The organism is Rhizobium sp. TBD182 (assembly GCF_001950375.1).
GTDB lineage: Bacteria > Pseudomonadota > Alphaproteobacteria > Rhizobiales > Rhizobiaceae > Agrobacterium > Agrobacterium tumefaciens.
In genome coordinates this window covers 661,185-713,660 of record NZ_BDLN01000001.1, presented here as the reverse complement: position 1 = coordinate 713,660, position 52,476 = coordinate 661,185, and the positions used below count along the sequence as shown (strand labels likewise).

57 protein-coding genes and 3 tRNA genes are annotated in these 52,476 nt (G+C 58.3%); 43 read left to right on the top strand and 17 right to left on the bottom strand.

Annotated features, from left to right (window positions below):
- The 7 genes from T18_RS27495 to T18_RS03590 all read left to right on the top strand — a co-directional run.
- Positions 1 to 407, top strand: a 407-nt coding sequence (locus T18_RS27495) for a RibD family protein (protein ID WP_323455179.1), incomplete at its 5' end; no start/stop codon positions are given.
- The gene (locus tag T18_RS03615; protein WP_003512512.1) at positions 407 to 1,018 is read left to right on the top strand and encodes a riboflavin synthase; all 612 of its coding nucleotides are present in this window, start codon (positions 407 to 409) and stop codon (positions 1,016 to 1,018) included. The genes T18_RS27495 and T18_RS03615, both read left to right, overlap by 1 nt.
- Positions 1,019 to 1,282: 264 nt before the next feature.
- The gene (locus T18_RS03610) at positions 1,283 to 1,915 is read left to right on the top strand and encodes a LysE family translocator (protein WP_038490635.1); all 633 of its coding nucleotides are present in this window, start codon (positions 1,283 to 1,285) and stop codon (positions 1,913 to 1,915) included.
- A gap of 164 nt (positions 1,916 to 2,079) precedes the next feature.
- Complete coding sequence (ribH, locus tag T18_RS03605) at positions 2,080 to 2,526, top strand: 6,7-dimethyl-8-ribityllumazine synthase (protein ID WP_025593086.1); 447 nt, start codon at positions 2,080 to 2,082, stop codon at positions 2,524 to 2,526.
- Between the two features lie 4 nt (positions 2,527 to 2,530).
- On the top strand, positions 2,531 to 3,028 hold the full coding sequence (gene nusB, locus T18_RS03600) for a transcription antitermination factor NusB (protein WP_013635887.1): 498 nt from the start codon (positions 2,531 to 2,533) through the stop codon (positions 3,026 to 3,028).
- A 21-nt stretch (positions 3,029 to 3,049) separates the two neighbouring features.
- On the top strand, positions 3,050 to 4,273 hold the full coding sequence (locus T18_RS03595) for an MFS transporter (RefSeq protein ID WP_038490638.1): 1,224 nt from the start codon (positions 3,050 to 3,052) through the stop codon (positions 4,271 to 4,273).
- Between the two features lie 219 nt (positions 4,274 to 4,492).
- On the top strand, positions 4,493 to 6,631 hold the full coding sequence (locus tag T18_RS03590) for a sodium-translocating pyrophosphatase (protein ID WP_013635889.1): 2,139 nt from the start codon (positions 4,493 to 4,495) through the stop codon (positions 6,629 to 6,631).
- 75 nt (positions 6,632 to 6,706) lie between these two features.
- Here the strand turns inward: T18_RS03590 and T18_RS03585 are convergent, their stop codons facing one another.
- Positions 6,707 to 7,237 carry an outer membrane protein assembly factor BamE gene (locus T18_RS03585; protein WP_003512524.1) on the bottom strand — a complete coding sequence of 177 codons (531 nt, stop codon included), beginning with the start codon at positions 7,235 to 7,237 and terminating at the stop codon, positions 6,707 to 6,709.
- Between the two features lie 270 nt (positions 7,238 to 7,507).
- Between T18_RS03585 and T18_RS03580 the strand changes: the two genes are divergently transcribed.
- The 16 genes from T18_RS03580 to T18_RS03505 all read left to right on the top strand — a co-directional run bounded on the left by T18_RS03580 (position 7,508) and on the right by T18_RS03505 (position 23,380).
- Positions 7,508 to 8,047: a ubiquinol-cytochrome C chaperone family protein gene (locus T18_RS03580; protein WP_003512525.1), complete on the top strand. Its 540-nt coding sequence runs from the start codon at positions 7,508 to 7,510 to the stop codon at positions 8,045 to 8,047.
- Positions 8,048 to 8,055: 8 nt separating this feature from the next.
- On the top strand, positions 8,056 to 8,619 hold the full coding sequence (locus T18_RS03575) for a YceD family protein (RefSeq protein WP_003512527.1): 564 nt from the start codon (positions 8,056 to 8,058) through the stop codon (positions 8,617 to 8,619).
- 99 nt (positions 8,620 to 8,718) lie between these two features.
- Complete coding sequence (plsX, locus tag T18_RS03570; protein ID WP_003512528.1) at positions 8,719 to 9,780, top strand: phosphate acyltransferase PlsX; 1,062 nt, start codon at positions 8,719 to 8,721, stop codon at positions 9,778 to 9,780.
- Positions 9,781 to 9,784: 4 nt separating this feature from the next.
- Complete coding sequence (locus T18_RS03565) at positions 9,785 to 10,756, top strand: beta-ketoacyl-ACP synthase III (RefSeq protein WP_003512529.1); 972 nt, start codon at positions 9,785 to 9,787, stop codon at positions 10,754 to 10,756.
- Between the two features lie 243 nt (positions 10,757 to 10,999).
- Positions 11,000 to 11,338: an integration host factor subunit alpha gene (locus tag T18_RS03560; RefSeq protein WP_003512530.1), complete on the top strand. Its 339-nt coding sequence runs from the start codon at positions 11,000 to 11,002 to the stop codon at positions 11,336 to 11,338.
- 275 nt (positions 11,339 to 11,613) lie between these two features.
- Positions 11,614 to 12,147 (top strand): MerR family transcriptional regulator, encoded by a 534-nt coding sequence (locus T18_RS03555; protein ID WP_003512531.1) that lies wholly within the window; start codon positions 11,614 to 11,616, stop codon positions 12,145 to 12,147.
- A 116-nt stretch (positions 12,148 to 12,263) separates the two neighbouring features.
- A complete protein-coding gene (locus tag T18_RS03550) occupies positions 12,264 to 12,992 on the top strand; it encodes a hypothetical protein (protein WP_013635890.1) in 729 nt (242 codons plus the stop codon).
- A gap of 141 nt (positions 12,993 to 13,133) precedes the next feature.
- A tRNA-Leu gene (locus T18_RS03545) sits at positions 13,134 to 13,219 on the top strand.
- Positions 13,220 to 13,466: 247 nt separating this feature from the next.
- Positions 13,467 to 15,971, top strand: coding sequence for a heavy metal translocating P-type ATPase (locus tag T18_RS03540; protein WP_038492772.1), 2,505 nt, complete (start codon positions 13,467 to 13,469; stop codon positions 15,969 to 15,971).
- A 12-nt stretch (positions 15,972 to 15,983) separates the two neighbouring features.
- Positions 15,984 to 17,006 carry a 2Fe-2S iron-sulfur cluster-binding protein gene (locus tag T18_RS03535; RefSeq protein WP_038490643.1) on the top strand — a complete coding sequence of 341 codons (1,023 nt, stop codon included), beginning with the start codon at positions 15,984 to 15,986 and terminating at the stop codon, positions 17,004 to 17,006.
- An 11-nt stretch (positions 17,007 to 17,017) separates the two neighbouring features.
- Positions 17,018 to 17,506, top strand: a complete 489-nt coding sequence (cueR, locus tag T18_RS03530) for a Cu(I)-responsive transcriptional regulator (protein ID WP_013635893.1) — start codon at positions 17,018 to 17,020, stop codon at positions 17,504 to 17,506.
- 72 nt (positions 17,507 to 17,578) lie between these two features.
- Positions 17,579 to 18,523 (top strand): ABC transporter permease, encoded by a 945-nt coding sequence (locus tag T18_RS03525; protein WP_003512536.1) that lies wholly within the window; start codon positions 17,579 to 17,581, stop codon positions 18,521 to 18,523.
- Positions 18,513 to 19,418 (top strand): ABC transporter permease, encoded by a 906-nt coding sequence (locus tag T18_RS03520; protein ID WP_046205511.1) that lies wholly within the window; start codon positions 18,513 to 18,515, stop codon positions 19,416 to 19,418. The genes T18_RS03525 and T18_RS03520 overlap by 11 nt, the downstream gene beginning before the upstream one ends.
- Positions 19,419 to 19,559: 141 nt before the next feature.
- A complete protein-coding gene (locus T18_RS03515; RefSeq protein WP_003512538.1) occupies positions 19,560 to 20,624 on the top strand; it encodes an ABC transporter ATP-binding protein in 1,065 nt (354 codons plus the stop codon).
- Positions 20,625 to 20,636: 12 nt separating this feature from the next.
- Positions 20,637 to 21,647, top strand: coding sequence for an ABC transporter ATP-binding protein (locus T18_RS03510; protein ID WP_038490650.1), 1,011 nt, complete (start codon positions 20,637 to 20,639; stop codon positions 21,645 to 21,647).
- Between the two features lie 239 nt (positions 21,648 to 21,886).
- Positions 21,887 to 23,380: an ABC transporter substrate-binding protein gene (locus T18_RS03505; protein WP_038490653.1), complete on the top strand. Its 1,494-nt coding sequence runs from the start codon at positions 21,887 to 21,889 to the stop codon at positions 23,378 to 23,380.
- Positions 23,381 to 23,661: 281 nt separating this feature from the next.
- Here T18_RS03505 and T18_RS03500 read toward each other — a convergent pair whose 3' ends face one another.
- Together T18_RS03500 and T18_RS03495 are read right to left on the bottom strand one after the other, a co-directional pair.
- The gene (locus tag T18_RS03500; RefSeq protein WP_003496638.1) at positions 23,662 to 23,916 is read right to left on the bottom strand and encodes a heavy-metal-associated domain-containing protein; all 255 of its coding nucleotides are present in this window, start codon (positions 23,914 to 23,916) and stop codon (positions 23,662 to 23,664) included.
- A 107-nt stretch (positions 23,917 to 24,023) separates the two neighbouring features.
- Positions 24,024 to 25,481 carry a TrkH family potassium uptake protein gene (locus T18_RS03495; protein WP_003512541.1) on the bottom strand — a complete coding sequence of 486 codons (1,458 nt, stop codon included), beginning with the start codon at positions 25,479 to 25,481 and terminating at the stop codon, positions 24,024 to 24,026.
- Positions 25,482 to 25,560: 79 nt separating this feature from the next.
- Here T18_RS03495 and ilvA point away from each other — a divergent pair, with 79 nt between their 5' ends.
- From ilvA to T18_RS03480, 3 genes are all read left to right on the top strand, one after another.
- On the top strand, positions 25,561 to 26,835 hold the full coding sequence (ilvA, locus tag T18_RS03490) for a threonine ammonia-lyase (RefSeq protein ID WP_046205586.1): 1,275 nt from the start codon (positions 25,561 to 25,563) through the stop codon (positions 26,833 to 26,835).
- 76 nt (positions 26,836 to 26,911) lie between these two features.
- A complete protein-coding gene (locus tag T18_RS03485; protein ID WP_013635901.1) occupies positions 26,912 to 27,220 on the top strand; it encodes an HlyU family transcriptional regulator in 309 nt (102 codons plus the stop codon).
- 117 nt (positions 27,221 to 27,337) lie between these two features.
- Entirely contained in the window at positions 27,338 to 28,603 is a 1,266-nt protein-coding gene (locus tag T18_RS03480; RefSeq protein ID WP_035251754.1) for a sensor domain-containing diguanylate cyclase, read from the top strand.
- 42 nt (positions 28,604 to 28,645) lie between these two features.
- Here the strand turns inward: T18_RS03480 and T18_RS03475 are convergent, their stop codons facing one another.
- Complete coding sequence (locus T18_RS03475; RefSeq protein ID WP_013635903.1) at positions 28,646 to 29,263, bottom strand: FMN-dependent NADH-azoreductase; 618 nt, start codon at positions 29,261 to 29,263, stop codon at positions 28,646 to 28,648.
- 149 nt (positions 29,264 to 29,412) lie between these two features.
- Here T18_RS03475 and T18_RS03470 point away from each other — a divergent pair, with 149 nt between their 5' ends.
- Together T18_RS03470 and T18_RS03465 are read left to right on the top strand one after the other, a co-directional pair.
- Entirely contained in the window at positions 29,413 to 30,381 is a 969-nt protein-coding gene (locus T18_RS03470) for a LysR family transcriptional regulator (RefSeq protein ID WP_038490657.1), read from the top strand.
- Between the two features lie 200 nt (positions 30,382 to 30,581).
- A complete protein-coding gene (locus tag T18_RS03465; RefSeq protein WP_038490661.1) occupies positions 30,582 to 31,133 on the top strand; it encodes a DUF2087 domain-containing protein in 552 nt (183 codons plus the stop codon).
- A 45-nt stretch (positions 31,134 to 31,178) separates the two neighbouring features.
- Here T18_RS03465 and T18_RS03460 read toward each other — a convergent pair whose 3' ends face one another.
- The 3 genes from T18_RS03460 to T18_RS03450 all read right to left on the bottom strand — a co-directional run bounded on the left by T18_RS03460 (position 31,179) and on the right by T18_RS03450 (position 34,268).
- Positions 31,179 to 33,167, bottom strand: a complete 1,989-nt coding sequence (locus T18_RS03460) for a bifunctional 2',3'-cyclic-nucleotide 2'-phosphodiesterase/3'-nucleotidase (RefSeq protein WP_003512549.1) — start codon at positions 33,165 to 33,167, stop codon at positions 31,179 to 31,181.
- Between the two features lie 199 nt (positions 33,168 to 33,366).
- Positions 33,367 to 33,702 carry a PilZ domain-containing protein gene (locus T18_RS03455; RefSeq protein ID WP_003512551.1) on the bottom strand — a complete coding sequence of 112 codons (336 nt, stop codon included), beginning with the start codon at positions 33,700 to 33,702 and terminating at the stop codon, positions 33,367 to 33,369.
- A 98-nt stretch (positions 33,703 to 33,800) separates the two neighbouring features.
- Positions 33,801 to 34,268: a DUF1203 domain-containing protein gene (locus T18_RS03450; protein ID WP_038490663.1), complete on the bottom strand. Its 468-nt coding sequence runs from the start codon at positions 34,266 to 34,268 to the stop codon at positions 33,801 to 33,803.
- A 162-nt stretch (positions 34,269 to 34,430) separates the two neighbouring features.
- On the opposite strand from T18_RS03450, the gene T18_RS03445 reads away from it, so the two are divergent.
- Both T18_RS03445 and T18_RS03440 read left to right on the top strand, forming a co-directional pair.
- Complete coding sequence (locus T18_RS03445; RefSeq protein WP_013635909.1) at positions 34,431 to 35,315, top strand: DUF4344 domain-containing metallopeptidase; 885 nt, start codon at positions 34,431 to 34,433, stop codon at positions 35,313 to 35,315.
- A gap of 54 nt (positions 35,316 to 35,369) precedes the next feature.
- Positions 35,370 to 36,014 (top strand): dihydrofolate reductase family protein, encoded by a 645-nt coding sequence (locus tag T18_RS03440; RefSeq protein ID WP_038490665.1) that lies wholly within the window; start codon positions 35,370 to 35,372, stop codon positions 36,012 to 36,014.
- 138 nt (positions 36,015 to 36,152) lie between these two features.
- Here the strand turns inward: T18_RS03440 and sseA are convergent, their stop codons facing one another.
- From sseA to T18_RS03420, 4 genes are all read right to left on the bottom strand, one after another.
- On the bottom strand, positions 36,153 to 37,574 hold the full coding sequence (gene sseA / locus T18_RS03435) for a 3-mercaptopyruvate sulfurtransferase (protein WP_038490668.1): 1,422 nt from the start codon (positions 37,572 to 37,574) through the stop codon (positions 36,153 to 36,155).
- Positions 37,575 to 37,590: 16 nt separating this feature from the next.
- Entirely contained in the window at positions 37,591 to 38,328 is a 738-nt protein-coding gene (locus tag T18_RS03430) for an alanyl-tRNA editing protein (RefSeq protein WP_003512557.1), read from the bottom strand.
- Between the two features lie 12 nt (positions 38,329 to 38,340).
- Positions 38,341 to 39,378, bottom strand: a complete 1,038-nt coding sequence (locus T18_RS03425) for a cysteine synthase A (protein WP_003512558.1) — start codon at positions 39,376 to 39,378, stop codon at positions 38,341 to 38,343.
- A gap of 122 nt (positions 39,379 to 39,500) precedes the next feature.
- The gene (locus T18_RS03420) at positions 39,501 to 40,940 is read right to left on the bottom strand and encodes a cryptochrome/photolyase family protein (protein WP_038490669.1); all 1,440 of its coding nucleotides are present in this window, start codon (positions 40,938 to 40,940) and stop codon (positions 39,501 to 39,503) included.
- Positions 40,941 to 41,129: 189 nt separating this feature from the next.
- Here T18_RS03420 and T18_RS03415 point away from each other — a divergent pair, with 189 nt between their 5' ends.
- The 3 genes from T18_RS03415 (at position 41,130) to T18_RS03405 (ending at position 42,663) form a co-directional block, all read left to right on the top strand.
- Positions 41,130 to 41,417, top strand: coding sequence for a DUF982 domain-containing protein (locus T18_RS03415; protein ID WP_003512562.1), 288 nt, complete (start codon positions 41,130 to 41,132; stop codon positions 41,415 to 41,417).
- Positions 41,418 to 41,548: 131 nt separating this feature from the next.
- A complete protein-coding gene (locus T18_RS03410; protein WP_038492779.1) occupies positions 41,549 to 42,106 on the top strand; it encodes a methylated-DNA--[protein]-cysteine S-methyltransferase in 558 nt (185 codons plus the stop codon).
- Positions 42,107 to 42,219: 113 nt separating this feature from the next.
- A complete protein-coding gene (locus tag T18_RS03405) occupies positions 42,220 to 42,663 on the top strand; it encodes a TIGR02594 family protein (RefSeq protein ID WP_025593218.1) in 444 nt (147 codons plus the stop codon).
- Positions 42,664 to 42,732: 69 nt separating this feature from the next.
- Here the strand turns inward: T18_RS03405 and T18_RS03400 are convergent, their stop codons facing one another.
- A complete protein-coding gene (locus tag T18_RS03400; RefSeq protein ID WP_038490673.1) occupies positions 42,733 to 42,972 on the bottom strand; it encodes a hypothetical protein in 240 nt (79 codons plus the stop codon).
- Between the two features lie 169 nt (positions 42,973 to 43,141).
- On the opposite strand from T18_RS03400, the gene T18_RS03395 reads away from it, so the two are divergent.
- The gene (locus T18_RS03395; protein WP_038490676.1) at positions 43,142 to 43,534 is read left to right on the top strand and encodes a DUF2934 domain-containing protein; all 393 of its coding nucleotides are present in this window, start codon (positions 43,142 to 43,144) and stop codon (positions 43,532 to 43,534) included.
- A 91-nt stretch (positions 43,535 to 43,625) separates the two neighbouring features.
- Here T18_RS03395 and T18_RS03390 read toward each other — a convergent pair.
- Positions 43,626 to 43,700: transfer RNA gene (locus T18_RS03390), tRNA-Asn, on the bottom strand.
- Positions 43,701 to 43,876: 176 nt separating this feature from the next.
- Between T18_RS03390 and T18_RS03385 the strand changes: the two genes are divergently transcribed.
- Positions 43,877 to 44,155 carry a hypothetical protein gene (locus tag T18_RS03385; protein WP_038490679.1) on the top strand — a complete coding sequence of 93 codons (279 nt, stop codon included), beginning with the start codon at positions 43,877 to 43,879 and terminating at the stop codon, positions 44,153 to 44,155.
- 3 nt (positions 44,156 to 44,158) lie between these two features.
- On the opposite strand, the gene T18_RS03380 is transcribed toward T18_RS03385, so the two are convergent.
- A complete protein-coding gene (locus tag T18_RS03380; protein ID WP_025593222.1) occupies positions 44,159 to 44,803 on the bottom strand; it encodes an exopolysaccharide biosynthesis protein in 645 nt (214 codons plus the stop codon).
- Between the two features lie 516 nt (positions 44,804 to 45,319).
- Between T18_RS03380 and T18_RS03375 the strand changes: the two genes are divergently transcribed.
- From T18_RS03375 to T18_RS03345, 7 genes are all read left to right on the top strand, one after another.
- Positions 45,320 to 45,907 (top strand): YqaA family protein, encoded by a 588-nt coding sequence (locus T18_RS03375; RefSeq protein WP_038490682.1) that lies wholly within the window; start codon positions 45,320 to 45,322, stop codon positions 45,905 to 45,907.
- 138 nt (positions 45,908 to 46,045) lie between these two features.
- Positions 46,046 to 46,600, top strand: coding sequence for a dual specificity protein phosphatase family protein (locus tag T18_RS03370; RefSeq protein ID WP_038490685.1), 555 nt, complete (start codon positions 46,046 to 46,048; stop codon positions 46,598 to 46,600).
- Positions 46,601 to 46,911: 311 nt separating this feature from the next.
- Positions 46,912 to 48,006, top strand: coding sequence for an ABC transporter substrate-binding protein (locus T18_RS03365; protein ID WP_035198131.1), 1,095 nt, complete (start codon positions 46,912 to 46,914; stop codon positions 48,004 to 48,006).
- A gap of 120 nt (positions 48,007 to 48,126) precedes the next feature.
- Positions 48,127 to 49,179 (top strand): FecCD family ABC transporter permease, encoded by a 1,053-nt coding sequence (locus T18_RS03360; protein ID WP_038492782.1) that lies wholly within the window; start codon positions 48,127 to 48,129, stop codon positions 49,177 to 49,179.
- On the top strand, positions 49,176 to 49,997 hold the full coding sequence (locus tag T18_RS03355; protein ID WP_025593227.1) for an ABC transporter ATP-binding protein: 822 nt from the start codon (positions 49,176 to 49,178) through the stop codon (positions 49,995 to 49,997). The genes T18_RS03360 and T18_RS03355 overlap by 4 nt, the downstream gene beginning before the upstream one ends.
- Positions 49,994 to 50,449 carry a pseudoazurin gene (locus tag T18_RS03350; protein ID WP_038490689.1) on the top strand — a complete coding sequence of 152 codons (456 nt, stop codon included), beginning with the start codon at positions 49,994 to 49,996 and terminating at the stop codon, positions 50,447 to 50,449. Before T18_RS03355 ends, T18_RS03350 begins: the two co-directional genes overlap by 4 nt.
- Positions 50,450 to 50,565: 116 nt before the next feature.
- Entirely contained in the window at positions 50,566 to 51,063 is a 498-nt protein-coding gene (locus tag T18_RS03345) for a ferritin (RefSeq protein ID WP_038490692.1), read from the top strand.
- Positions 51,064 to 51,122: 59 nt separating this feature from the next.
- On the opposite strand, the gene T18_RS03340 is transcribed toward T18_RS03345, so the two are convergent.
- From T18_RS03340 to T18_RS03330, 3 genes are all read right to left on the bottom strand, one after another.
- Positions 51,123 to 51,326, bottom strand: a complete 204-nt coding sequence (locus T18_RS03340) for a hypothetical protein (RefSeq protein ID WP_013635930.1) — start codon at positions 51,324 to 51,326, stop codon at positions 51,123 to 51,125.
- Positions 51,327 to 51,496: 170 nt separating this feature from the next.
- Entirely contained in the window at positions 51,497 to 51,757 is a 261-nt protein-coding gene (locus T18_RS03335) for a hypothetical protein (protein WP_003512603.1), read from the bottom strand.
- 138 nt (positions 51,758 to 51,895) lie between these two features.
- Positions 51,896 to 51,972, bottom strand: a tRNA-Pro gene (locus T18_RS03330).
- 219 nt (positions 51,973 to 52,191) lie between these two features.
- Here T18_RS03330 and T18_RS27490 point away from each other — a divergent pair.
- Positions 52,192 to 52,476: DUF1269 domain-containing protein (locus tag T18_RS27490; protein ID WP_414896154.1), on the top strand; the 285-nt coding region annotated here is incomplete at its 3' end.

The window sequence follows — 52,476 nt, the reverse complement described above, 5'->3', positions numbered from 1 at the left end:
TGCCGGTAATCGTCGCGGCGTTATCCCCCTCTGACCTGCCGGGTATCTTGCCCTCAAGGGGGGAGATGCCCGGCAGGCCAGAGGGGGTTAGACCCGACCACCGCCGCCAACAACTGATCGACGCAGGCGTCGAAATACTTGAAGCACCAACCCTCGAGAACCTCCTTCACATTCTCGCTGAACGCGGCATGTCGGAACTTCTGGTCGAAGGCGGCGCTTTTGCCGCAAAATCGTTCCTTGAAGCCGATCTCGTGGACCGTATCATGCTGTTTGAAAGCCCGGTCGTGGTTGGTGAAGGCGGGATTGAAACGCCGCTCAGCCGTGCCGATATTCCGGGCGATTATGTTTTGGTCAGCGAAACCGCCTACGGGCCGGATCGCTGCTTCGATTATGAAAGGCCGCTTTGATGTTTACCGGAATTGTCACCGATGTTGGAACCGTGTCCGAGCTTGAAGCTCTGGCGGAAGGCATTCGTCTGCGGGTGGCGACCAATTACGATCCCAAGACCATCGATATGGGCGCATCGATCTCCCATGGCGGCGTCTGCCTGACGGTGACCAAACTGCCCGAAGACGGCAGTAACGAGCGCTGGTACGAGGTCGAAGCCTGGGAAGAGGCATTGCGCCTGACGACGATTGCGGGCTGGCAGAAGGGCACGCACGTCAATCTGGAGCGCGCCCTGAAGATTGGCGACGAGCTTGGCGGTCACATCGTTTCCGGCCATGTCGATGGCAAGGCGGAGATTCTGTCGGTCGAGCCGGAAGGCGAGGCGGTCCGTATCCGCCTGCGCGCGCCCGACCATCTGGCGAAATTCGTGGCGCCCAAGGGTTCCATTGCACTCGATGGCACTTCTCTGACCGTCAATGCGGTCGACGGAACGGATTTCGACGTGCTCCTGATCCGCCATACGCTCACAGTCACCACATGGGGTGAGCGCCAACCGGGTGATTTCGTCAATTTCGAAGTCGACACCATGGCGCGATATGCCGCAAGGCTTGCGGAGTTCCCCTCGGCTTAACAAAACGTTCGGCATTTATTTGGCTGAAATACACTCTCGGCCTTGAGCCGGTATCCGACCAGCCCAAATCCTTGGGCTGAAAAGACTCTTGCCGTCGCGCAGACGCGCGTTGACTGGATTCCCTCTCAAGGCCGGAATGCCGGATAGACTTTACAGTCCTCCGCCATCGCGACAGATCAGTTGTTGTCCCGCACTCCGCTTTCGATTGACGCGCAAACACTATAAAGACGTCTTTAGGCCCAAACGGGGTAGGGGGATTACGACATGCCGTCTTTCGAACTGCTGACAGCCTTTTTCATCACCACCGCCCTGTTTGCCTATATTCCCGGCCCGGCCATGCTTTATGCGGCGGCGCAGACCATGGCGCGCGGCCGGTTTGCCGGGCTGATGGCGGTGCTTGGCATCCATGTCGGCTGCTATTTCCATATCGTCGCCTCTGCGGCGGGGCTTTCGGTGCTGTTCCAGGCGGTGCCGTGGCTTTATCTGGCCGTGAAGCTGTGTGGCGCGCTGTATCTCATCTGGCTCGGCTTCTCGATGCTGCGCAGCAAGATTGAAGGTGAGGCCGTCAATCTGACCATCGAACAGAAATCGGCAAGGCGCGCCTTCATCGACAGCATCATCGTCGACGTGCTCAATCCGAAGACGGCGCTGTTCTTTCTGGCGTTTTTGCCGCAATTCGTTGATCCGGCGGCGGCCTTTCCGATCTGGCTGCAATTGCTGATCCTCGGTATTGCCGTCAATTTCATTTTTTCCTCCGCCGATCTGGTTGGCGTGCTTCTGGCGGGCGCGATGGTCGGGCGGCTCAAGCGCTCCAGCAGGGTGCAGGTGCTTGCTCGTCGCACTGCCGGAACGGTGCTGATGGGGCTTGGCGTGCATCTGGCTTTCCAGAAAACCTGATTTTCGTAAGCCGCGCCGGATAAGGCGAAAACCTGCGCAATTGTCTGGTAAACGGGGCCTCTTGCGCGGGTGACACATGAAATTACTTGCCAAAAACGGCCAGCCGTGGTTTGACCGCCGCAAAAGCCGGTATGATCCGGCCCGAACCTTTTCAGGAAAATCCCATGTCCAAACCCCATCTTCTTATCGTGGAAGCACGCTTTTACGACGATATGGCAGACGCTCTTCTCGAAGGCGCGAAGTTCGCGCTGGATGAGGCTGGCGCAACCTATGACGTCATCACCGTTCCCGGCGCGCTTGAAATCCCCGCTGCCATTGCCATGGCGCTGGATGGCGGCGACAATGAAGGAACTGAATATGATGGTTTCGTAGCGCTCGGCATGGTCATTCGTGGCGAGACCTACCACTTCGACATCGTTTCCAACGAATCCTCCCGCGCCCTGATGGATCTCGCCGTCAGCGAATCGCTGGCCATCGGCAACGGCATCCTCACAGTCGAAAACGACGATCAGGCATGGGCACGTGTTCGCCGTTCTGACAAGGATAAGGGCGGTTTTGCGGCCCGCGCGGCGCTGACGATGATCGAGCTCAAGAAAAAACTGGGTGGCTGAACGCATGTCGGATGTTGAAAATGGCGGCGAACCGCGCCAGCCTTCGGTAAAGCCGGCCAACCAGCGTGGCGCTGCGCGCCTCGCGGCCGTGCAGGCACTTTATCAGATGGATGTCGGCGGCACCGGCGTGATGGAAGTCGTGGCGGAATACGAGGCACATCGTCTCGGTCAGGAAGTCGATGGCGATACCTATCTGAAGGCTGATCCTTCCTGGTTCCGTTCCATCGTGTCCGGCGTCGTCCGCGATCAGACGAAGATCGACCCACTGGTGCGCTCCGCACTTCTGGAAGACTGGCCGCTGTCGCGTCTTGATGCCACCGTTCGCGCTATCCTGCGTGCCGGCGCTTTCGAGATTCTGGAGCGCAAGGACGTGCCGGTCGCCGTCATCGTTACGGAATATGTCGAAATCGCCCGTGCTTTCTTCGAGCACGACGAGCCGAAGCTGGTGAACGCGGTTCTGGACCGCATTGCCAAGCAGGTACGCGGCGAGGCAAAACGCTAAGATACGTTAGGTGAGGAAGATATGAGCGCCGTTTCCGTCCCCGGACTTGAAGTTCAACTGGACGAGGCGAAGCGCAACGTCTTCCTCCTGACCGCCGCACAGGCGATCATGGGCTCGGCAGCACCTATGAGCTTCTCGGTTGGCGCGCTTGCCGGTTACCAGTTGCTCGGGGCTGACAAGTCGCTGGCAACGGCGCCGCTTACCGGTTTCAACATCGGCGTGGCGCTGGGCGCCATCTGCGTTGCCGCAGCATCGCGTTTTCTCGGCCGCAAGGCGGGTTTCATGGTCGGCGCGCTGATGTGCTCCATCGGCGGCGGCATTGCTGCCGTGGCACTCTTCCGCTCCGACTTCTGGCTATTTGCGATCGGCCTGCTGCTGATTGGCATTTCCGGCGGCTTCACGCAGAAAATCCGCTTCGCTGCTGCCGACGCATCCCCCTCTTTCTACAAGCCGAAAGCCATTTCCTGGATATTGGCGGGTGGCATCGTCTCGGCGATCATCGGGCCGCAGCTTGCCATTTTCGGCAAGGATGTCTTCGCACCGGTCACCTTCGCCGGTGCTTTCATCGCGCTGGTGCCGCTCGGCATCATCGCGATTGCCATTCTGGCATTCCTGAAATTGCCGGACCCGAAGGCCGCCTCTATCCACGCGCAGGCGGCACGGCCTTTGCCGGAAATCGTGCGCACGCACCGGTTTGTCACCGGCATGGTCTGCGGCATCGGTTCCTATGCGTTGATGACGTTCATGATGACCGGCGCGCCGCTCGCCATGGTGGTCGGCTGCGGGTTTCCCACCGAACTTGCGACGCTCGGCATCCAGTGGCACGTTCTCGCCATGTTCGGCCCAAGTTTCTTCACCGGTATGTTGATTGCGCGATTCGGCGCGGAAAAAATCGTTGCAGCCGGTCTCGTCGTGCTGATGGCCTGCGCCATCGTCGCCCATATGGGCATCGAATTGTGGAACTTCTGGGCGGCGCTCATTCTCCTCGGTCTCGGCTGGAACTTCGGCTTCATCGGCGCTACCGCCATCATCACCTCCAGCTACCGCCCGCATGAGGCCGACAAGGTACAGGGCTTTCACGATATCGTGCTGTTCGGCACGGTAGCGCTGTCGTCCTTCTCTTCCGGCAAGGTGTTTACAGCCTGGGGCTGGTCGGTCATGAACCTCGTTATCTGGCCGGTTGCGGGCCTATGCCTCGTGCTGGTGGCGTCGCTGTTGCTGACCCCGCGCAGAAACGCCGCGTAAGATCGCCTTCGATCTCTACCCCTTTCATGTTTCAGGCAAATTTGTGGGCTTGACGCCACGCCTTTCGCCAACGCAATCTTGCCGCGCAGGTCATTTTTCCTTGGGAGGGGAAGAATGGCCACGACAGGACAGGCCGCGCATTTGATCGCCCCTGTCCTTGCACATGGTTCGCCACGCCGGGGAGGGAGTGAGACCCGGCCTTTTGGGAGGTAAGTGCGCATGACCGTAATACCCATAGTGATTTTATGTGGGGTCCTGTCCGTGGTTTACGCGGCATGGACGACCAGGAGCGTTCTCGCTGCCGATCAGGGCAACGAGCGTATGCGTGAAATAGCAGGTTTTATCCGTGAAGGTGCGCAGGCTTATCTCACCCGTCAATATCTCACCATCGCCATCGTCGGATTGATCGTCGCCGTTCTCGCCTGGTATCTGCTGTCGGCTCTCGCGGCCATCGGGTTCATCATCGGCGCCGTGCTTTCGGGTGCTGCCGGTTTCATCGGCATGCATGTCTCCGTCCGTGCCAATCTGCGCACCGCACAAGCCGCATCCCACAGCCTTGCCGCCGGTCTCGACATCGCGTTCAAATCAGGCGCCATCACGGGCATGCTGGTGGCTGGCCTCGCGCTGCTTGGCGTATCCATCTATTATTTCATCCTCACCTCGGTGCTCGGCCATGCGCCCGGATCGCGTGAGGTGATTGACGCTCTGGTGTCGCTCGGTTTCGGCGCTTCGCTTATCTCCATCTTCGCCCGTCTCGGCGGTGGCATCTTCACCAAGGGTGCAGATGTCGGCGGCGATCTCGTCGGCAAGGTCGAAGCAGGCATTCCCGAGGACGACCCCCGCAACCCGGCAACCATCGCCGACAATGTCGGCGACAATGTCGGCGATTGCGCCGGCATGGCGGCCGACCTTTTCGAGACCTATGCCGTCTCGGTGGTGGCAACCATGGTGCTTGCGGCGATCTTCTTTGCCGGAACGCCGATACTGGAAAGCGCGATGGTCTATCCGCTGGCCATTTGCGGCGCCTGCATCCTGACCTCGATTGCCGGCACCTTCTTCGTCAAGCTCGGCACCAACAACTCCATCATGGGCGCTCTCTATAAAGGGCTGATTGCCACCGGCGTCTTCTCGATTGCGGGTCTTGCCGTGGCAACTTACGCGACCGTGGGCTGGGGTACCATCGGCACGGTGGCCGGAATGGAGATTACCGGCACAAACCTCTTCCTGTGCGGGCTGGTCGGCCTTGTGGTAACAGCGCTTATCGTCGTCATCACCGAATATTATACCGGCACCAACAAACGCCCGGTCAATTCCATTGCGCAAGCTTCGGTCACGGGCCACGGCACCAACGTCATCCAGGGTCTTGCAGTCTCGCTGGAATCGACGGCACTGCCGGCGCTTGTCATCGTTGGCGGCATCATCGGCACCTACCAGCTCGGTGGCCTGTTCGGCACGGGCATCGCGGTCACCGCCATGCTTGGTCTGGCGGGCATGATCGTGGCGCTCGACGCCTTCGGTCCGGTGACTGACAATGCCGGCGGCATTGCCGAAATGGCCGGTCTCGACCCGGATGTACGTAAGGCGACCGACGCGCTGGATGCCGTCGGCAACACCACCAAGGCCGTGACCAAGGGTTACGCCATCGGTTCTGCCGGTCTCGGCGCGCTGGTGCTGTTTGCCGCCTATTCCAACGACCTGTCCTATTTCGCTGCCAATGGCGATACCTATCCTTACTTCAAGGATATCGGCGAAATATCCTTCAGCCTTGCCAATCCTTACGTCGTTGCCGGTCTGCTGTTCGGCGGCCTCATTCCGTATCTCTTTGGCGGTATCGCCATGACGGCGGTGGGCAAGGCGGCAAGCTCGATCGTCGAGGAAGTTCGCCGCCAGTTCCGCGAAAAGCCTGGCATCATGGCAGGGACGGAAAAACCGGACTACGGCAAGGCGGTCGATCTTTTGACCAAGGCGGCGATCAAAGAAATGATCATTCCGTCGCTGTTGCCGGTTCTGGCGCCGCTCGTCGTTTATTTCGGCGTGCTGCTTATCTCAGGTTCCAAGGCCTCTGCCTTTGCCGCACTCGGTGCATCGCTGCTTGGCGTCATCATCAACGGCCTGTTCGTGGCGATTTCCATGACCTCCGGTGGTGGTGCGTGGGATAACGCCAAGAAAAGCTTCGAGGACGGCTTCATCGACAAGGACGGCGTGCGCCACGTCAAGGGTTCGGACGCCCACAAGGCGTCGGTTACGGGCGATACGGTGGGCGATCCCTACAAGGATACCGCCGGTCCGGCCGTCAACCCGGCTATCAAGATCACCAATATCGTGGCGCTGCTGCTATTGGCGGTTCTTGCCCACTGAAGGCTGAGGTTTCGACGAATGAAAAAGGCCCGGGGAGCGATCCCCGGGCCTTTGAATTTCCGTTCCGTCTTCCGATCAGGGGGTGTTGCCGCCCTGGCCGAGAATGCTCTTTGCGATATTGGCGCCCGAGGTGCCGCCGGACAGCAGCTGCTGCAGGAAGGTGAGATCCTTGCCGCCTGTCGGGGTGGTACGCGAAATCGTGTCGAAGACCTTGCCGTCCTGCAGCGCGTAATTGGCCTTACGCTCGATTACGCCGTCCTTGTTGAAATAGATCGCGAGAATGTTCTGTTCGACCAACGTCGGCTTCATGAAAGCGGCGCGGCGCACACGCTTCTGCGAGATGTAATAGAAAACCTCGTTGCCGAACGTCGCCGTGGTGGAGGGCGTGCCCATGGTCAGCAGAACCTGCTCGCGGCTGGAACCTTCCGGTATCAGCTGAAGCGACTGCTCGTCCATGACGTAGCCGTTGTGGAACACATCGGTGGTGCTGGTGCAGGCGGAAAGCAGGGTGGACGCGACGACGATTGCGATGGCGGTCTTGCCCAGAATTTTGCCGTGACTTGCGGATTTCTGCTTGCTCAACTGCTTTTCCCCGACTGCGATCATGAATGGCACCTTCCGGCATTGCGTGGTGCACAGTGTCTGTGCACATGATTGTGTCAATCCGGGGACGGAAAATCCCGATCACCCCCCAAATTCAACGCTTTCACGGCCTTTGGAAACTCTTCCGGTCTCTTAGACTGTTTCAGCCGAAAGACGAACGTGACCGCGACAGCATTGCAATTCGTGGATGCTTCGGTAAACCAGCTTTGGCGATCATGCAACAAGTGCGATAGGCGGGTGAGCGAATTCACCAGCCCCGTTCGGAAAAAAACGATGATATTCGGGCTGTTCAGACAGAAAAACAACAACCGCGCCATAGTAGACCGGCAATATGCGATCCTGACGGCTGCGGCCCGCACGCCCGCTTTTTATCTTGATCTCGGCGTTCCAGACACGGTGATGGGCCGCTTCGAGATGCTGTCGATCATCATGATTCTCTATTTCCGCCGCACCAAATCCTCCGGTGTAAGCGGGCAGGAAATCGCGCAGGAGATCGTCGACGCCTTTTTTCAGGATATCGACCATTCCATCCGTGAGCTCGGCATTGGCGACCAGGGCGTGCCGAAGCGCATGAAGAAATTTGCCGGCATGTTCTACGGGAGGCTCGAATCCTATGCGGCGGCGCTGGATGCATCCGACCCCGTTGCCCTTGCCGCAGCGCTCCGGCGCAATATATACCCCCAGACAGATGAGAAAGCACCGGAACTGGACGGGCTTGCGGGCTGGATGATGGAGGCGTCTTCCAACCTTTCCGCAGGCTCCGAAGAAACGATAGCAACCGGAAGCCTGAAGCTGCCTTTGCCTGGACTATGAGGTTTACGATGAACGCGCGACACGCCGCAAATGACGATCTGCCTTTTTCCTACCCCGTAAAGGTAGGCCATATTTCCGCCAATCCGGTGAGGATTGGTCTCGAAGCCAATGCCGAGGAACTGAAGGCGCTGGCGAAATTCTGGGATGTGGTTTCCGTCGAATATCTGAAGGCGGAACTGCAGGTTACCCGCTGGAAGAGGGATGGCGTGAAGATCAAGGGCGAGGTGCATGCGGCCGTGACCCAGTCCTGCGTCGTGACGCTGGAGCCGGTTTCCAGCAAGATCGACGAGAGCGTCGAGCATATTTTCGTGCCGGAAGGATCGAAGCTGGCGCGGATGGTCACCAATGAGGAAGGGGAGATCGTACTTGATCCCAATGGCCCTGACATTCCCGACCAGTTCACCGGCGACAGCATTGATGTTGGCGCGACTGTTGCGGAATTCGCAGCCCTTGCGATCGATCCCTATCCGCGCAAATCGGATATCGAATTTACCGATACGACCGAAAATGAGCCTGAAGAAGAAAAGCGTCCGTCGCCTTTCGCCGTGTTGAAAGACTGGAAAAAAGACTGAATGCGCCGCCGGGCTGAAATAATTTTATTGTAACACAGGCCGGAACAGGTATTTTCGCGCAAAATCCGCTTGAGTGGCGGCAAAAAGGATAAGGGACGAGTGATCAGAATAGCGATTGACGTCATGGGTGGCGATTTCGGCCCTGATGTTGCCATACCCGGTGCCGCCAAGGCGCTTGAACGGCACAACGATGTGACTTTTCTGCTCTACGGGCAGAAAAGCAAGTGCGACCCCATTCTGGCACAGTATCCCGCACTTCGGGAAAAGTCGGTCTTTCACGATTGTGAAATCTCGGTCGCCATGGACGAAAAGCCAAGTCAGGCGCTTCGTCGTGGCCGCTATGTCTCCAGCATGTGGCGCGCCATCGAGGCCGTGAAGCTCGGGGAAGCGGACGTCGTCGTATCCGCCGGCAATACCGGCGCGCTGATGGCCATGGCCAAATTCTGTTTGCGCACCATGGCGCGGGTGGAACGCCCGGCCATCGCCGGCATATGGCCGACGCTGAAAGGCGAAAGCATCGTGCTCGATGTTGGCGCGACGATTGGCGCCGACTCCCAGCAATTGCTCGATTTTGCCCTGATGGGCGGCGCCATGGCGCGTGCGCTTTTCGATATCGACCGTCCGACCGTCGGTTTGCTGAATGTCGGCGTCGAGGAGGTGAAGGGTCAGGAAGAGGTCCGTGAAGCCGGACGGCTGATCCGCGAGGCCGATCTAGGCACCATCGATTACCGCGGTTTCGTCGAGGGTGACGACATTGGCAAGGGCACGGTGGATGTGGTGGTGACCGAAGGTTTCACCGGCAACATTGCGCTCAAAGCCGCCGAAGGCACGGCGCGCCAGATCACCACGCTTCTGCGTGAGGCGATCTCCCGCAGCTTCTTTGCCAAGATCGGTTATATTCTCGCGAAAAGCGCTTTCGATGTGCTGCGAGAAAAAATGGACCCGCGCAAGGTCAATGGTGGCGTGTTTCTCGGCCTGAACGGCATTGTCATCAAAAGCCATGGCGGCACGGATGCCATCGGTTTTGCCTCCGCGGTCGATGTCGGCTACGACATGGTCCATAACGGTCTTACGGCAAAAATTGAAAACGATCTGAAGATTTACCACGCAAGACGGCTTCCGCCCCCGGCGCCCGAAGCTCTCGTGGCTGACGAGGAATAAGGGAATGATCCGCTCTATCGTACGTGGTTTCGGGGCAGCGCTTCCGAAGCGTGTCATGACCAATAGTGAAATCGAAGGGGTCGTAGAGACTTCCGATGAATGGATCGTGCAGCGCACGGGCATTCGTCAGCGCTACATAGCGGGAGAAGGCGAGACCACCGCTTCGCTCGGCGAGGCTGCGGCGCGTGCGGCGCTCGACAATGCCGGCCTGACGCCCGATGACATCGACCTCATCATTCTGGCAACCTCGACACCGGACAATACATTTCCGGCAACGGCGGTAAACATCCAGAACCGTCTCGGCATGACCCACGGTTTCGCCTTCGACATGCAGGCCGTCTGCTCCGGCTTCGTCTATGCCGTGGCCACCGCCGATCTTTACATTCGCGGCGGCATGGCCAAGCGCGTGCTGGTGATCGGCGCCGAAACATTCTCGCGCATTCTCGACTGGAAGGACCGCACCACCTGCGTTCTGTTCGGTGATGGTGCAGGCGCGCTCGTGATCGAGGCAGGCGAAGGCGAAGGTACTTCCAGCGATCGTGGCATCCTCACCTCGCAGCTGCGCTCCGACGGTTCGCACAAGGACAAGCTTTACGTCGATGGTGGACCTTCCACGACCGGCACGGTCGGCCATCTGCGCATGGAAGGCCGGGAAGTGTTCAAGCACGCTGTCGGCATGATCACCGACGTCATCGAACAGGCTTTCGAGGCGACAGGCACGACGGCTGATGATCTCGACTGGCTCGTTCCGCATCAGGCCAACAAGCGCATCATCGACGGATCGGCAAAAAAGCTCAATATCGATCCGGAAAAAGTCGTCATCACCGTCGATAAGCACGGCAATACCTCGGCCGCATCCATTCCGCTGGCGCTTGCCGTTGCGGCCAGTGACGGACGCATCAAGAAAGGCGATCTGGTCATGCTGGAAGCCATGGGCGGCGGTTTCACCTGGGGCGCAGTGCTACTGCGCTGGTAACGGCAAATTTTAGCGTTTACCGGGGCGCTGGCACAAAATCGGTTGTGATTTTTGCGGCAGTACCCCGTTCAAACGCGCTGAAGCGACCCCCGCGTGCGGCAAAACCGCGTCAGTCGCTCTAAGCCATTGCACTGATTGCCGAAAGCCTCAAATGAATCTGGAACAATCCCTTGACCGGTCGCCACAAGGGAAATAATCTCGGCGGCTCCTAGAGAAAAATTCAGACACGGTTTGTGGGGAAAAATGGCCGGGAAGACAGTGACACGCGCAGATCTTGCAGAATCTGTGTTTCGTAAAGTCGGGCTGTCCCGCACCGAATCCGCCGAACTGGTCGAAACGATCATCGACGAGATTTGTAATGCGATCACGCGCGGCGAGGTCGTCAAGCTCTCGTCCTTCGCGACATTTCAGATCAGGGAAAAGAACGAGCGTATCGGCCGCAACCCGAAAACGGGTGAGGAAGTTCCGATTTCGCCACGCCGCGTCATGACCTTCAAGGCGTCAAACGTGCTGAAACAGCGAATCCTGAAGGCACATACGGCTCGCAAGACCAAGCAAAAGGGTCAGAAAGCCGGGGCGTAAGCCGGCTGTAACACGGGTTTTTTGCCGCATGGCAAGCCTTTATCCCCATTCTTCTTGTGAACATGCTTGAATTTCGACGTGCAAGCCGTTGAAATCTGGTCGACTCACATCATAATCAATTTTAGATAAATGGTATCTTGCCGCCACGGGCATCGGTGCGAGGATCGGGTTCGATTTTTCGCAAGACATGATGCACGGTATCGGCTGGTGAAAAGCGTTCTTGTTCAGTGTCCGGCTGGGTGCATGGCGCTCAAGGTCCGGATGGGAGTGGAAGTTTGGACAAAAGCCCCGACGCGTTTCGGACGATCAGTGAAGTGGCGGATGAGCTGAACCTGCCGCAGCACGTGCTGCGTTTCTGGGAAACGCGCTTTCCGCAGATCAAGCCGATGAAACGGGGCGGGGGCCGCCGTTATTACCGCCCTGATGATATCGATCTCCTCAAGGGCATTCGTCATCTTCTTTATGACCACGGCTACACCATCAAAGGTGTGCAGAAACTTCTGAAAACCAACGGAAACCGTTTCGTGGCGGCAATCGCGTCGGGCGATCTTGCTACCATGGAAGCCATCATGGCAGCGAGCGGCGAAAAGGAAGTTGCCGAACCGCGCGTGCTGGATCCGGACGGAGACGAGGTCGTCGGCCGCCCGAAAGCCAAGCCGAGCGGCCGATTTTTCGGCTTCGGTGGCGGTAACAGCGATACCGAGATATCGGTCGGCAAATCTGGCATCGGCAAGGATGACCAAGCGCTGTTGCAGGAGGCGCTGTTCGATCTTCTCGAATGCAAGCGGCTGCTTGATCAGGTTCGCTGATCGTTTTTCCACAACTCTGTTCGAGCATTTTCAGGAAAAGCGATGGCGCTCTGGAATGCCAACCTTTCAGAAACTCTCTTGACCGATAATGCGGCTCCGTAAAAAGGAGTCTGATCGTGAGCAATCGAAAACCGACAACGCGACGCCGTACGGCGAAGAAATCGGCCGGCGGCAGCGTTTGGCCCTGGGTGCTGATGCTGGGCGTCGTGGCTGGTGGCATTCAGGCTTACGAACATCGCGACAGTCTTATGCCGCAGCGGCATGTCGCGAAGGCAACATCGACCACGACAAATTCCCCCAAGATCGCCGTAGCCGCCAAACGCGAGACGGCTGCACCGGAGAAGGTGGCGGCAATCCGCCCCGCATCGCCGGTTTCACCGATCAATGGTCCGGTGCCGCCACGCTCGATTGCCATGCCGCCTGCGGCACAGCAGAGCCAGGTTGCCGCTATCCTGCCGGAAACACGCCCTTCGGTCGAAAAAGTCTCGCTGGGAGAAAAAAGCGGCGCCTTTGCCTTTTGTGGTCGCTCAGGTCTCACCAATTGCGTGGCCGATGGCAATACCTTCTGGATGAAGGGCGTGAAAATGCAGCTCGCCGGCATCGAGGTCCCGCAGATCGACCGGGCGCGATGCATGGAAGAGCGTCAGCGCGGTTTCATTGCCAAGGTGCGGTTGCGGGATATGCTGAATGCCGGCGCATTCGATGTGGCGTCGTCGGCAACAGCCGGCGGGCAAGCCATGGAACGCAAACGGATTTCACGTTCGGGCGTATCCTTTGCCGATCAACTCGTGCGGGAAGGCCTGGCTCATCCGGTCTCGGCAAAAAATCAGTCCTGGTGTGGCTAAGGCCCGGTTGACCGAAACGGTGCGGCCTGTGTAGATGTGGCGCTGTCGGTGCTTGGGGTCAGGGTCTCGTTCGATCCTGCGCCTGAGGAATGACAAAGCAATTTTGTGGCACCGGGGCCTGTTGGCACGCGGTGCGACAATGCGGACGTGGCGAAATCGGTAGACGCAGCAGACTTAAAATCTGCCGACCATTGGTCTTGCGGGTTCAAGTCCCGCCGTCCGCACCATTTCCATCTCCAATTAAAAGATTTCTCTGCCGTTTTCCTGCGACATGCGGGCATTCAGGATGGATTCTGCGCCAGGATAGTCGATATCCGGGCAATCGATTGCATCATGACGGATGAGTCAGCCTAAAAAATGGGCTTGTTCACGCTCGCGGCATTTCTCCGTGAAAATCATCCAAAAGAGCCTATTGACCTTGCCACGATGGGAAGCCCTATCTTTTTTTTGTAAAGAGAAAAAGAGGTCATGCGCATGTCACAAATCCAGATACAGGCGAACCATTCGATAGCCATCGAGGGAATGACATGTGCCTCCTGCGTCGGTCGTGTCGAGAAGGCTATTGCCAAGGTGCCGGGGGTCGTCAAGGCTTCGGTCAATCTTGCGACGGAGCGCGCCGATATTGCTTTTTCAGGAGCGCCCAACGTTTCGGCTGTTGTCGATGCCGTGCGAAATGCAGGCTATAGCGTCGACGAGAAAACCATCGAACTCGATATCGAGGGCATGACTTGCGCGTCCTGCGTCGGCCGTGTCGAAAAGGCGCTGAAGGCCGTTTCCGGTGTCTCCGACGCGAGTGTCAATCTCGCAACGGAGCGCGCCACCGTGCGGGTCGCCGGCAATGCCGTCTCTGCCGCCAGGCTGGCCGAAGCAATCAGCCAAGCCGGTTACAAGGCAAACGAGATCGTCGCCGACAAGGCCAAGGGTGACGAGCCGGACCGGCGCGAAGCCGAATTGCGCGGTTTGAAAATCAGCCTGGCCACCGCTGTTGCCCTGACGCTGCCGGTCTTCATTCTGGAGATGGGCTCGCATCTGGTGCCCGCCATCCATGATTTCGTGATGGAAACCGTCGGCATGCGGGAAAGCTGGTATCTGCAATTCGCGCTGACCACGCTTGTCCTCTTCGGGCCGGGCCTGCGGTTCTTCAAAAAAGGCATCCCCGCACTTCTGCGGCTGGCGCCGGATATGAATTCGCTGGTGGTGCTGGGCACTTCCGCCGCCTGGGGGTTCTCGGTCGTCGCCACCTTCGTGCCCGAAATCCTGCCGAGAGGCACGGCCAATGTCTATTATGAGGCGGCAGCGGTGATCGTCACGCTTATCCTGCTCGGCCGTTTCCTCGAGGCGCGCGCCAAGGGCCGCACCAGCGAGGCGATAAAGCGGCTCGTCGGCCTGCAGGCCAAGTCGGCCCGTGTGATGCGCAATGGTGAAACCATCGATGTGCCGCTTCAGGATGTTGCGACTGGCGATGTCATCGTCGTCCGTCCCGGCGAGAAAGTGCCAGTCGATGGTCTGGTGCTTGATGGTTCTTCCTATGTCGACGAATCGATGATTACAGGCGAACCGGTGCCGGTGACCAAGACGGCTGGGTCCGAAGTCGTGGGCGGTACGGTCAACAGAAACGGCTCCTTCACGTTCCGCGCCACGAAGGTCGGCGCCGACACGCTGATCGCGCAGATCATCCGCATGGTCGAGGAAGCGCAGGCCGACAAGCTGCCGATACAGGCGCTGGTGGACAAGGTGACCAACTGGTTCGTGCCTGCAGTCATGCTCGCTGCACTCGCCACCTTCATCGTCTGGTTCATTCTCGGGCCGGACCCCGCCTTGACCTTTGCGCTGGTTAACGCCGTCGCTGTCCTCATCATCGCTTGCCCCTGCGCCATGGGCCTTGCCACCCCGACCTCGATCATGGTCGGAACCGGCCGTGCAGCCGAAATGGGCGTGCTGTTCCGGCGCGGCGATGCTCTCCAGACTTTGCGTGATGCCGATGTCATCGCCGTCGACAAGACCGGCACGCTGACGCTCGGCAAGCCGACACTGGTGCATTTTACCACGACCGAAGGCTTCGATCAGGATGAGGTGTTGCGCCTTGTCGCCTCGCTTGAAAGCCGTTCCGAACATCCCATAGCCGAAGCGATCGTCGAGGCGGCGAAACATGGTGGCCTGACGCTTGCCGACGCGGCCGGCTTTGAGGCGACCCCCGGTTTCGGCGTTGCGGCAACGGTTGACGGCCGCAAGGTCGAGGCGGGCGCCGACCGCTTCATGGTGAAGCTCGGTTACGACATTGCGAAGTTCGCCGACGATGCCGACCGGCTGGGCAGGGAAGGGCAGTCGCCGCTTTATGCCGCTGTCGATGGCCGGCTGGCCGCCATCATCGCTGTTGCCGATCCGATCAAGCCGACGACGGCGGAGGCGATCGCAGCGCTGCATGCGCTTGGTCTCAAGGTCACGATGATAACAGGCGATAACCGCCGCACGGCCGAAGCCATTGCCCGCCGTCTTGGTATCGACGAAGTGGTGGCGGAAGTACTGCCTGACGGCAAGGTCGAGGCCGTTAAAAGACTTGCGGCCGATGGCCGGCGGGTGGCCTTCGTCGGTGATGGCATCAACGATGCGCCGGCCCTTGCGGCGGCCGATGTCGGTCTCGCAATCGGCACGGGTACGGATGTCGCCATAGAAAGCGCCGATGTGGTGTTGATGTCTGGCGATTTGCGCGGTGTCGCGAATGCCATTGCGTTGTCCAAGGCGACGATCCGCAACATCCGCCAGAACCTGTTCTGGGCCTTTGCCTATAATGCCGCACTCGTTCCCGTGGCGGCCGGAATATTGTATCCTGCCAACGGTGTTCTGCTGTCGCCTGTCCTTGCTGCCGGAGCCATGGCGCTTTCCAGCGTGTTTGTCTTGACCAACGCGCTGCGTCTCAAAAGCTTCCGCCCGCCGCTGCTGGACAGATCGTCCGGCATGCAACTCGCAGCGGCAGAATAGGGGGCGGATGTGATGACGCCTGGAAACACAGTCTATTTGCCACGTATCGGACGCAGCATTGTGGCAGCGCAGGGCGAGACCGTCCTTCAGGCCGCCCTTGCCGCCGGAATTTCCTATCCGCACGGCTGTCGCATGGGCCGGTGCGGGGCGTGCAAATCGCACCTCGTCTCAGGCGAGATCGACCTTCTCAAGCATACGCCTTTTTCGTTGACAGAAGAGGAAAAGGCGGAAGGACTGACACTCGCGTGCCGCGCCGTGCCGTTGAGCGACGTGACAATCGGCTGGCTCGACGGCGAGGATGAGTTTGCCGATATTCCGGCCGGCCGCTTTGATGGCGTCATCGCGGAAGCGGTGGATGCGACGCATGATATCAAGCTCATTCGCATCAGGCTCGACGATCGCGAACTGTTTACCTTCAAGGCCGGCCAATATGTGCGCCTGCTTTATCCGGACTGTTCGCCGCGTGACTATTCCATTGCCAGCCGCATCGATGAGGACCTGATCGAATTCCATATCCGGCATGTCCCCGGCGGCGTCACGAGTGGCCATATTTTCGCGAACGCCAAGGCGGGTGACCCTGTCGTGCTGGTCGGTCCCTTCGGGGCTTCGTATTTGCGGGAAAAGCATTGCGGACCGATCCTCGGCATTGCCGGCGGTTCGGGGCTGGCGCCGGTGAAGGCGGTGGTAGAGGCAGCGCTTGCCACTGATCGGACCACGGGCCGGCAACGCCCGATCCATGTCTATTTCGGCGCCCGCGCCGAGCGTGACCTCTATATGGTCGACCGTTTCGAAGAACTTGCCGTAAGCCACAGCAATCTGAGCTTTGTTCCGGTTCTCTCGAATGAAGAACATGCGCAGATGCGGCGCGGTTATGTCGGTTCCGCCGTGGCGAACGACTTCGACGATCTCGATGGCTGGAAAGCCTATCTGGCCGGACCGCCGGCGATGATCGAGGCAACGGTGCCGCAGCTCCTGGCAAGGGGCATCCGCACCGCCGACATTCATGCAGACGTGTTTTTCACCCCGGAAAGATAGGAGCAGGATCGATGAACATTGGTACAGCCGCCACCGCATCCGGTGTTTCCGCAAAGATGATCCGCCACTACGAGACGATCGGGCTGATCAAATCCGCTAACCGCACGGAATCCGGTTATCGGGTCTATACGACCAACGATCTGGAGACGCTGCGTTTCATCCGCCGCGGCCGCGACCTCGGTTTCTCGATCGAAAAGATCAGGCAGCTCATGACCCTGTGGCGCGATCCCGGCGGTGCATCCTGCGACGTCAAGCGCATCGTCATGGAACATGTCGTAGATCTCGAGGCCAAGATGCATGCTCTTCGGGAGATGGCCGACACGCTGCGAAATATCGCGACCTATTGCCCTGACAATGGTGAACCGGATTGCCCGATCATTCAGGATCTTGCCCAGTCTGAAGACCCCGATTTTACGCCGGTGGCGATCCTTCCCAAGCGTTCCGGCATGCTGAAGGGCACGTCCGGTGTGGTGACGGATTTGCCGCGCCTCATGAAATAAACCGCATTTCCCCGGCGGGGACCGATCATCAATTGCAGTGCAATGGCCATTTGCGGCGAAGGAGAACAGGCAATGTGGATACAGATAATACAACGCTTCCTTATTCTGTGCCTTATGCTGATGATCGTCTCCGTCATCGCGTTTCTTTTGCCCTACATGGCCGGTGGCGATCCTGCTCGCACCATTCTGTTTTCGCGTATGCGCGATACGGCGCTCGATCCGCATGCAGTCGAGGCCCTTCGGTTAAGCCTCGGGCTCGACCGGCCGCTTTACGTCCAATATTTCGCATGGCTGTCGGGAGCGCTGCGCGGTGATCTGGGCTTTTCCTTCACCAGCAGCCAGCCCGTGGCGGGTGAGCTTTTGCGCTCTCTCGGCGTGTCCGTGACATTGGCACTGACGGCGCTGGCGATTGCGGTCGCCGTCGCCTTGCCGCTCGGCACGTTGGCGGCGATGCGTCCGGGTGGCCGGCTGGACAATTTCGCAACGCTGATGATCCAGACCTTCGTTGCCACGCCGGAATACTGGTTTGCGCCGATGTCGGCGCTCGTCTTTGCGCTTTATCTCGGCTGGTTGCCGTCCGCGGGCTGGGATAGCTGGCGCTCGCTGGTGCTTCCCGCTTTGACGTTGACGCTGCGCCCACTGGCCTATTTCACGCAGGTGACGCGCGCCGCCATGGCTGAGGTTCTGCGCGCGCCTTACATCACGGCGGCCCGCAGCCGCGGTCTCGGCATGCATGGCACGGTCATGCGCCACGGTATTCGCAACGGTTCGCTTCCGATCGTCACCTTCTTTGCCCTGTGGCTTGCGGGCCTGCTTGGCGGATCGGTGGTCGTGGAGGTGATATTCGCCATCCCCGGAATGGGCCGGCTTCTTTACGACGCCGTGGTCAATCGGGACATCCCCATGCTGCAGGGCGGTTTCATCTGCATCGTCGCCCTTTCCATCCTGATCAATACCCTGGCCGATGGCCTCTATGTCCTGATCAATCCAGCAATGCGAGGTCAACATGACCATTAGTCACTTCCCAAGCGCGCCGGTAGCCGCCATGCCAATGACCTTGCCCAAGCGCCCGTCGACACTTTTCCGGTTCACGGATTTCATCCGCCGGCGGCACTGGACGTTCTACGCGGGTTCGGCGATTTTTCTCGTCATCATCGTGCTGCTCGTCATCGCGCCGTGGATTTCGCCCTATAATCCCGCGCAGCAAAGCCTTCGCCTGCGGTTGAATGCGCCAAGCGCCGCCTACTGGCTGGGCACTGACCATCTCGGGCGTGATGTCTTGAGCCGGTTGCTTATCGGCGGACGCTTCACGGTCACGATTGCCGCCATCACCGTCATTCTGTCGGTCGCCATCGGAACATTCATCGGCATCATCAGCGGTCGCAGCCGCGGCGTTCTCGATGAAGTCCTGATGCGGGTGGTGGATCTGCTCATCGCCATCCCTGACGTGGTGATCGCCATTTTCCTCGTCGCCATCTTCGGCCCGGGATATGGAACATTGATCGCGTCGCTGACGATCGTCGGTTGGACACCTTTTGCGCGACTGGCACGCGGGCTGACGCTTTCGATCAATTCCCGAGAATATATGCGCGCCGCCGAGGTGCTTGGATGCACACGCCGCTTCATTATTTTCCGGCATGTCATTCCCAACACGATCTGGCCGATCGCAGCCGTTGCCTTCCTGCGCTTCGGCCACAAGCTGATCACGGTGGGCGGACTGTCGTTTCTCGGCCTCGGCGTGCAGCCGCCTGCCGCAGACTGGGCGCTGATGTTGGCCGATGCGCAGGCCTATGCGGAACGTATGCCCATTCTCGTGATCGCACCGGGTCTGGCGATTTTCCTGTCGGCGTTGAGCGTGACATGGATCGGCCACGGCCTGAACATGGATACCAGGAAACCGAACGGCCATTGACGCCTGCGGTTAGAGCAATGACCGGCGCCCGCGCCGATCAAACATACACAGGGCACGATAGCCCCAAGGAGAGTATTATCGTCTGAAGCCGCTTGAAAATACGCCCATGCCTCCGATGCAATAATAATAAGGGGAACTCTTATGAATATCGAAGGACACACGCATGCCAATACGGCCATCGCCCCGGAACGGACACCGCTTCTGGAAATCGAGGATCTGCACGTTTCGGTGCCGTCTGCAAATGGCCGCAAGTTTGTTATCTCCGGTCTGACGCTCTCCGTCGATGCCGGAGAGGTCGTTGCACTGGTCGGCGAATCCGGATCCGGCAAGAGCATGACGGCTCTGTCGCTGATGCGGCTGTTGCCGCACGGCGCGGAAATCAACTCCGGCCGCATTTCCTTTGCCGGGCGCGACATTCTCGCTCTCTCGCCCTCCGAGCTTGATGCGTTGCGCGGCGCCGATATCGGAATGCTTTTTCAGCAACCGCAGGCCATGCTCGATCCGACCAGCCGGGTCAGGACGCAGGTCGCAGAGCCACTGTGGGTCCACCGCAAGATGAGCCGGCATGCGGCACTGGGCCGGGTTGTCGGCATGCTCTCGGATGTCGGAATTCCCGATCCGTCGGCGCGGGCGCAATGCTTCGCACATGAACTCTCCGGCGGCATGGCGCAGCGCGTCATGATTGCTGCGGCACTCTCCGGCAATCCGCAACTGCTGATCGCCGATGAACCGACGACGGCACTCGATGTCACCGTCCAGGCGCAAATATTGCGCCTGCTCGACGATGAGCGTCGGAAGCGGCGGCTTGCCACGCTGCTCATCACCCATGACCTCTCGGTCGTTGCCGCTTTCGCGGACCGGATTGCGGTGATGTATGCTGGGCGCATTGTCGAGGAGGGGCCGACGCAGGCAATCCTCAAGGCGCCGCAACATCCCTATACTAAGGCGCTCATCAGCTGCTCGCTTCTGACGACCGACAGCGAGGGGCAGCTGCTGACGATCCCCGGCTCCAGCTCGCAGGCCCATGACATGTCCTGCGGTTGCCGTTTCCATCCCCGCTGCGCGCTTGCACAGTCGGCCGGCATGGGCGGCCGTTGCATGGCAACGGAGCCGGATTTGAATGCCTTGCCGGAAGGTCGCAAGGCGCGGTGCTGGGCGGTCGACGACGACCATGCCGGCAGCCATGCCAGTCACACAGTCTGCTGAAGGAGGGTTGCGATGCTATCGACAGTGAAAACACCGAACCAGCCTCAGGCGGATGGCAAGATCAAGCCCTATGTGGTCGCAAACAACCTGTGCAAATATTATCCGATATCGGGTTTCGGCAATCGCGTGGTCAAATCCGTGGACGATGTTTCCCTCACGATCGGCGAGGGCGAGGTTCTTGGTCTCGTTGGCGAATCCGGCTGCGGCAAAAGCACTGTCGCCGGGCTGATAACGCGGTTGACCAACGCGACGAAAGGCGAGGTCAGCATCGGAGACCACGATATTCTGCACATGCAGGGCGAGACGCTGCGGCGCATGCGCCGTGTCGTGCAACTGGTGTTCCAGGATCCCTATTCCGCGCTCGATCCGCGCATGCGAATAGGGCAAAGCATGGAAGCGCCGCTTGCCCAGCACGGCATCGGCACGCGCGAAGAACGCATCGCGCGCGTGTTCAAGATGCTGGAGGAGGTCGGCCTCGATGCCTCCTATTATGACCGTTATCCGAGCCAGTGCTCCGGCGGGCAGTTGCAACGCGTGGTCATAGGCCGCGCGCTTCTTCTCAATCCAAGCTTCCTTGTGTGCGACGAACCGACATCGGCGCTCGATGCCTCCATGCGCACGCAGATCCTGAACCTGCTGATGGACATGAAGCGTCGTCATGGTTTGACGGTGCTGATGATTTCCCATGACCTGCGCGTGGTGCGTTATCTCTGCGACCGTATCGCGGTTATGTATCTCGGGCGGATCGTTGAAATCGCCGACCGGGATGAGCTTTTCCGGGCGCCTAAGCATCCCTATACGAAGGCTCTTATTGCCTCGTCTATGCTGGATGAAACCGGACTATATGCACCGGAAATGCTTCTGGATGGTGATTTGCCAAGCCCGCTCAATCCTCCAAGTGGCTGCAAGTTTCACACCCGCTGCAAATATGCGACGCAGATTTGCAGCGAACAGGAACCGCTTCTGGAAGACGTCGCCGGGGAGCATTTCGCTCGTTGCCATCACTGGCGCGAATGGGGCTGAGGAGCAGCGCAGTTACAGTCTTCTGGTTCTGTAAAAACAGATGAATTGTGCGTTTGTGAATTAATATCGGAATTAAATTCCGAGTATAAAAACATAAAATGAATGATATTCAAGCGGATGTTCGTGGAGAGTCCGAAGGATATTCTTATGTCTTGCGAGATTTATTTGATGACAATCTTAAATCTCCAGAGACGATTCGATTTTGAGCATTGTCATCAAAAATAAAAGGGGAATATTCAATGATAAAGCACGTACTTTTGGCGACAAGCGCCATTGTGGTTTCGTTTTCAGTTCAAACGGCCAAGGCCGATACGATTACCTATGACGACAATTTCGGTGTCAAGACCGGTTGGCAAATGGCGTCGGACGACGCCTATCTCGGCTCACGCGCGGGTTGTTTCGAAAGCTTCGTGCGGGTCGGCTACGACATGAAACTGGAGGCCAGTCTTGCCGAAAGCTGGAAGCAGACGGACCCTAAGGTCTGGGAATTCAAGCTGCGCAAGGGTGTGAAGTTCCAGAATGGCGAGCCGCTCAATGCCGCAACCGCAGTCAATGCGCTGACCAATCTTCTGAAGGCGCCGGTTCCAGCCCGCGCCTTCTCGCCGAAGTTGATTGCTTCTGTCGAAGCGAGCGGCGACGACAGCGTGAAGATAACCACCATCGAACCATCGGTGATGCTGCCGGCGCAAATGGCGAGCCCTGCCACGTCAATCCTTGCCCCCGCCGCTTATAAGGACGGGAAAGTCGATCCGGTCGGGACCTGCACCGGGCCTTTCAAGATCACGGAGGTCGACCCCAGCCAGTATATGCTTCTTTCCGCCAACCACGATTATTGGGGCGGCATGCCGAAGCTTTCCGGAGGCCGCGTCAACTTCGTTCCCGATGCCGACACCCGCGCCACCCAGGTCCGAACCGGCGAAGCGCAGATTTCGCGCCTTGTGCCACCATGGACGGTCAAGACCATCGAATCCACCGACGGCGTCAAGGTCGCGCCAATTCCTTCGCCGCGCATTACGGAACTCCTGCTGAACAACGCGAAGGCGCCTTTCAATAATGTGAAAGTGCGTCAGGCGATTCAGGCTGCCATCGACACCACCGGTATCGCCGACAGCATTTATGAAGGCGCGGTAAAGGGTGCTACCCTGCCTTTCGCAGCGGGAGAGCCATGGGCCGCGAAGGAAGTCGAGCCCGCCTATAATGTCGAGAAAGCAAAGGCTCTGCTGAAAGAGGCAGGCGTAGCGCCAGGCAGTCTGAAGATCGCGCTCCTCGCCTATACGGCAAAAACGGAACTGAAGGATGTCGCGGCCATTATCCAGGCCCAGTTGCAGGAAATCGGCATCAAGGTTGATGTTCGCGTCGCCGATTACAGTGCAATCGAGCCAGATCTGCTGTCCGGTAATTTCGACATGGCGCTCCTGTCCCGCGGTTATGCCACAGATGTTGCCGAACCGGCCGGCTTCCTAAATGCCGACTATACCTGCGGCGGCAGCTACAATATCTCGCATTATTGCAACGAAGACACCGACAAGCTGATCAAATCGGCCTATGCGACGGCCGAACCTGCCAAGCGGTATGCAATTTACGGCGAGGCGGCAAAGAAGCTGTATGAGGAGGCCGTCACCGTCTTCCTGATCCATGAGACCGTATTCGACGCCTATTCGGAGAAGCTTGCAAACTACAAGCCCCATCCCATCAACTACTTCGTCATGACCAAGGATCTGGCAACGAAGTAAGGCGTGCGACATTGCCGATGAAGCCCAGCCCGGCTCGCAAGAGCCGGGTTTTTCGTGTGCACAGAGACGATTGATGCCGGCGTTTGACGAATACGGGTTTGAAATCCGGAAAACCTCCGCTGTCATCCCTGGGAAGGGAGAGGGCATATGCAGCCTGGGGGAGGTAAGAAGGGGCGGACGTTGGTATCGTCCAGCGGCTGTCACGCAAGCTCGGCGTGAAGCGGGGGCAGGCAGGTCGATCCGGCGGCAGGGATGAAGGCCGCCGCCGGCATCTCGTCAAATCAGGCGCGCGCTTCCGGCGTATAGCCTGCAGCGGTGATGATTTCAGCAATACGTGCCGCGTCGGAGACGCCGCCAACCACAACCGTGCGGCTTGCCGGATCAGCATGAACGGCGGCACCGGGAACGGTCTTTTCGATTGCGCCCTTGATCACACCGGCGCAGTGACCGCAGGTCATGTCTTCAACGTGGAAAGAAAGGTCGGCATCAACAGGTGCGGCAGCGGTTTCGGGGTGATGCTGGTGGGCGGTGCACATAGGCGGTTCTCCTTGGGTTGGAACTTGTAACAGCAGGAGCCTGGACTATTCCAACGTGGGAAGGTCAAGCGCTTTATTAAGGCAGCCAAAATAAGCGCACCGGCATTTTAGTTGCGCCAGAAAATCGGCATCAGCAGCACGAGAACGGTGAGGATTTCCAGACGTCCAAGCAGCATCAGGACAGACAGGAGATAGAGCGCTGGATCGCTGATCGTGGAGAAATTGCCGACAGGCCCGATTATCGGGCCGATGCCGGGCCCGACATTGGCAAGTGCGGTCGCAACGCCCGAGGTCGCAGTCAGGAAATCGTAACCCATCAGGCTCATGGCGAGGCTGCCGGCGATCCAGAGCGCGATGAAACAGCTGACGAAAAGGAAGATCGTCCGGATCGTGTCGGGATCGACCACCTGCTGGCCGTAACGGACCGAATAAACCGCGTTCGGATAGATCAGCTTTTTGAGCCCCGCCCGAACGACATTGAACATGATCAGAAAACGATAGGCCTTGATACCACCCGCCGTCGAGCCGGAGCAGCCGCCCATGAAGGTTGCGAAAAAGGCAACGACGACAACGAACGGACCCCACAGGGTGTAGTCGTCGCTCGCAAAGCCACCGGTCGAGAGGATTGATGTCATGTTGAAGAAGGAATGGCTGAGCGCAGTATCCAGCGGCACGCCGTTTCTAAGGTGGTGATAAACGCCGACTGCGATGGAAATCGCGCAGAGATAGCCAAGGAAGACGGCTATCTGCGGGTCGCGCAGCGTCTCCAGCCTGCGGCGCACCGCAAGCAGGATCATCACCGAGAAGGGCAGGCTGCCGAAGATCAGGAAGATGGTGGCAATCCAAAGCAGCGCCGTGTTGTTGAAATAGGCAAACGAGGCGTCGTGGGTGGAAAAACCGCCGGTCGCAACCGTCGACATGGCATGGTTGAGGGCATCGAAATGCGACATGCCGGCAAAATCGAAAGCCACCGTGCAGGCGATGGTCATGATGATGTAGATCGCCACGAAAGCGCGGGTGAAGCTTGCCAGCCGCGCGAAGGGCCGGTCATTGCCGGTGTCGGATGATTCCATGCGGAAGAAGGTCATGCCGCCAACGCGCAAGAGCGGCAGGATGAAGAGGCCAAGCGCGACAATACCGATGCCGCCGAGCCAACAGAGCAACGACCGCCACAGAAGTATGCCCTGCGGCGCATTATCGAGGCCGGATATGGCGGTCGATCCCGTCGTCGTGATGGCCGAGACCGATTCGAAAAGGGCCTGACCGGGCGTCAGGTCAAGCTCGGACAGATAGAGCGGAACCGCTCCGACAATGGAAAATACAAGCCAGAGCACGTTGACGAGCAGGAAGCCGAAACGTTTATTGAAGGACGCGATCGGTGCGCGCGTGGCCAGCGCACAGGCAAGTGCAAAGCCGCCGCACATGAAGCCTGAAAGCGCAAACACCGTCCAGTCGTCATTGCCGTAATAAAGGTCCGTCAGCGCGGGCAGGAACATGGCCGTCGCGAGATAGAGCCCGAAGATGGACGCCACATATATGACCGAGCGCAGAAGATTGCTGTTCAAGAAATGAAACCCAGGGTTCGTGGCAGCGTGAAATGAGTCTTTGTCTCTGACGCCTTCCTATGGCATAGCGGGTGCCATTATGAATTTCAATGGATTGACAATCGTGGACAAGCAGCTTGTGGAGGCAGCGCGGCGGGAAGTGCGGGAGATATTCCCGGAAACGCCGTTGCAGTTGAATGAACATCTCAGCCGTCGGTATGGCGCGTCGATTTGGCTGAAGCGTGAGGATCTGTCTCCGGTTCGTTCCTACAAGATTAGAGGCGCATTCAACTTTCTCCGCAAGGCTGTTGCGAAGGCTGGCAAGGACAAGGTTTTCGTCTGTGCTTCGGCCGGCAACCATGCGCAGGGCTTTGCTTTCGCCTGCCGCCATTTCGGCGTTCACGGTGTTGTTTTCATGCCGGTGACCACGCCGCAGCAGAAGATCGACAAGACCCGGATCTTCGGTGGTGAATTCATCAGCATCCGTCTGGTGGGCGATATTTTCGACCAATGTTACGCCGCCGCGCGCAAATACGTCGAAGACAATGACGCCTACATGGTGCCGCCCTTCGACCATCAGGATATCATCGAAGGCCAGGCGACGGTTGCTGCCGAAATCATGGACCAGCTTCCCGAAGGCACCAAACCGGATATGGTTGTCATGCCGGTTGGCGGCGGCGGGCTGTCGGCAGGCCTTACCGGATTTCTGGCGGGCAACGTTGAAAAGGGCAACTTCGTGTTCTGCGAGCCGGAAGGCGCGCCGAGCCTGAAAAGGAGCCTTGAGCGCGGCGAAGCGGTAACGCTCCCCAAGGTCGACAATTTCGTCGACGGCGCCGCCGTTGCCCGCATCGGCGATCTCAACTTCCAGGCGCTGAAGGATTTTCCGGCCGAGCAGGTTTTGCTCATCCCCGAAAACGCCATCTGCGTGACCATCATCGAGATGCTGAACCTCGAAGGCGTGGTGCTGGAGCCAGCGGGTGCGCTGTCCATTGCCGCGCTGGAGAAGCTCGGCCGCCAGAAACTGGAAGGCAAGACGGTTATCGTCGTCGTCTCCGGCGGCAATTTCGATTTCGAGCGCCTGCCTGACGTCAAGGAACGCGCCATGCGTTACACCGGCGTGAAGAAATACTTCATATTGCGCCTGCCGCAGCGCCCCGGCGCGCTGCGCGATTTCCTCAATCTGCTTGGCCCGGACGACGATATCGCCCGTTTCGAGTATCTGAAGAAATCGGCCCGCAATTTCGGTTCGATCCTGATCGGCATCGAAACCAACGCGCAGGAAAACTTCGCAGGGCTTCTTGAACGTTTCGAGGCTGCGGGCCTCGGCTATGAGGATATTACCGAAAACGAGATCCTGTCGAACCTGATCATCTGATCGGGATAAGAGCGACGGGGAAGGGCGGAGCATATCCGCCCTTCGAAATGCGAGACAGATTAAGGGAGTGAAAGCCATGGCATCGTTTTTTTCCAAAATCCTTTCGGCCTTCGGCTCCGGCCAGTCCGCGGATGCGCCGCAGAAGGCAGCGCAGTCGGAACCGCATGTGCATGGAGACTATCTGATCTATGCTACGCCGCTGAAGGAAGGCGGCCAGTTCCGTTTGGCGGGCCGCATCGAGAAAAAGGACGGCGAGGAAACGCTCGTGCATGAATTCGTGCGCGCCGATGTCTTCACCAGCATGGACGATGCGGTTGAGTTCACCATCCGCAAGGCAAAGCTGATCATCGACCAGAACGGTGCATCGCTCTTCCCAGGAAAATGATGGCGGTTTCTTCTGCTGGACATTAAGATTCCGTTGGTTGCTTCGGCCTATCGTCTTCAGAGGGCATGAAGTCGCGCCGATGAACCGGCGCGATGTGGATCGATAGGGCGTATGCCGATGCAATGGGCAAATCTGGCCCTCTTCGTGGCGGAAGCCATAGTCTATTTTTCGGTAATGACGGCATTCCTTCATTACCGGCATATTCTCGGCATCGGTGTTTTTCTCACCGCGCTTGGCGTCATGCATTTCCTGGAAACCTACCTGGCGGCGGTCTTTTACGTCGAGTTGCCATTTGGCGTAGTATCACCCGGCTCCTCGATCCTTTTTGCCGGCAAACTGATGATGATCCTCATGCTCTATATGCGCGAGGATGCGGCAGTCGTCCGCCAGCCGATCTACGGCCTGTTTCTCGGCAATATACTCACCATCATCATGGTGCAGATCATCCGCTTCCATCCGACGGTGGCAATTGTCCCCGGACAGTCGGTAGATACCGGATTTCTGGATGAGATGGGCGTGCTGATGGTCTGGGGAACCAGCCTGCTTTATATCGACGCCATCGCCATCATCCTGTTTTACGAAAAGCTGGGACGCTATTTGCAGCGCCATATTGTCCTGCGCTTCGCAATCTGTGGCGTGGTGATTTTGAGCCTGGATCAGGCAGGCTTTTACGCGGCGTTGCGATATATGCTGAACGCGCCGGTCGATGTCTTTTACGATGGCTGGAAAGCGAAGATGGTGGCCGTTGCCATCTATGCTCTGCTCTTTGCCATTTATCTGAAGCTGACGGCGGCGAAAGGCCGCTTCCTGACGCGCCGCAGCGTTGCCGATGTCTTCAACGACCTCACCTTCAGGGAACGCTACGAGGAGCTTTTGTCCCGTTCCGGCCGCGACATGCTGACCGGTGTGTCTGACCGCGCCCGCATGGAACTCGATGCGCCGTCCGTCGTCGTGGAATGTCTGGAAAAGAAACGTCCCGTCAGCGTGCTGATCGTCGATATCGATCACTTCAAGACCGTCAACGATACCTTTGGGCATTTGCAGGGCGATGAGATGTTGCGGGAATTCGCCGCCGTTCTGAAACGCATCGTGCAACCGCACGGCCATCTCTACCGGTTCGGCGGCGAGGAGTTCGTGGCCCTGTTGCCGACGATGACCCATGAGGGAGCACTTGCCTTTTCAGCAGGTCTGCGGACGGCGATATTGAAGGATCTGCAACGGCCAGACGGTTCGCCGCTGACTGTCAGCATCGGCGTCGCCACGGCTTTCGAGGACGGGCAGCTTTTCCGCGCGCTGCTATCGGAAGCCGATGCGCGGCTCTATGCGGCAAAAAATAACGGCCGCGATCAGGTGCACGGCCGTTACGGAATGTGGGTCGGCTGATACCGGCAATCGAGCCGGCATCACCATGTGTCAAATGGCTCCTCAGGCGGCCTGCGCCAGTTCGGCAACCTTTGCTTCGGCTGCCGCAACGGCCTTCTCAACGGCTTCCGGGCCAAATGCCAGACCTTCGACATAGATCACTTCCACATCCGTCATGCCCATGAAGCCAAGAACGGTCTTGAGGTAGGGAACGGCGTGGTTCATCGACACAGCCGGGCCTTCGGAATAAACGCCGGCGGCGGCCAGCACGATGTAGACCTTCTTGCCGGTGGCAAGACCAACCGGGCCGGTTTCGGTGTACTTGAAGGTCTGGCCAGCGCGGGCGACGTTGTCGATCCACGACTTCAGGCCGGAATAGATATTGAAGTTGATGAGGCCGGTGCCGATGACGACAGTGTCGGCGGCCATAAGCTCTGCAACCAGCTTGTCGGAAAAATCGGCTGCAACCGCTTCTTCAGCCGTGCGCTGGTCTGGAGCCTTGCGGATCGCAGCGGTTTTGACGGTGTCGAGATGCGGAATGGGGTCGGCAGCAAGATCGCGGTGGACAAGGGTGTTGGAAGCCGACTTGGCCTTCAGCTTGTTTGCGAGTTCGCCGGAAAATTTGTTGGAAACCGACTCGTCGCCACGCGGGCTGGAGGTGATGAGCAGAATGTTGGACATGGTCTTTCCTTGCATAAGCGATGAATTGACGGGCGCCTTGGGAGGGCGGGAGAGCACGATACCCTTCCTTTGCCCCCTATATGACCAATTGATGCCATCAAGAAAACTGTGATAATGTGGAAGCGACCTATCGATGAAATGGATGGAACATGGACGCGAACCCGACGCTCGACCAATTGCAGGTGTTTTTGACGGTTGCCGAAACCGGAAGTTTCTCTGCCGCGTCACGGGCGCTCAATCGCGCCCAGTCTGTTGTCAGCTACACCATCGCCAATCTCGAGGCGCAGCTTGAAGTCAGCCTGTTCGAGCGCAATGGCGTACGCCAGCCTCGATTGACGGACGAGGGTCGCGCCATGCTGGAAGATGCAAGGCGCATCGTGGCCGGTCTGCAGGAAATGCGTGCGCGTGCTAAGGGTTTGAAGCAGGGGCTGGAGGCCGAGCTTTCTGTCGCCATCAGCACCATGGTGCCGGCGGAAGCCGTCGTTGCGGTGCTTCGCGATTTTCGAAAGGAATTCCCCACCGTTACCCTCAGTCTTAATGTGGGTGAGTTGGGCATGGTTATGGATATGGTGCTCTCCCGCAAGGCTGGGATTGGCATCGGCGGGGCGCTGTTGCGCCAGGATGACGAACTCGTCGTCGAAAAGGTCGGCCATTCCTTCATGCTGCCGGTCGTCGCCGCTGATCATCCACTGGCACAGATCGAGAGGCCGCTGGTTCTGGGCGATGTCCGCGAGGAGGTCCAGCTCGTCGTCACCGATGCGTCGGGGCTGACCAAGGGGCGTGATTTCAACGTGCTGTCTTACAAGACATGGCGGGTCAGCGACATCGCCACGAAATACCAGCTCATCAAGGGCGGTCTCGGCTGGGGCGGTCTGCCCGCATCGATCGTGCGCAACGACCTGACCAATGGCAGCCTGAAGGCACTTGATCTTGAAGCTTATGAGCAGGGCGAATATCCGATCTTTGCGCTGCGCCGGGTGGATTCACCCGCCGGTCCCGCTGGCCAGTGGCTTGCCACGGCCTTTCAGCAGCGTCTGTCGGCATGCCCGAACCAGAAGGATTTCAACAGGATAATTGCCGGAAGCAAACAGCGGACTATTTCTGTCGCCGCCGAGTGACATGGGTTGACTGAGTGACCAATTGACGAAGGTGAATGGCCTGCCTTATACAGGAAACACGGTCAGCAGTTCACCGAGGCATCGCCGTCCCGCAAGGGAAGCTAAACCTGCATTTTGAAAGATTGACAGCACTTATCCCGTGCCTAGTCGGAAGCCGGCGATCAGCGACACCTCTTCGGAATGGCACTCGAGGGTAAGTCATGCCACGTTCGATCTTTTCCATTGATATCGCCGACCTCTCCACCTTTGCCAAATCGCTACGCGAACAAATCGGCAGGCTGGACCGCCAGCCAAGCCATGTGGAGATGCTCAATCTCCTGAGCCGGGCTGCCGGGTTTCGCAACTTCCAGCATCTGCGCGCCGCGCGCACGCCACCCGTAGCAAGTGGCTCGCCGCCACCGCAGACACGACCGGAGACAATGCCTGCCAATGAGGGCAGTGTGCTGAAGACCGCGCGGACTTTCGATGCTGCCGGTAGATTGGTGCAATGGCCGGCCCGCCGCTCCCAGCAGGAACTGTGCCTCTGGTATCTGTGGGCAAGAATACCAGCCGGTCGCAGTTTCTCAGAGCGCGAATTCAGCAGCTTTCTCGATGGTCTGCACCTGTTTGGAGATGCCGCGATGCTGCGGCGTGACATGGCGGGTCTCCGGCTCATCCGCCGTAACCGCGATGGCAGCGACTATCAACGCATCGAGCAGAAGCCACCGCCGGAACTGCCACTGCTGTTGCGTATCGTGAGTGACCGCAATTGAGTAAATGCCCTCCCGGCCGATGAAACGCCGGGAGGGCTGCAAGCTCTAGAGAACGAGGCGGAACTTTGCGAAACCTTCGGCGCCGTCGCCGGCATCCTCGATTTTTGCACCCTTGATGTCAGCCGCGTAATTGCGACCCTTCGGACCAGTCTCGAAGATGGCGGTCGTATTGGCAACCGGGGCGAAGGACCAGTTGGCATCCGCCGACGGGTTAATGGTGCCCTGATCGATGATATAGCGCACGATCACGTCGCGGTTGGTGTCGGGCGCCACGAAGATCACCTTGTCGGCGGCGATATCGGGGAATTTTCCGCCGCCGCTTGCACGGTAATTGTTGGTCGCCACCACGAATTTCTGCTCGGGGTCGATCGGCTTGCCGTCGAATTGCAGATTGACGATGCGGTTGCTGTCGGGATTGACGGCCTTGCCGTCCTTGTCGAACTTTGCCGGTTTGGAAATGTCGATCTGGTAGGTGACACCGTCGATGACGTCGAAATTATAGGACGGGAAATCCGCGTTTAGGAGCGGCGCATCCTTTGCGCCGGCCTCGACCGTGTTGAACATGCCGGCGGACATTTCCAGCCAGTTCTTCACCTGCGCACCGTTGATCAGCACCGCCTGCACCGTGTTGGGGTAGAGGTAGAGATCGGCGACGTTCTTGATGGCGATGTCACCGGCAGGGACATCGGTGTAATAATCCGCACCACCGCGACCGCCAGACTTGAATGGCGCTGCTGCCGAAAGCACGGGCAGATCCTTATATTGCCCTTCCTTCAGCATGTCCTTGATGTACCACGTCTGGGCATTGGAGACGATCTGCACGGACGGGTCGTCGGCCACCAGCGCGAAGTAGGAATAGAGTGGCGCCGACGTCTTGCCGACCGGGCGACGCACATAGGCGAGCGCCGCTTCGTGATCTGCCTTGGCGGCGGCTATGACCTCCGGTTTGTCCGTGACATCTGCAACGACCTTGCGATTGTCGTCGCGGTGGTAGATCGGCCGGGCCTCGGAGGTGAAATCGACGATCTTCCAGCTTTTGCCGTCCTTTTCGAGCAGAAGGTCAATGAGGCCCATATGCGAGCCCCAGAAACCGGCCATCACGGCCGGCTTGCCCATCAGCGTACCCTTGACCGCATCCGCACCCTCGATGCCGTCCCATGTCTTCGGACCGGGGAAGACCAGATGCTGGTGACCAGTGAAGATGGCGTCAATACCTTCCACGCCCGCCAGATAAAGCGAGGCGTTTTCCATGCGATCGGTCTGGCCCTTGCCATCGATGCCGGAATGGGAAAGCGCGATGACGATATCGGCACCTTCTTCCTTCATGACCGGAACCCAGGCTTTAGCCGCCTCGACGATATCGCGCGTCTGGGCCTTGCCCTCCAGATTCTTGGAATCCCACATCATGATCTGCGGCGGCACGAAACCGATGATACCGACCTTGACCGGGCTGGTTACGCCTGCACCATCGCGGATCTGTTTCTCGAGGATGACGTAAGGCTTGAAGAACAGCTCATCCTGCTTGGGATCGGAAGCCAACTGACCCTTGGTGAGGTTGGCGCATACATAAGGGAAACCGGCGCCCGCCAGTGTATTGGACATATAGTCGAGGCCGTAATTGAATTCGTGGTTGCCAAGCGTGCCACAATCATAGCCAAGGACATTCATGGCGTTGATGACGGGATGCTTGTCGCCGGCCTTCATGCCGCGCTCATAGGCGATGTAATCGCCGAGCGGATTGCCCTGCAGGAAGTCGCCATTATCCACCAGCATCGAGTTTCCGGCCTCGGCACGGATGGCGCCGATGATCGAAGCGGTGCGCGCCAGACCCATCGTGTCGTTCGGTTTGTCGGCGTAATAATCATAGGGAAAGACGTGAACGTGGATGTCAGTCGTTTCCATGATGCGCAGATGCGCCTGGTTGGCTGCGGCGCGCGCGGCGAAGGGATGCAACAGCACCAGAGCCGAAGAGGCGGCGATGCCACCCAGAAGCGAACGGCGAGTGATGGGGTGGAGAGCGAGAAGCGACGACATGGGAACTCCTTCGTATGAAGCTTGCTCTGTCAGGAAAACGACAAGGTAGAAGCAATCCCCGAGGAGTCCATCATCAAAATGACAAGCCCGTGACGGACGGGCCAGTTTTCAACCGTTTGATAAATTTTTTGCCGCGCATGGCCCGCTTCGGGAATGCGCTATGTCCGATCTGCGCATTCCCCTTGTCGGAAACGTCTGCTTAGCGGGCGAGAGTCGGTTTTACTTCTTCGTGGAAGAAGCGGAAATAAGACGATAGTTGTGCCAGCGTGTTGGTGGAAAGTTTGAGTTGCAGGCCGAGCCGGTTCATGTGCTGCCATTGCACGACACCCTCGATGAAACCCAGATCTTCACTCTGCACCTTCACCCGGCTTCCTTTGGCGGCAGCGAAAGGTCCGTCCAGTTCGAGCGCCATGCCGGTGGCGGACAGGTCCACCACGCGGCCTCGGGTCGACTGGCTGAAATAGTGCACGGTCGCGTAGATCCGGGTCTTGCTACGGGTCGCAGTGCGGGTCGCCATATTGAGGTTGTTTGTCATTTCGCTACTCAAATCAATTGTTTCCGATGCTTGCATCATGACGTAGAAAGTTTGAGAGCCGTTTAGCCGTTTGCTTAAAATTGCAAGTAATCGCGCGATTATGCTGTGTCGATACGGCACTGATAGCAATTGTTGCGGGCGGAGCGCACATGCACATAAGCGACGTCTGCCCGCTCCAGAAGATGCGCTGCGCGTGAAAGGATTTCGTCCGTCGCCGTCACCGCGCCGGTGCCGTAGACGATGCGGTCGTCAGTGCCATAGCCGCGAACGATATAATCGGGGCTGTTAAGCATCGGGGGAAGGGCATCCGTCTGCGGATAGTGCTCACAGGCCTCAGCGTGAAGAAAGACTGGCCCCGTTTCCGCATAGGGCTGGAGCGAATGGAAGGGCCGGTAGGCGAGGATCAGCATTCCTTCGCCTTCATTAATCTGGGAAAGGCAATGGCGGCACGGCATGCCGCCTGGAGAAACGGCCTTTTCCGGCGGGTTGCCATAGGCGTCGGCGGCTCCCGCCCGGAAAGCCTCAGCTTCCTTAGCCGGCATTGCTGTAAAGACGAGATCGGTCATGGCGAGGTCCTTCTGTTGGGATCGGCGTTGCTTCTTTGCAGCTATGATCTCGAAACAGACCTCTATCCACCCGATTCTTGACGGGTGATGCAACCAGCCCATTGCGTGACTCGTTAGCATCGGGAATCAGTGGCGCTCCTCGATCCCGGAAGGTCTGATTTTATGTTCCGTCGTTTTTTGGCCGCCGTTCCGCTGGCTTTCGTTTCTTTGACGGTTCCGATCGACACGCAGGCGCAGGTCGCCTCCGGTCTAGATGGCCTGTCCGACGATCAGCTCCAGCAGGCGGTCAATTTCGTCATCGGCAATGCGATCTTCTCGCTTTATCACGAGGGTGCACGCATGCTGATCTCGGATTTCGGCGCGCCGGAGACCGGCAGCGCGCAAGCACCTGCCGATCAGCTGGCGGGCACGCTCATCCTTCAGGCCAACGAGGAATGGCTTGATACCGCACTCGTCAACGCTACCGACAGCTGGTATCTGGCGCGCGAGACGGAGGCTTTGCCCCAGCACGAAGCACCGGTGTTTTCGGCGCTTGTTCCCGACAGGAGCCGCGATCGCAACATGGCCTGCCTGATGGTCGGCCGCGACAAGGACGGCTATGGCGATCTTGCCACCATGATGGGGCTCGCCAATGACGAATTTGCCAAATGTGGCGCCGCCTATCCGCGTATCGCATCGGCGTGGGAAGATTTTCTGACGCCCCACCGCGCGCAGACACCATCCAGATTTACCGTGAGCTACGTGCCGCCGCGCGATCCGGAGCTGGAACCTTACGCCATCATGGTCAAGGAATCGAAGGTTCTCGATCTTATCAGCCGCAGTTTCGGCGTTTACGGCTTGAAAGGCGAGGTCAAGTTGACGGCGAAGTCCTGCGGGCGTCCCGATGTCTACTGGTCGGCCGAAAAACGTGAGATCACCTATTGCTACGAGTTGGGTAAATTCCAGGCGGAGCTGATTGCCGATCATCTCCTCAACAGCGTTACCGAAGACAAAGGTTCCGCCGGCGGGCATACCCCGACGGCCGTTACTCTGGAAAGAGAAATCTGAGGCCAGTTACCGGATGCACGGCAACCTGTCCTCTTGAAACGGGAGGATATTGCCATGCCGAAGGTTGTCGTTCGAAATTTCGCCATTTCGATTGACGGATACGGTGCCGGGCCGGATCAAAGTCTTCAGAACCCGCTGGGTGTGAATGGCGAAACCCTGCATCAATGGGCGTTCAAGACCCGCACCTTTCACCGCATGTTCGGCAAGCAAGGCGGCTCGACCGGCACGGACGAGCAGTTTTCCGAGAAGAGTTTCGAAAATATCGGCGCCTGGATCTTGGGCCGCAACATGTTCGGCCCTATCCGCGGTGCCTGGCCGGATGAACACTGGAAGGGCTGGTGGGGGGAAGAGCCGCCCTATCACGTGCCGGTTTTCGTGCTGACGCACCATGCGCGCGCCTCCTTTGCGATGAAGGGCGGCACCGTGTTTCATTTCGTCAACACGGGCATCAAGGCCGCCCTCGACATGGCGTTGGAGGCGGCAAACGGCAGGGACGTCCGGATCGGCGGCGGCGTTTCGACCATTCGGCAATATATGGCCGGAAGCATGATCGACGAACTGCATCTGGCGCTGGCCCCGGTGTTTCTCGGCAAGGGCGAAAACCTCTTCCAGGGGCTGGATTTGCCTGCGCTTGGTTATCGCTGCACCGGGACCTCGGCGGGTGAGGGCGCGACCCATTTGATTATCGATAAAGCCTGAGTCGCAAACTACACAATGGTTTCATGTGCGGTTGCCTCCCACTCCCTCATTCCTGTGACAAGCACAGGAATGAGGGAGGAGTAGTCGGATCTGCTCTATAGTCGGGGAATAGCGCGGGCCATCCCCGACGTGACGAACTCAGTTGCGCAGCGAGATTTCCAGAAGCTCCGTATCGGACAGCGGCTCTACCCAGGCCTCATAGGTACCAACAGGAGAAAATCCCATCATCTGGTAGAGTTGCAGCGCGCGGGGATGGTCAAGCGTGTTGGTGGTCACCGTCACGCGCTTGGGATTGTCCTGCCAGGCGGCGTAAAGCGCCTGCAACAGGAACCATTTGCCGACGCCAGCACCGATTGCCTCTTCGAGAAGCCCGAAATAGGAAAGCTCGGTTACCTCGTCGCTTGCCTTGTTCAGCTCGAAGAAACCGGCGGGAGCACCGTTCATATAAAGGACGGTGACGCTGTTCTTCGGGTCCTTGAGGACGGCGGACAGTTCCGCATCGCTCATGCGCATGCGTTTCTGCCAGTGCCAACGTTTTCCCACCCGCCAGTACATGTAGCGGTAGAAGTGCAGGGGAATATCGGTGACCCGCATCAGTGCCGTCTGGATGTTGACGGGGATAGCAAGGCTGACCTTCGGCGGCGCCGTCATTTCAAGCTGCGTGACATGCGCCTTCAACGGCCCATGTGACACCACGGGAAGAGGTTCGGCAGGGCCGGTGACAACAGGCGTGTCTTCCAGTCCACCCCATTCCGACCACGAACCGTCATAGAGCGAATTATCCTGGTGGCCGAGCGATTCCAGCGCCAGCGTAATGACGGCGGCGGTAACGCCCGAGCCGCAGCTCGTCACCACCGGCTTGCCAAGATCGATACCGGCATCCGCCACCATCTTGCGGATGGCGGTGAGGTCCTTGAAGTGGCCGTTCTCGGAAAATGCGGTGGCGGGCAGGCTGCGAGCGCCAGGCATATGGCCTGAACGCATGCCGGCACGCGGCTCGGCCTCGTCGCCGGTGAAACGTCCCGCGCCGCGGGCATCGGCAATCTGCTTTTCGCCACTGTCAACGATGCCGCGCATGGTCGGTAGCGAGGTCACGCGCTTTTCGTTGAAATCGGGTGTGAAGGTGGCAGGCTCGATTTCCGGCGAGCCGGTTTCTAGCGGCCGGCCTTCGCGCTTCCAGCCGTCAAGACCGCCATCCAGCACGTAGGCCTTGCGCACGCCCATCACCCGCAGCATCCACCACACGCGCGGTGCGGAAAAGAAACCGGGGCCGTCATAGACCACGATGGTATCGGTGTCGCTGAGGCCAAGCTCTCCCGCCTGTTCCGCAAAGAACTCTGGCGAGGGCAGGGAATGCGGCAATCCGGTTGCATGATCGGCGATCTTGTCCTGATCGAAGAACACGGCACCGGGCAGGTGACCCGCCGCAAATTCTTCCGCACCGTTGCGTTTATGCGCCGGCAGATACCACGAGGCATCAACGAGACGAAACCCGGCCGTGCCGAGCTGCTTTTCTACCCAGTCCGCCGAAACGACGAAACGGCTCTTATCCGTGCTCACGATGTCTCTCCTGATTTCAGGCAGCAGCTTCAGGCGTGCCGAAACGAATGCGGAACCGCCTGTTCTCCTTGCCCTTCTTTTCTATCTTGGCAATGTGAATATCGCCCACTTCCTGCGTTTCGGAAACATGGGTGCCGCCGCAGGGCTGGCTGTCGATGGTAGAATTTTCGCCGATGCAGACAAGGCTGACCCGGCCAAGGCCGATTGGCGGGCGCACATTCTTGGATTTGACGATGCCCGGATTGGCCTGAAGTTCTTCGTCGGTAATCCATTGCAGGAAAACGGGATGGTTGGCTTTCACCAGTTCCATCAGCTTTGCCGTGACTTCATCCTTGTCGATGGTTTCCGACATGTCGAAATCGACGCGCGATTCGTCTTCGCCGACGGCAGCACCGGTGATTGGCCACTGGCAGACGACTGATAGCAGATGGCAGGCCGTGTGCATGCGCATCAGCTTGTAACGGCGCGGCCAGTCTACGTGCAGGGTCAGTTTTTCACCGACTTCGGGGGAAGGCTGACCTTCCAGCGGCACATGGATGATAACGCTCTTGTCGGCGCCATTTTTGGTAATGCCGAGTTCGATGCGCGAACCATCGGCCCGCTCGAGAAAGCCGCTGTCGCCCGGCTGGCCGCCGGACGTGGCGTAAAAGCAGGTCTGGTCGAGCTCGATGCCGCCATCCTCATGCACCGCCGTGACGATCGCTTCTGCGGTGGAAAGATAAAAATCGTCACGGAACAGGGCATTCACAGGCATTTCGGCATGTCCTCAAACGGTTTCGTACGGAACCGCAATCTCGCTTTTCGTTGCCAGCCACTGGGGAACCGGAAGCCCCTTGGAGCGCAGGAAATCCGGATTGAACAGCTTCGACTGATAACGATTACCGTAGTCGCAAAGTATCGTCACGATTGTATGCCCCGGACCAAGCTCGCGGGCAAGGCGGATTGCGCCGGCAATGTTGATGCCGGAGGAGCCACCGAGGCAAAGACCCTCTTTCGTGACCAGATCGAACAGCACCGGCAGGGCTTCCGCATCCGAAATACGATAGGAGAAATCCGGCGCGAAGCCTTCCAGATTTGCGGTGATGCGCCCCTGGCCGATGCCCTCGGTGATAGAGGAGCCTTCCGACTTCAGGACGCCATGCTTGTAAAATTCGTAGAGGGCGGCGCCCTCAGGGTCGGCAAGGCCGATCTTTATATCGGGATTGAAATCGCGCAGGCCGTCAGCCACGCCCGCAAGCGTTCCGCCGGAACCGACGGAGCAAATGAAACCATCGACCTTGCCGTCCGTCTGGTCCCATATTTCCGGTGCCGTTGTCTCAATATGGGCCTGACGGTTGGCGATATTGTCGAACTGGTTGGCCCAGATCGCGCCGTTTTCATCCGTCGCGGCCAGCTGTTTTGCCAGGCGGCCGGAAACCTTCACGTAATTGTTCGGGTTGGAATAGGGTGCCGCCGGAACCTCGACCAGCTTTGCGCCGAGAAGCTTCAGCGCATCCTTCTTTTCCTGGCTTTGCGTCTCAGGAATGACGATGACAGTCTTGTAGCCGAGCGCATTGGCCACCAGCGACAGGCCGATGCCGGTATTGCCTGCCGTGCCTTCCACGATGGTGCCGCCCGGCCGCAGCTGTCCGCGCCGTTCCGCATCGCGGATGATGTAAAGCGCGGCGCGATCCTTTACCGATTGGCCGGGATTGAGAAACTCCGCCTTGCCGAGGATTTCACACCCCGTCGCTTCAGAGGCAGCTTTCAGACGGATAAGCGGCGTGTTGCCGATAGCACTGAGCGCAGAGGGATGAATGGTCATGATTGAGCCTTCTTGTCTGAGCGGAAATTAGGTGCCGTTATGTCCCGTTACAACCGCCTCAAGGCAAGAAATTATCTTCCCGCCTTAGGCTTCGCCACGCAAAATTTTGCCGATACCCAATTTTATGCGTTGTTCTTCACTGCGGCGTAGGATGCAAGTGCTCTTTCCCGTGCCTTCCCATGGTCGACGATCGGCAGGGGATAGGTCTTGCCGAGCTCGATACCCGCCTTTTTAAGCACCTCTTTCGGTGCTTCAAACGGCTTGTGGATGTATTTTCGCTCAAGCTTTTCAAGCTCCGGCACGAAGCGGCGCACGTAGTCTCCCTCGGCATCGAATTTCTCCCCCTGCAATATGGGGTTGAAAATGCGGAAGAACGGCGAGGCGTCCGCGCCCGAACCCGCCACCCACTGCCAGTTGGCGGCGTTGGAGGCCGGATCGGCATCAACAAGCGTATCCCGGAACCACTTCTCGCCTTTGCGCCAGTCGATAAGTAGATGTTTGATGAGGAAGGATGCAACTATCATGCGCACCCGGTTGTGCATGGTGCCATGTTTCCACAATTGCCGCATGCCGGCATCCACGATCGGATAACCCGTCAGGCCACGCGTCCAGGCGTTGAAGGATGTCTCATCGTCCCGCCAGCCGAAGGCGTCGAAACTGTCGTTCCAGTTTTTCTCGTCCAGCTCGGGAAAGTGGAACAGCAGATGGTAGCAGAATTCCCGCCAGACGAGTTCCTTGCGGAAACGGCTGATATCGTTGGACGCGATATGGCGTGATAGCCCCTTCGTCGCATGCCACACGGCGGCGGGCGATATTTCGCCGAGCGCCAGATGCGGCGCAAGAAGCGACGTGGCGTCCTTCGCCGGAAAATCGCGGCCTTCCTCATAACCCTTCAAGGCACCATCGATGAAATCATCGAGTTTTTCCCGCGCGGCATTTTCACCGGGTGTCCATATCTCGCTGAAACCCTTGGCCCAGTCCGGTTTGACCGGCAGAAGCTTCCAATCATTGAGTTTCTCCGATTTTGGCCATGTCTCAGGTGCCTTCAGGCTCTGCGGTGCATCCGCCGGCGTATGTGGCTCCTCGCCACCCTCCAGAGCCCGCCAGAAGGGCGTGTAGACCCGGTATGGACCGCCGGATTTGGTCTGCACCCGGGATGGTTCATGCAGCAGGTGTCCGGCAAAGCTGCGAACTGTCAGGCCGTCGTCCCCAAGCGCCTCTTTTAGTGCCTTGTCCGTTGCCATGCCGGTCGGCTCATAGCGACGGTTCCAGAGGACTGCATCCGCACCGGTCTCGGCTATAAGCCGGCGCAGCGTCTCCTCTGCGTTGCCGCTTCTGAGCAGTAGACGGCTGCCGCATTTTTCCAGCGCCGCGGAAAGAGAGGCAAGCGAATGGTGAAGCCACCATTCCTGCGCGCCGCCCAGCGGGCCGCTGGATGTCTCACGGATATAGATCGGCATGACGGGGCCGCCATGCTCCACCGCTGCGAGAAGGGCGAGATTGTCCGCAAGACGCAAGTCCTTGCGGAACCAGACGATAACAGGAGAGGATTTTGTTGGCATGAAGGGATCCGGTTCACTTCCGCTTGAACGAGTGTTGAAACGCTTTGTTCCTCAAATCGCGTAGAATGGAAAGCTGGAGGCACATGGTTTTTCGAGGGCTATTTTTTCGACCTTGAAACCGAAAGTGAAGGGAACCAACTGGAGGAGCCGGCGTTTTTCGCTGGTTAATAGAGCATGGAAGTACAATCAATGTTGCTGAAAGACGTTAAGTGGGAAAAGCCTGTTACCATATCCTTGGAAAACGGTGCTCCCCGGATTTTCAACGGCGTTTACGAGGCCTTCGATTTTCTGCAGCACGAATGGCCACAACGCGGTGACAAGGCGCATGAGCAGGCCCTGCGTCTGTGCCGCGCCTCGCTGATGGGGGACGTGGCTGGAGAGATTGCGCGCGCCGCCTTCGTTACCGCAAGCCGGCAGGCGCAATGCCTCTTGGAGGCCGGAAACAAGGTGGAAGATCAGGGTAAACTTGCATCCTGACAGCGTTGCCGGATTGAGATGTGAAAGGCCACCCGTAAAGCCGGGTGGCCTTGTTTTATCCGCCGCCAAAAACGGGTTGTGTCGAACGCAGGATATGGCATCGTGCGCGTGCAAAGCGGATGAATACGGCAATGACCAACCACTACGGCTATATTGTTTTCCCGACAGCTCTCGGCCATTGCGGCCTCGCATGGGCAGAGCGCGGTATCGCCCGTCTGCAATTGCCCAGCGCAGATGCCGGTGAAACCGAAAAACTTATCCAGAAACGCCTGCCGTCATCTTCCATCGCTGTACCTGACACACGCGCCCGTGAGGCGATTGCGATGGTTACCCGCTATTTCGATGGTGAAGAGATTGATTTTACGCCCGTGGAACTCGATCTTGCCGGGCAGGAGCGGTTCTTTCTAGATGTCTATGAGGTGGCACGGCATATCGGCTGGGGCCGCACGACGACCTATGGCGGTATCGTAAAAACGCTGGGCCTCTCCATGGAAAAGGCCCGCGACGTCGGGCAGGCCATGGCGAAAAATCCCGTGCCGCTGATCATTCCCTGCCACCGTGTTCTGGCGGCTGGCGGCCGGCTGGGTGGCTTTTCCGCGCCGGGTGGAACGAACACCAAATTACGCATGCTGGATCTCGAAAATGCCGGCCGCAGCCGTGCTGACGATGCACAGGGCAGCCTGTTTTAAAGCAATGACAGATCAGTCCACATGAATAGCCGTCTGATTTCTGCCCTTTTCTCGTCAAATTGTCGCTAAATTGTCACAATACACGGACGCCCTCTAACATAAGGGCGAGACGTTTGAGAGTATCCGCGTTAATTCTATCCGCTGCCTTGGCTTTTACAGTCGTGGCACCCGCGTCGGCTGGCATGCTGAACCAGGCTGAAAAATACACCGGACTGCATGAATCCAAAAACAACAAGAGCCTGAAGAATATTCTTGGGGCAAATCCCCGCAGCACACCGTGGTGTGGCCTGTTCCTGCATGCCGTTGCCAGCAAGGCCGGGCGCGCATCGCCCAAATCCTACGGATTTGCAAAATCCTGGACGTCATTCGGTTATGCCGTTCCCGTCGCCGCCGCCAAACCGGGCGATGTTGTCGTCATTCGCAACGGCCGCGGTTATCACGCCGGAATATTGAAGAGCATGAGCGGCAAGACAGCGCAAATTCTCGGCGGCAATCAGTCCGGCCGGGTGCAGGTGTCGAACTTCAACCGCAAGGCCATCGTTTCCGTGCGTCGCTGAAGACCGTACCAACTTTACGACGATCCTTATAAAGGCGGGCTGTGGCCCGCCTTATGCGTTTTAAGGCCCCTATGGCTGTTCCCTTGTGCCGGGTGCCGCATCGCGCTGGTCATCGTCCTCAAGGTCTGTGGCGACGATGAAGGCATCCTCGTGTTGCCGCGCTGCCTGCCGGCGTGCGCGCAGGCTTATGGATTCATCGGGGTAAATCTCACTTTCTTTCGATTTGAGTTCGCTGTCGGTTTCAAAACGCGGCAAATCTTCGTGTTTGATATCGAGAGGTTCGTTTTTCTTCTGTTTCGGATCGCTCATGGATGGTCCTCCTGCGGGTTCCTGCCGGGCAAACGATCCTGCAGTGAGTAGGGTTCCCTTTTTTCAGGGAAATGCGCATGCGCAATCTCCGGACGCGGAACAATTTCCGGCCATTTCTGTTTTTCAATTGGCACAGTCAAAGCCGATGCGACGCAAAGAGGAGGACGTTATGAACCATGATCGCGAAGCAGCAATCCGCGAAAAAGCCCGCGCAATATGGGAGAGGGAAGGCAGACCGGAGGGACATCACGAACGCCACTGGATGGAGGCGGAGCGGGAGGTCTCGGCAAGCACAGAAACCGGAAAGACCAATGGCAAAAATGGCGCGAAGAAACCCGCTGCCGCCAAGTCCTTGGTCCAGAAGAAGGTGACTGCGGATAAGGCGTCGGCAAAAAATGCCAAATCACCAGCGGTAAAATCTCTTCAGAAAGAGCAAAAAGCGGAGGCCAGCCGAAAAGACGACGACCTGACCGAAAGCCTAGAGGAAAGTTTCCCGGCAAGCGATCCGCCGGCACTCACCAACGCGTCTACTTCGACGAAGCGTGTGGCGAAGAAGACCTGAGGTCAATAACGCCCAGCTACGCGCCTATGCCAAGATCGATATAGAGCGAATGCTGCGGCATCTCGCTCGTCATGCCATATTTTGGAAAAAATGGCTCCCCGGGCCGGATTCGAACCGGCGACCTGTCGATTAACAGTCGAATGCTCTACCGCTGAGCTACCAGGGAACGTGCGCTGCTTGGCGCGGTGTGAGCGGGGTAATACAAATGCTTTTCCGATTTGCCAAGCGCTTTTTTCAAAAAAAACGCATTCATCTTGTTTTATCTCGCCGGAGTCCCGATTTTCCGGGCTTATCGACGGTGAAAAAATTATCCACAGGCCAGATGTTAAAGGGCAGTATGGAATGAAATTTGGAATGGACCACAGAATGGGTCGTCTCAATCTCGGAAAATGGAGCGTTGCCATGCCGCGTTCGCGCGTCGGCAGGATCGCCACCGGCTCGGCACTGGTGGTGGGCGGAACGCTCGGGTTTTTGCCCATCCTCGGTTTCTGGATGGTCCCGCTTGGTCTTATCGTGCTTTCCCACGATTTGCCGGCGGTTCGCCGCAGGCGGCGGCGGCTGGCAGTCTGGTGGGCATCGCGACGCAATGGCCGCAACACCCGCAATAGAGGTGGACAATAAGGATCAGCCGCCCATCGAGCTGCTGAGGCCCTGTCCGGCCCAGAAGGCGGCATAGGCGAGTGCTGCAAAATAAATCGCCGTCAGGACGAGAAACAGATATCCGCCGAGAACGGTCACGCCGTCCCTCTGGATCATACCCGCCGAAAAAAGCAGGATGGCGACGCCAGGCAGGGTGTTGGAGAAGGGAATGAAGCCGAGCGGCATCATCAGCAACACGCCAGCGGTCATCAGCGCAAGTCCGTTCACTCTATTGGCGACGATGCCCGCCGTCAGCGCCGGAAGGCGCGGGCGGATGAAGCGATCGAGCCTGGAGACTATGGCGACGCCTTTCTGCAGTGCCGGCACCAGCTTTGCCGTTTCCATCTGCCGGTCGAGAATCCTGGCCGGTAGCCATGGCAGACGGTTGAGGGTGATGGCCAGACTGACGAGAATGATCGCTGCGCCAAACACGGTGCTGACGCCGGGAATAGAGACCGGAATGAGGAAGGGCAGGGAAGCTATGGCACAGATGAGCAACAGGCCCTGTTCGCCGATTGCCTCCATCAGCTCGCGCAATGTGATCGTCTGACCTTGCAGTTTCCCAATCAGCTTTTCGAGCGTGGTGCTGAGCTTTTCAGACGTATCAGTGAATGCGAATTCGTTCGACATCAGGCTTCCCGGAAGTTGCTTTAACTCCGGGTTTGATAACATTCATCCGGCCAAATGCCTACCGCCGATGGAAAATCAGCGTCTTTTCGGACCGGTGCTGCTGCCCGCCTTTGTCAGTGGGAAACCCAGCTGCTGTAGGCGCCTGCGAGAAGAACAATCAGCAGGATGACCAGTATGACCGGATTGATCGACGTAATGAAGCTTACATAGTCCATGATAACTTCCTCCTCTTTCCGCCACACCTTATTCTACCGCGAAAAGGCCGGTTTATCTACCTGAGGATGAAATTTCGCATCGCAGCAACCATCCGCCGCTGCGGTCTGGAATTGTTTGTTTTTCTCGTTTGCCGCAACGCAAAAAATAAATCTTCCAACATTTGCCATTCTCTTGCGTTGTCTCTAATCCTGATTTGGCGGCGGTCGATAGTCAGACCGTCCGCCGCTGACAAACCGCCACTGAGATGCCTTGGCTCCCGCCTTGCCTTCGGTCTAAAACGATCTTCCCCGGGGACATGAAATGCTGAAAAACATCTATGCCTGGACGATGGCGCTTGCCGCGCGCAAAAGCGCCGTGTGGTGGCTGGCGATCGTGGCCTTCGTCGAAAGCTCCGTCTTCGTTGTGCCGGCGGATGTGCTTTTCCTGCCCATGGTGCTGGCAAAGCCAAAAAAGGCGATGTTTTATGCGCTCGTGGCAACGGTCGCTTCCGTTCTCGGTGGCATTGCCGGCTGGTTTCTCGGCCACTATGCTTTCGAGAGTATCGCGCGGCCAATTCTGGAATTTTACGGCAAGCTGGACAGCTTCGAGCAGCTCAAGAATTCGGTAAATTACGAGACCATCATTCTCCTGCTGGTGACATCGGGCTTTGCGCATCTGCCGCCGATCAAGGTTGTCACCATCCTCTCCGGTGCGGCCAATATCAGCCTCGGCCTGTTCATTCTCTCGGCTGTCGTCACGCGCGGCGCGCGCTTTTTCATCCTCGCCGGGTTGCTGCAAAGATACGGTGAACCGGTGCGCCACTTCATCGAAAAACGCCTTGGTATTATCGCCGCCGCTGTGGCCGCAGCGCTCATCGCCATCTATGCGGTCTACGTTTTCGTGCGCTGACGAAACGCAGTTTTTCTACTCTTACAATACTGTCGCATAACTTTCAGCCTACTGTCAGAATCCAGCTGTATCGGTTGTCTCGTCCAATGAGAGAACCGATTTATTATGCGAAGATTATGGAAGTGCTCCTTGGGGGGCATGGGTATTGCTGTGCTTGCCGCAGGCGGTTATCTCCTCGCCATCCAGCTTCTCGGCAACTTTCACGAGGTGGTGGCAGGGCAGCTTTACCGCTCCAACCAGCCAAGCAGTGAGCAGCTGGTCCGCTATACCAGGGACCATGGCATCAAGACGGTCATCAATCTGCGCGGAGAGAATGAATCCGAGGACTGGTACAAGGATGAGATCAAAACCTCGCGCGAGCTTGGGTTGACCCATATCGATTTTGGCATGTCAGCCCGCCACGAACTTGACATGACCACGGTGAATCAGTTGGTCGCGATCATGCGTGATGCGCCGAAACCCATCCTCATCCATTGTAAGTCCGGTGCGGACAGGACAGGCCTTGCGACCGCGCTTTATCTCGGCCGCGTCGCGTATCTCGGTGAAAAGGCGGCTGAGAGCCAGCTTTCCGTCCGCTACGGCCATATCGGCATCCCCTATCTGTCTGAGACCTATGCCATGGACCAGACCTGGGAAAATGTCGAACACATGTCGATCGCCGACGACTTCACAATTGCTTCAAACGAGTTTTGAAAACGGTCGGGCATAATATCCGCAAAATTGCTGATCGATCTCCTGAAGCGGGATTTTGCGTTCCGTTCTGATCGCGCAACGGTCGGGACGGGCCCCAAACGCTTGGTTTCTTAACTGTTGAGTTATCAACGACGCAACCTGTCTTTCATCAGGCGGCCGATTTCTCCCTCTCAAGATTCGTCGGAAATCACATTTTTTGTCTATATATTAGTAACTTATGCGATCCAATAATTAAGTTGACTCTTTAAATCATCTTTTATAGAGCGACGTTGTTTCAACTTCTGGATCGCATCATGACCCCAAAATCATTTATGAGCGGCCTTGCCGCATCGCTCTTATCTATTCTCTTTACCGCCCCTTATGTAATGGCTGAACAAAAGACCATCACAGATGTCATCGGACGCGAAGTGAAGGTTGACCTTCCAGCAAAGCGCGTTGTTCTCGGTTTCTACTTCGAGGACTACATGGCGGTCGGCGGCGAGAAAGCCTATGATTCCGTCGTCGGCATTTCTCGCGAAGCCTGGGAAGGCTGGGTACCCGCCAACTGGAAGATGCATCTCGCGCATCGCGCCTCGCTTGCCGACATTGCCGATGTCGGTGAAGTGGAAGCGCAGACTTTCTCGGTCGAAAAAGTGTTGAGCCTCAATCCCGATCTGGTGATTCTGGCAGACTGGCAATACAAAGCGCTTGGTCTCGATGCCGATCGTCTGGAAGAAGAGGGCATTCCCGTCGTCGTCGTCGACTACAACGCCCAGACGGTCGAGCGGCACGTCGCCTCGACCCGGCTTTTTGGCGACCTGACCGGCCAGGAGAAGCGTGGCAAGGAAATTGCCGACTTCTATGCCGGTTCGCTGAAAGAGGTCGCTGACCGGGTCGCCAAGTCCGGAAAGCCGAAACCGAAGGTCTATGTCGAGTTCGGCAACAAGGGCCCGGCCGAATATTCTTTCACCTACGGCAAGAACATGTGGGGCGCCATGTCCACGGCGGCTGGCGGCGACAACATTGCCGCTCCCTTCGTCGAATGGTGGGGACCGATCAATCCAGAACAGGTTCTGGCGTCCAAGCCTGACGCCATCTTCATTTCCGGTCGCGAAAACAACAAGAACCCGGCAGCTCTGCCCATGGGACAGGCGGTGAAGGCGGCAGACGCAGGCGAGAAACTCAAGGCATTTGAGGCCCGTCAGGGCTGGAGCGAATTGCCCGCCATCAAGAACGGCCAGCTGTTCGGTGTCTACCAGGGTGCGTCGCGCACGCTCTCCGATTTCGCTATGGTTCAGTACATCGCAAAGCAGCTATATCCCGAGCAGTTCAAGGATGTCGATCCGATCGCCAACTATCTCGGCTATTACAAGAAGTACCTTCCGGTAACGCCTCAAGGCACTTTCGCCATCGCCGTCAAGGATTGATATCGCGCTTGCCTGTGGCGGCGCAGAAACGTGCTTTCTTCGCCGCCACAGTGGCGAAATCTCGCGAACGCCGCCTTTGCGGCGTCCGCTTTTCCAGACAGTCCTTTCAGGCAGGTTTTCATGACAATTGCTGCCCGCAACGCCGAGGCCATCGATGCGCACCGGCTGCGCGAGCGCCGTCGCTGGCGTGTCGTCTCTATCTTCTTCGTATTGATGGCGGTGAGCCTCGTTCTCGATATCGCCACTGGTCCTTCGCTGCTGTCGCCCGCCGAAGTGGTGAAGTCGCTGACCAGCCTTGGCGAACGGGCCGCCATGACCGATTCCATCGTGCGCGGCCTTCGCCTGCCCATGGCGTTGATGGCGCTTGCCGTCGGTGCGGCACTCGGCGCAGGCGGCGCGCAAATGCAGACCCTGCTCAATAATCCCATGGCGAGCCCCTATACGCTCGGTATGGCCGCAGCGGCCGGTTTCGGTGCGGCGCTGGTGCTGGCGCTTGGGGGTCTCGGGCTGGATGCCATGATTGCCGTTCCGCTGGGCGCGTTCGTCTTTTCCATGCTCGCAGCACTTTTTCTCTTCACGCTGGCCTCCATGCGGCAGATGACGACCGAAACCATCATTCTCGGCGGCATCGCGCTTCTTTTCCTGTTTCAGTCGCTGCTGTCGCTCATCCAGTTCCTGTCCTCACCGGAGCTGTCCCAGCAGATCCTTTTCTGGCTGTTCGGCAGCCTGACCAAGGCGACCTGGCCGACGCTTGGCCTGACCGCTGCCGTGACCGCCCTCTGCTGCGCCCTGCTGATGGCGGATTGCTGGAAGCTGACCGCGCTCAGAATGGGGGAGATGCGGGCGGCAAGCCTCGGCATCAATGTCCGCTGGCTGCGCATGAAGGTTCTCGTCATCGTCGCCATCATGACCGCGACGGCCACCAGCTTCGTCGGCGTCATCGGTTTTATCGGGCTGGTCGCGCCGCATATCGCCCGCATGACCGTGGGCGAGGATCAGCGCTTCTTCCTGCCCATGTCGGTGCTGAGCGGCGCGCTGATGCTGTCGGCTGCCTCGATCCTCTCCAAATCGATCGTTCCCGGTGCGCTGTTCCCGGTTGGCATCGTCACGGCCATTGTCGGCGTGCCGTTTCTGATGTGGCTGATTTTCGCTCCGAAGAGGCGCGGCCGATGATGGTTCTCGATTCGATTTCCGCCGAGCGCGGCGGACAGACTGTTGTGAAAGGGCTGTCGGCGCGTCTGGAGGCGGGGCATATTCATGCCGTCATCGGCCCAAACGGAACGGGCAAGACGACCCTTCTGAGAGCGATCTTCGGCGATCTGCCACTTGCTGCCGGTTCGATCAGCCTCGGCGACCGCCGCCTTCGGGCCGGGGAGAGGGCGGGGCGGTATATAAGGCAGTGGCGCGATGGCTTTGCCTACATGCCGCAGGACACCACGGCCGATATTGCGCTCAGCGTGCTGGAGGTGGTGGCACTCGGCCGTTTCGGGCGTCTGTCGCTGCATATTGATGACGAGACGCTCGACCTAGCCATGACACGCCTGCATCAGGCGGGAATAGCGCATCTGGCGGGCAGGGAGATCGCCTCCCTCAGCGGCGGGCAGCGGCAGATGGCGCTTTTCGCGCAGGTTCTGATGCGCGAGCCGCAGGCGATGCTGCTGGACGAGCCGGTTAGCGCGCTGGACCTCAAGCATCAGGTGGCACTTCTCGATCTGGTGCGGCAGGAAACCCGCGCCAATGGCTGGGTAACGCTGGTCGTGCTGCATGATCTCAACCTCGCCTGCCAATATGCCGACAACCTGCTGGTGATTTCCGATGGCGCATTGAAGGCGACCGGCGCGCCGGGAGATATCGTCACGCCGAAGCTCATTTCCGAGACCTACGGGGTGGCGGTGGAAGTTTTGCGGGACAGGCGCGGCAATCCCGTCATCCAGCCGGCTGGCGACCCGCTGCCCGAACATTTCAAAACCCTTGAAGGAATAATTGCATGAAACGATTTTTGATGACGTTTGCCGCGGCTTTGGCCGTAACCTTCTCTGTCGCGCCGTCCTTTGCTGCCGAACACAAGGTGCTGATGCTCAATTACGGCACGGACGGCAGCATGGTGTTTGAGCCTTCCTATGTAAAGGCAGAGCCCGGCGACACCATCACCTTCGTGCCGCAAAATTCCAGCCATTACGTGCAGTCCTATGCCGTTCCGGAAGGCGTAACGTCGTGGAAAGGCAAGCTCGATGAGGCCTTCACCGTTACCGTCGAGAAGGAAGGCGTCTATCTCTATTATTGCCCACCGCATCTGATGATGGCGATGATCGGTGTGATCCAGGTCGGCAAGCCCGTCAATCTGGAAGCGGTCAGGCAAAAGGCGGAGAAGCTGCGCCCCAAACTGGTCATGAAGGGCGAAAGGCTGGACGCGGCTCTGGCACAGGTAACGCCGGCGCAATGACGCCATCTCCGTGCTCGACCGGATGGGACGCTCGATCCCTCTTATCTCGCTCGCCGGGTGTGTGAAGCAGCCCGCACGAAAAAAATGGCTGCAATCACCATAACAAGGATAAACCAATGGCAAATAAACTAGTCGAAATGACATTGAACGACCTGCTCAACGGCGAATTGCGCGCCCACCACGCCTATCTTCAGGCAGCCGCCTGGGCGGCTGAGCGCAATCTCGATGGTTGCTACAAGTTTCTGCTTGGCCATGCTGCCGAAGAGCTGGAGCATATGCACCGCATCTTCAGCTTTCTGAACGATCTCGGAGCTCCAGTTATTTTCACCGAGCTGCCGGCTCCACAGGTCACTGCAAACGATATCAAGGGGTTGTTTGCAATTGTCGCGCAACACGAATCGCGTGTCACCGCCGCCATCAACGCGGCGGTTGATCTCGCTCGGTCTGAAAAAGACCATGCGACCACATCCTTCCTGCAATGGTTCGTGAACGAACAGCATGAGGAGGACAGCCTGTGCCGCACGATAATGGGCAAGATCGAGCTGATCGGTGACGGTCCCAATGCGCTTTATCTGATTGACCGCGAAATCGGCGAACTGGCTGAAAAGGCCTGAAAGCTGCGCAGCATTCACCGATATTCCACAAGCTGCATCAAACGCAGCTTGTGGCTGGTTCAGTCACTTCCCAAATCCGGCGTCCATCCACGCGTATAGCCTTTTCCCATGATGGCAACCGCAAGGGAAAGCTGTTCCTGCAAATGTTCGATTTCGCCCAGCAGCGTTTCAACAGCCGCCTTCGCATCGCCATCATGACACTGGATGACATATCCAGCTATGTCGTCAGGCCGTACAGGGGTGATTTTTTCCGCATCGGGCATATCGGTTGACCTCTCGTTTGTTCACTAAATGTTCTAATTTTAGCAGAGAGTCAACAAGGCAAATGCGTGCCGTCTCTGGACGGTCACAGGCTTTGCAATGAGGGTATATTTCTGGAATTGTCGTTGAATGCACTCGCGCCCGCCACGGCCTCGCACCGCAGTGTCAAGCGTCAATGAACGGATGGATCTTCGCCGTCCAGGAAGCTGCGAATTCCATCTTTCTCACAGGTGGCCAGGAATTCTTCCCAGGCGTCCTTGTCTGTCGTGAAAGGTTCTTCCCAGGTGGTGACATCATCATGCTCGCTGATAACCTCGAGCGTCCAATCCTGCTGGGTGCCAGCCGGCCGGTAGATATCAACCAGAACCGTGATACCGTCGTCTTCAAATTCGCCTGAGAATTCCGAGTGTTCAATTTTTGTTTTTTTGACCATCACAGCACACCTCGTTCTCAGGCTTGGATAAACGCACACCCAGACCGCATCTTGTCAATTCGCGCATGGCGCCGGCGAGAATGTGGCTGAAAAAATTATAGCCAGCTCTGGGGGAACTGGCTATCTATCTGTTTTTAATGGTCGGAGCGGCGGGATTCGAACCCACGACCCCTTGACCCCCAGTCAAGTGCGCTACCGGGCTGCGCTACGCTCCGAACCTGAAAGCCGTTTATATATAAGCCTGTTAGGGCGCAAGCGGAAAATAGCCTTTTCTTGAAAAAAGGAACAAAGGCTGTGGACGGTGGGTAGGGGACTTTCTTCCCGAAGATGTTGCCCGTCAAACGCGTGACACATCATCCTTCCATCATGGCGGGAACCTGCCGTGTTCTTTGGCGTTCCAATCTAAGCGAAACTGAAATTCAGGGAGATGAAACATGTCCGAACTCGTCGTTGTCGGTTTTGACGGAACGGAAGAGGCCGACCGGGTCCTTCTGAAACTTGCTGGAATGAAAAAGGAATATCTGGTCGATCTGGAAGATGCCGTCGTCGTCGTTCGCGATGAAAAGGGCAAGGTGCACCTGAAGCAGAGCGTCAATCTGACGGCGATCGGTGCAAGCTCCGGTTTTCTCTCCGGTGGTCTCTGGGGCGGCCTCGTTGGCCTGCTGTTCCTCAATCCGCTCGCGGGATTTGCGATCGGCGGCGCGATCGGTGCGGGAACG

Coding starts and splice junctions, on each gene's coding strand:
- T18_RS03535 (WP_038490643.1), top strand. CDS start 15,984: ATGACGCCTGGAAACACAGTCTATTTGCCACGTATCGGACGCAGCATT.
- T18_RS03615 (WP_003512512.1), top strand. CDS start 407: ATGTTTACCGGAATTGTCACCGATGTTGGAACCGTGTCCGAGCTTGAA.
- T18_RS03375 (WP_038490682.1), top strand. CDS start 45,320: ATGCTGAAAAACATCTATGCCTGGACGATGGCGCTTGCCGCGCGCAAA.
- T18_RS03475 (WP_013635903.1), bottom strand. CDS start 29,263: ATGTCCAACATTCTGCTCATCACCTCCAGCCCGCGTGGCGACGAGTCG.
- T18_RS03410 (WP_038492779.1), top strand. CDS start 41,549: ATGACCAACCACTACGGCTATATTGTTTTCCCGACAGCTCTCGGCCAT.
- T18_RS03585 (WP_003512524.1), bottom strand. CDS start 7,237: ATGATCGCAGTCGGGGAAAAGCAGTTGAGCAAGCAGAAATCCGCAAGT.
- T18_RS03355 (WP_025593227.1), top strand. CDS start 49,176: ATGATGGTTCTCGATTCGATTTCCGCCGAGCGCGGCGGACAGACTGTT.
- T18_RS03425 (WP_003512558.1), bottom strand. CDS start 39,378: ATGACCATTCATCCCTCTGCGCTCAGTGCTATCGGCAACACGCCGCTT.
- T18_RS03610 (WP_038490635.1), top strand. CDS start 1,283: ATGCCGTCTTTCGAACTGCTGACAGCCTTTTTCATCACCACCGCCCTG.
- T18_RS03470 (WP_038490657.1), top strand. CDS start 29,413: ATGGACGCGAACCCGACGCTCGACCAATTGCAGGTGTTTTTGACGGTT.
- T18_RS03515 (WP_003512538.1), top strand. CDS start 19,560: ATGAATATCGAAGGACACACGCATGCCAATACGGCCATCGCCCCGGAA.
- T18_RS03335 (WP_003512603.1), bottom strand. CDS start 51,757: ATGGTCAAAAAAACAAAAATTGAACACTCGGAATTCTCAGGCGAATTT.
- T18_RS03415 (WP_003512562.1), top strand. CDS start 41,130: ATGTTGCTGAAAGACGTTAAGTGGGAAAAGCCTGTTACCATATCCTTG.
- T18_RS03520 (WP_046205511.1), top strand. CDS start 18,513: ATGACCATTAGTCACTTCCCAAGCGCGCCGGTAGCCGCCATGCCAATG.
- T18_RS03385 (WP_038490679.1), top strand. CDS start 43,877: ATGAAATTTGGAATGGACCACAGAATGGGTCGTCTCAATCTCGGAAAA.
- T18_RS03370 (WP_038490685.1), top strand. CDS start 46,046: ATGGGTATTGCTGTGCTTGCCGCAGGCGGTTATCTCCTCGCCATCCAG.
- T18_RS03595 (WP_038490638.1), top strand. CDS start 3,050: ATGAGCGCCGTTTCCGTCCCCGGACTTGAAGTTCAACTGGACGAGGCG.
- T18_RS03565 (WP_003512529.1), top strand. CDS start 9,785: ATGATCCGCTCTATCGTACGTGGTTTCGGGGCAGCGCTTCCGAAGCGT.
- T18_RS03480 (WP_035251754.1), top strand. CDS start 27,338: ATGCAATGGGCAAATCTGGCCCTCTTCGTGGCGGAAGCCATAGTCTAT.
- T18_RS03575 (WP_003512527.1), top strand. CDS start 8,056: ATGAACGCGCGACACGCCGCAAATGACGATCTGCCTTTTTCCTACCCC.
- T18_RS03460 (WP_003512549.1), bottom strand. CDS start 33,167: ATGTCGTCGCTTCTCGCTCTCCACCCCATCACTCGCCGTTCGCTTCTG.
- T18_RS03365 (WP_035198131.1), top strand. CDS start 46,912: ATGAGCGGCCTTGCCGCATCGCTCTTATCTATTCTCTTTACCGCCCCT.
- T18_RS03450 (WP_038490663.1), bottom strand. CDS start 34,268: ATGACCGATCTCGTCTTTACAGCAATGCCGGCTAAGGAAGCTGAGGCT.
- T18_RS03540 (WP_038492772.1), top strand. CDS start 13,467: ATGTCACAAATCCAGATACAGGCGAACCATTCGATAGCCATCGAGGGA.
- cueR (WP_013635893.1), top strand. CDS start 17,018: ATGAACATTGGTACAGCCGCCACCGCATCCGGTGTTTCCGCAAAGATG.
- T18_RS03445 (WP_013635909.1), top strand. CDS start 34,431: ATGTTCCGTCGTTTTTTGGCCGCCGTTCCGCTGGCTTTCGTTTCTTTG.
- T18_RS03400 (WP_038490673.1), bottom strand. CDS start 42,972: ATGAGCGATCCGAAACAGAAGAAAAACGAACCTCTCGATATCAAACAC.
- nusB (WP_013635887.1), top strand. CDS start 2,531: ATGTCGGATGTTGAAAATGGCGGCGAACCGCGCCAGCCTTCGGTAAAG.
- T18_RS03345 (WP_038490692.1), top strand. CDS start 50,566: ATGGCAAATAAACTAGTCGAAATGACATTGAACGACCTGCTCAACGGC.
- ilvA (WP_046205586.1), top strand. CDS start 25,561: ATGAATTTCAATGGATTGACAATCGTGGACAAGCAGCTTGTGGAGGCA.
- T18_RS03580 (WP_003512525.1), top strand. CDS start 7,508: ATGATATTCGGGCTGTTCAGACAGAAAAACAACAACCGCGCCATAGTA.
- T18_RS03395 (WP_038490676.1), top strand. CDS start 43,142: ATGAACCATGATCGCGAAGCAGCAATCCGCGAAAAAGCCCGCGCAATA.
- T18_RS03590 (WP_013635889.1), top strand. CDS start 4,493: ATGACCGTAATACCCATAGTGATTTTATGTGGGGTCCTGTCCGTGGTT.
- T18_RS03340 (WP_013635930.1), bottom strand. CDS start 51,326: ATGCCCGATGCGGAAAAAATCACCCCTGTACGGCCTGACGACATAGCT.
- T18_RS03485 (WP_013635901.1), top strand. CDS start 26,912: ATGGCATCGTTTTTTTCCAAAATCCTTTCGGCCTTCGGCTCCGGCCAG.
- T18_RS03510 (WP_038490650.1), top strand. CDS start 20,637: ATGCTATCGACAGTGAAAACACCGAACCAGCCTCAGGCGGATGGCAAG.
- T18_RS03440 (WP_038490665.1), top strand. CDS start 35,370: ATGCCGAAGGTTGTCGTTCGAAATTTCGCCATTTCGATTGACGGATAC.
- T18_RS03525 (WP_003512536.1), top strand. CDS start 17,579: ATGTGGATACAGATAATACAACGCTTCCTTATTCTGTGCCTTATGCTG.
- T18_RS03465 (WP_038490661.1), top strand. CDS start 30,582: ATGCCACGTTCGATCTTTTCCATTGATATCGCCGACCTCTCCACCTTT.
- T18_RS03560 (WP_003512530.1), top strand. CDS start 11,000: ATGGCCGGGAAGACAGTGACACGCGCAGATCTTGCAGAATCTGTGTTT.
- T18_RS03360 (WP_038492782.1), top strand. CDS start 48,127: ATGACAATTGCTGCCCGCAACGCCGAGGCCATCGATGCGCACCGGCTG.
- T18_RS03500 (WP_003496638.1), bottom strand. CDS start 23,916: ATGTGCACCGCCCACCAGCATCACCCCGAAACCGCTGCCGCACCTGTT.
- T18_RS03350 (WP_038490689.1), top strand. CDS start 49,994: ATGAAACGATTTTTGATGACGTTTGCCGCGGCTTTGGCCGTAACCTTC.
- T18_RS03380 (WP_025593222.1), bottom strand. CDS start 44,803: ATGTCGAACGAATTCGCATTCACTGATACGTCTGAAAAGCTCAGCACC.
- T18_RS03455 (WP_003512551.1), bottom strand. CDS start 33,702: ATGACAAACAACCTCAATATGGCGACCCGCACTGCGACCCGTAGCAAG.
- T18_RS03430 (WP_003512557.1), bottom strand. CDS start 38,328: ATGCCTGTGAATGCCCTGTTCCGTGACGATTTTTATCTTTCCACCGCA.
- ribH (WP_025593086.1), top strand. CDS start 2,080: ATGTCCAAACCCCATCTTCTTATCGTGGAAGCACGCTTTTACGACGAT.
- T18_RS03505 (WP_038490653.1), top strand. CDS start 21,887: ATGATAAAGCACGTACTTTTGGCGACAAGCGCCATTGTGGTTTCGTTT.
- T18_RS03420 (WP_038490669.1), bottom strand. CDS start 40,940: ATGCCAACAAAATCCTCTCCTGTTATCGTCTGGTTCCGCAAGGACTTG.